Raw genomic sequence first — 57,671 nt, 5'->3', positions numbered from 1 at the left:
CTGCAGCGACAACGGGGCAGGCTGTCCACCCGGCAGGCCGAGCGGTGTCTTGTTGCCCAGCGCCACCTGCAGCTCGCTGCCGACGCCTGCGGCCACGCACTGGGCGACCGTGGCCGGGTCGGCCAACGGGCCCATGCCGATGTGGCGCAGGCCCTGGCGCAGGCATTCCTCGAGCAGGGTGGTGGTGTCGCAGCTGCCGCCGGACATGACGTTGTCACCATGGTCGAGCAGCAGCACCGGGCCGGCCTCGCGTGGCGCCGATGCGCGCAGCCCGCGCGCCCGTGCAACGCTCGCCTCGAGCGGCTCGCTCGCGTAGACGAAGCCGTCGCGCTCGCGCCAGATCTGGCGCGCCAGCTCGTCGGCGGCCGACTGTGCCTGCGCGGCGTCGTCGCCGACCACCACCACGCTCATGCCGGCGTCGCGGATGTCGGCCAGCGAGAAGCCGGCGAACACGCTCGCCGCCTGCAGTCCGTCGGCCTCGAGCTGCTGCGCTCGCTGCACCGCGCGCTGCATCGCGCCCTCGCCGGTGGCGCTGCGCAGCGTGTGCGACAGCAGCGGCGGCTGCGCCCAGGCCAGCGCGGGTCGCCGCCCCGTGTCCAGCATGCGAAAGGCGAGCCGTGCGACATGGGCGCCGGTCTCGAACATGTCGACGTGCGGGTAGGTCTTGAAGCCGACGATCAGGTCCGCGTGGTCGACCATCGTCTGGCTGATGTTGCCGTGCAGATCGAGGGCGACGGCCATCGGCGTATGCGGTGCGAGCGCGCGCACGCGCCGCAGCAGCTCGCCTTCGCCGTCATCGAAGGACTGTGTGGCCATCGCGCCGTGCAGGTCGAGCAGGATCAGGTCGCAGCCGCCGCGCAAGGCCTCGACGATGCGGCCGGCCATGTGCTCGAAGGCGTCGTCATGGACCCGCCCGCTCGGGTTCGCGGTGGCATTGACGGCCACCGAGATCTGCGCGCCGCGCGCCTGCGCCGCCGCGATGAAGGCGCCCAGGCCGGTGCGCGTGCCCTGCGCCCGATCCAGCGCTGCGTCGCCGAAGCTCGGCCCGTCCGGGCCGAAGGCCTGCAAGGGCGTGGGCACCGGCGAGAAGGTGTTGGTCTCGTGATTCAGGCGTGCGCTGACGATCTTCATGACGAGGCTCCGGGGGCCGCGCGACGCAGCACGCGGCCTGCGCGTGCGCCGGTGCCGGCGCCGGCATGCCAGGCCAGTCGGCCGTTGACGTAGACGCGCGCGATGCCGCTCGCCGGGCGCTGCGGCTCGGCGTAGGTGGCGGCATCGATCACGTGCTCCGGGTCGAACACCACCAGGTCGGCGGCGAATCCGGGCCGCACCAGGCCGCGCCCCTGCAGGCCGAAGCGCGAGGCCGGCAATCCGGTCATCTTGTGCACCGCGGTCTCGAGGCTGAACAGGTGCCGATCGCGGGCGTAGTGGCCGAGCACGCGCGGGAAGGCGCCCCACAGCCGCGGGTGCGGAAAGGTGTCGTGCGGCAGGCCGTCGGAGCCGATCATCGTCTGCGGATGGACGAGGATGCGTTCCACGTCGGCCTCGTCCATCGAGAAGTAGATCGCGCCGGCGGGCTGCAGCGCGTCGATCATGGCGTCGGTGTCGAGCCCCTGCTCGCGGGCCAGGTCGTCGAGGTCGCGCCCGGCGGCGGCGGGCCGCGCCTTCGACCAGGCGACCAGCGTGCGCGAAGCCTGTCGCGCGGTGTCCTTGCGCAGCACGGTGGACGAGGCGGTGTAGGGGTAGCAGTCCAGGCACACGTCGCCCTCCAGGCGGGCCTGGTCCAGCAGCGCCAGCGTTTCGCGCGAGCGGCCGAAGTTCGCGCGGCCGACCACCTTGTGGTGCGAGATCACCTGCCGCACGCCCAGAGCGTTGGCGATCTTCATCGCCTCGGTCATGGACTCGAGCACGCGCTCGCCCTCGTCGCGGATGTGCGAAGCGATCAGCGCGCCGCTGCCGCGCAACGGCTCGCACACGGCGAGGATCTCCTCGGCGCTGGCCGCGCTCGCCGGCGCGTAGTAGGTACCGGTGGACAGACCCAGCACCCCGGCCTGCAGCGCCTCGCGAACCAGCCCCTGCATGTGCGCGATCTCGCCGCGGTCGGCCGGGCGGTCGAGGGCCTGCATGGTCACGACGCGCAAGGTGGTGTGGCCGACCAGCGCGGCCATGTTGACGGCGGGCGGCTCGTGTTCGAGCGCGGCGAAGTACGCCGCGAACGAGTCGAAGCGCTGAGCCGGCCCGTCGGCGACCAGGTTCAACGGTGGCACCGCCTCCCGTCGGCCCAGAGGCGCCAGGCTGATGCCGCAGTTGCCGGCGATCACGCTGGTCACCCCCTGGCTGAGCTTGGGCGCCATCGTCGGGTCGGCGAGCAGCAGCCGGTCGTCGTGCGTGTGCACGTCGATGAATCCCGGCGCGAGGGCCAGGCCACTCAGGTCGACCACCTCGCGCGCCGGCGCGTGGCCGAGGTCACCGACCGCGACGATGCGGCCCGCCTCGATGGCCACGTCGGCACGCCGGCGCCCGGCGCCCGACCCGTCGAACAAGAGTGCATCGCGCAGCAAACAATCGTGCTCAGGCATCCCGGCATTACTCCCAATAGACCCCACCTATAGTCTGGATCATTGTCTGTGGACCGACAAATGACCGATTTGGTGCGCGTGCACCGCCGCGGCACAACGATGCCGCCGCGACGGCAGGCGATGCCTGCGCCGATCGATGCCGGGTGGCGGGAACGGGTCTTGCTGATCCGTGTGTGGGCTGGCGGTGCCGTGTGCGGCGCCAATCAGGCCCTGTGCAGTTCACCGAAGAGGAAAAGGACATCATGACGGTTGGGTTCCCGAGATTCAAAGCGCGTCTGCATCAGTTGGCGACTGGCCTCGTGCTGGCGACGGGTGTGGCATTCGCTGCCCCGGTGCTGGCACAGGACAAGGTGCTGAAGTTCGTGCCCGAGGCCGATCTGCGCAGCCTCGATCCGATCTGGACCACGGCATACATCACGCGCAACCATGGCTACATGGTGTACGACGTGCTGTTCGCCACCGATGCGAGCTTCAAGGTCCAGCCGCAGATGGTGGACAAGTGGGAGGTCAGCAAGGACAACCTCACCTACACCTTCACGCTGCGCGACGGTCTCAAGTTCCACGACGGTGCGCCGGTGCGATCGGCCGACTGCATCGCATCCATCGAGCGCTGGGCCAAGCGCGACGTGTTCGGCCAGCGCCTGGGTGAGATGACCGAGGCCTGGACGGCGGTCAACGACAAGACCTTCCGCCTCAAGCTGAAGAAGCCGTTCCCGTACGTGCTGGAAGCGCTCGCCAAGCCCTCGTCGAACGTGCCCTTCATCATGCCCGAGCGGATCGCCAAGACCGATGCGTTCACGGCCATCACCGATGCCACCGGCTCGGGCCCCTTCAAGTTCGTCAAGGAACAGTGGGTGCCCGGCAACAAGGTCGTGTATGTCAAGAACACCGACTATGTGCCGCGCAAGGAGGCGCCGTCCTGGGGCGCCGGCGGCAAGGTGGTGAAGGTCGACCGGGTCGAGTGGATCTACATCCCTGACTCCGCCACCGCGGCGGCCGCGCTGAACACCGGCGAGGTGGACTGGTGGCAGCAGGTGCCGGTGGACCTGGTGCCGGTCGTGGCCAAGAACAAGGACATCAAGGTCGAGAGCGTCGATCCGCTCGGCTCGATCGGCCTGCTGCGCTTCAACCATCTGAATCCGCCGTTCAACAACGTGAAGATGCGCCAGGCCGTGCTCGCGGTGCTGGACCAGAACGACTACGCGATCGCGATCGCCGGCGACCCGAAGAACGGCAAGCCCTGCCCGTCGTACTTCACCTGCGGCACGCCGATGGCCAGCACGGCCGGCTCCGAGGCGCTGACCGGCAAGCGCGACGTCGAGCGCGCCAAGGCGCTCGTCAAGGAGGCCGGGTACAAGGGCGAGAAGATCATCTTGATGACGGCCACCGACCAGCCCATCGTCAACTCGCAGGCGCTGGTCACGCAGGAACTGCTGCGCAAGATCGGCCTGAACGTCGAACTCGCGGCGAGCGACTGGGGCACGCTGATCACGCGCCGCTCCTCCAAGGAGCCGGTCGAGAAGGGCGGCTGGAGCGTCTTCCACACCTGGTTCGTCGGGCCGGACATCACCACGCCGGCGTTGAACTCGCCGCTGCGCGGCGCGGGAGACAAGTCGTGGTTCGGCTGGCCGACCGATGCCAAGCTCGAGGAGCTGCGCGATGCGTGGTTCAACGCGCCGACACTGGCCGACCAGAAGAAGGTCGCCGAAGACATGCAGCGGCGCGCCTTCGAGACCGTGCCCTACATCCCGACGGCACAGTTCATCATCCCGACCGCGTACCGGAGCAACCTGTCCGGCGTGATCAACTCGCCGGTGACCTTCATCTGGAACGTCGAGAAGAAGTAGCGGCCCCGCCGCCGGGCGGGCCCGCTCAGCGGGCCCGCGATCGATCCCCTCACCGATGCTCCGATACCTGCTGAAGCGCCTGCTCGCCACCATTCCGGTGATGGGCGTCGTGGCGCTGTTCGTGTTCTCGCTGCTCTACCTGAGCCCGGGCGACCCGGCTGCGGTGATTGCCGGCGACATCGCCACCGAGGCCGACATCGCGCGCATCCGCGCCCAGCTGGGGCTGGACCAGCCCTACCTCGTGCGCTTCGGCAGCTGGCTGTGGGCGCTGGCGCACGGCGACCTGGGCACCTCGATCTTCACCACCTTGCCGGTGACCACGCTGATCGGGCAGCGCGTCGAGCCGACGCTCGCTCTCACGGTGTGCACGCTGATCGTCGCCGTCGGACTGGCGGTGCCCCTGGGCGTGCTGGCGGCCGCGCGCGCCGGCGGCTGGATCGATCGCGTCGTGATGGCCGTCTCGGTACTCGGCTTCTCGGTGCCGGTGTTCGTGATCGCCTACGGGCTGATCCTGCTGTTCGCGGTGCAGCTCGAATGGCTGCCGGTGCAGGGCTACCGCAGCCTGAAGGAAGGGTTCGGCCCCTTCATCCGCCACATGATCCTGCCCAGCCTGGCGCTGGGCATCGTCTACATGGCGCTGATCGCGCGCATCACGCGGGCCACCATGCTCGACGTGCTGGCGCAGGACTACGTGCGCACCGCGACCGCCAAGGGGCTGGCGCCGCGCACCGTGCTGGTCCGTCATGCGCTGAAGAACGCCGCGGTGCCCATCGTCACCGTCATCGGCATTGGCGTGGCCTTGCTGATCGGCGGGGTGGTGGTGACCGAGACCGTCTTCGCGATCCCGGGCCTCGGCCGACTCACCGTGGATGCGATCCTGCGCCGCGACTACCCGATCATCCAGGGCGTCACGCTGCTGTTCTCCGCGGTGTACGTGCTGGTCAACCTGCTGGTCGACCTCAGCTACTCGCTGTTCGATCCTCGCATCCGCTACTGAGCCGATGAGCATGTCGACGAGCGCCTCAGCCGTGATCATCGCGCCCCGCTCGGTGTCGCCGACCTGGCTGCGCTTCAAGGACGCGCTGCGCCGCCATCCCACCGCCATTGCCGGCGCAGTGGTGCTGGTACTGATGGTCTGCGTGGCGCTGTTCGCGCCCTGGCTCGGCACGACCGACCCGCTGGCGCTTTCGCCTGTCCGGCGCCTCAAGCCGCCGTCGGCCGAACACTGGTTCGGCACCGACATGATCGGCCGCGATGTCTACAGCCGGGTGGTCTACGGCACGCGGGTGTCGCTGTCGGTGGGCCTGGCGGTGGCGCTGCTGGCCAGCGTGATCGGCCTGGCCGTCGGACTGGTGACGGGCTACCTGCGCTGGCTGGACGCGGTGGTGATGCGTGTCATGGATGGGCTGATGTCGATCCCGTCGGTGCTGCTGGCGATCGCGCTGATCTCGCTGACCAAGGCCAGCCTGCAGAACGTGATCGTCGCCATTGCCATCACCGAGGTGCCGCGCGTGGTGCGCCTGGTGCGCTCGCTGGTGCTGACACTGCGCGAGCAACCCTACGTGGAAGCGGCCACGGCCTCGGGCACCCGTCTGCCCGCCATCCTGCTGCGCCACATCCTGCCCAACACGGTGGCGCCGCTGCTGGTGCAGGCCACCTACATCTGCGCCTCCGCCATGATCACCGAGGCCATCCTGTCCTTCATCGGTGCAGGCACGCCGCCCAACATCCCGAGCTGGGGCAACATCATGGCCGAGGCGCGCAGCCTCATCCAGGTGGCGGGCACCATCCTGCTGTTCCCGGGAATCTTCCTGTCGATCACGGTGCTGTCGGTCAACCTGCTCGGTGACGGCATGCGCGATGCGCTCGACCCCCGACTGGCGCGCCGGATGTGAGCATGGCGCAGCCTCGACCTCTCTTGCGCGTCGACGACCTGAAGACGCACTTCCACACCCGCGACGGCGTGGTGCGCGCCGTCGACGGCGTGAGCTTCGACGTGATGCCCGGCGAGACGCTGGCCATCGTCGGCGAATCGGGCTGCGGCAAGAGCGTCACCGCGATGTCCATCCTGCGCCTGCTGCCGATGCCGCCGGCGCGCATCGCCGGCGGGCGCATCGAATTCGACGGCCGCAATCTGCTCGAGTTGAGCGAAGCGCAGATGCGCGCCGTGCGCGGCAATCTGGTCTCGATGATCTTCCAGGAGCCGATGACCTCGCTCAATCCGGTGCTGACCATCGGGCAGCAGGTGGCCGAAGTGCTGGTGCTGCACCGCGGCCTGTCCGAGCGCGAGGCGTTGGCGCAGGCCGTGGAGGGTCTGCGCAAGGTGCAGATCTCCGAGCCCGAGCGGCGCGCACGGCAGTATCCGCACGAGCTCTCGGGCGGCATGCGCCAGCGCGTGATGATCGCGATGGCGCTGGCCTGCGGTCCGAGGCTGCTGATCGCCGACGAGCCGACGACGGCGCTCGACGTCACGATCCAGGCGCAGATCCTCGAGCTGATGCGCAAGCTCGGCGCCGAGACGGGGGCGTCGATCATCCTCATCACGCACGACCTCGGCGTGGTGGCCGAAATGGCGCAGCGCGTGGTGGTCATGTATGCCGGGCGCAAGGTGGAGGAGGCCGGCGTCGAATCGCTCTTCGCGCACCCGCGCCACCCCTACACGCGCGGGCTGCTCGGATCGATGCCGCACCTGAGCCGCACCTCGGTCGGCGATGAAGAGGCCGCCCCCAGGCGCCTGGTCGAAATCCCCGGCATGGTGCCGTCGCTGAAGCACGCCACGCCCGGCTGCCTGTTCGCGCCACGCTGCCCGAACGCCAGCGAGCGCTGCCGCAGCGAGGTGCCGCCGCTGCAGGCCTTCGGTCCCGACCACCAGGCCGCCTGCTGGCATCCGATCGCGGAACCGGCGTCGGCGCGCGAGGCGGTTCGCAGCGCATGAACATGGCAGACACCCCCAAGGACCTGCTGCTCGACGTTCAGGGGCTGCGCAAGCACTACGCCACCGAGCAGGGCTGGCTGGGCCGCAGCGGCGGCAAGGTGCGCGCGGTCGACGGCGTCAGCTTCTCCATCGCCGCCGGCGAGACGCTCGGCCTGGTGGGCGAGTCGGGTTGCGGCAAGTCCACCACCGGCAAGCTCATCCTGCGCCTGCAGGATCCCACCGAAGGCCGCATCCTGTGGCGCGGCCAGCCCATCGAGGCCCTGAGCCAGGCGCAGATGCGTCCGGTGCGGCGCGAATTGCAGGCGGTGTTCCAGGATCCGTACTCGTCGCTTAATCCGCGCATCCGCGCCGCCGACATCGTGGCCGAGCCGCTGCGCAACTACGAAAGCCTTTCTGACTCGGCGACCCGCGAGCGCGTGGCACAACTGTTCGAGCGCGTGGGCCTGCGCCCGGACCAGATGGTGAAGTACCCGTTCGAGTTCTCCGGGGGTCAGCGCCAGCGTCTGGGCATCGCGCGAGCACTGTCGGTGCAGCCCAGGCTCATCGTCTGCGACGAACCGGTGTCGGCGCTCGACGTCTCGGTGCAGGCGCAGGTCATCAACCTCATGATGGACCTGCAGCAGGAGTTCCACCTGTCCTACCTGTTCATCGCGCACGACCTGGCGGTGGTGGAGCACATCAGTCACCGGGTGGCGGTGATGTACCTGGGCAAGATCGTCGAGATCGCGCCGCGCAAGGCGATCTTCACGCAGCCGCTGCATCCCTACACCGAAGCCTTGCTCGACGCCGTGCCGGTGCCCGACCCCACGGTGCGCAGGCAGCGCCGGGTCCTGAGCGGCGACGTGCCCAGCCCCATGAAGCCTCCCCCCGGGTGCCATTTCCACACCCGCTGCCCGCACGCCGAAGAACGCTGCCGGCGCGAGGAACCGCCGCTGCAGCAGGTGCAGGCGGGCCAATGGGTGGCGTGCCATCTGCGCCAGCCCGCCTCCATGCCCAAGAAGGAGCAGACTGCGGCATGAGCATGACCAGCACCCCTGAAGCACGCGCCTACGCCAATCCGGCGGCCGCTGCGCCCGCGCTGCCCTATGACGGCGGGCCGCCGCGCAGCCTGACGCGCGCCGGCTTCGATGCCGCGCTGGCCGAGATCTCGAGCTGGCCCGGTTATGCAGCGACGCCGCTGCGGGAACTGCCGGGGCTGGCGCGGCAGCTCGAAGTGGGCGAACTGCTCTACAAGGACGAGCGCGACCGCTTCCGCCTCGGCAGCTTCAAGGCGCTCGGCGGCGCGTACGCGGTGGCCAATGTGCTGCGCCACAAGGCCATGTCCGCGCGCGGTCTCGCGCACGTCAGCTCGCGCGATCTGCTGTCGGGCGCCTTCGACGACGTCGTTCGCGGCGCGACCGTCACCTGCGCCACCGACGGCAACCATGGCCGCTCGGTGGCCTGGGGTGCACGGCTGTTCGGCTGCCGCTGCGTGATCTATGTGCACGAACATGTCAGCCAGGGCCGGCGCGACGCGATTGCCCGCTATGGCGCCGAGGTGCGCGAGGTGAAGGGCAACTACGACGACGCCGTGCGCCATGCGGCTGCGACTGCGGCGGCCGAAGGCTGGACCGTGGTGTCCGACACCTCGTACCCCGGCTACCGCGACATCCCCCTGGATGTGATGTGCGGCTACGGCGTGATGGGCGCCGAGATCGTGCAGCAGCTGGCCGGCCGCCCGGTGCCGACGCATGTGTTCGCGCAGGCCGGAGTCGGCGCGCTGGCGGCGGCGGTGTGTGCCACCTTCTGGCTACGCTGGGGCGAACGACGCCCGCGCTTCGTGGTGGTGGAGCCGACCCGGGCCGACTGCGTCTATCGCAGCCTGCAGGCGGGACGCCCGGTCGTCGTCGGGGGTGCCCTCGACACCGTGATGGCTGGGCTGGCCTGCGGCGAAGTGTCGGACCTGGCCTGGGAGGTGCTGCACAGCGGCGCCAACGTGGCGGTGGCGGTGGACGACGACTATGCGCTGCAGGCGATGCGCGTGCTCGCCGATCCGGCACCTGGCGACCCGCCGGTGGTGGCCGGCGAGACCGGGGGCGTCGGTCTGGCCGCGCTGCTCGCCGCCCGCGATCACCCGGCGCTGCGGCAGACGCTGGCACTGGACGATTCATCGCGCGTGCTGCTGCTGGGCAGCGAAGGAGACACCGACGCGGTGATCTACCGCGAGGTCGTGGGTCGCAGCGCCGAGGACGTGCTCAGGTGAGCACGGCCGCCGTGCACATCGACCCGGCGCGCCTGCTGGAACGCCTGGACAGTCTGGCGGCCATCGGCGCGACCGCCGAAGGCGCGTGCTGCCGTCTCGCGCTGACCGACGACGATCGCGCCGGGCGCGACAGGGTGGTGGCATGGATGCGCGAACTCGGCCTGCAGATCGCCGTCGATGGCATCGGCAACATCTTCGGCCGCCGTCCCGGCCGGGAAGACCTGGCGCCGGTGATGACCGGCTCGCACATCGACACCGTGCGCACCGGCGGTCGCTACGACGGCAACTACGGCGTGCTGGCGGGCCTGGAAGTGGTGCAGGCCCTGAACGACGCGGGCCTGACGACACGGCGCCCGCTGGTGGTCGGTGTGTTCACCAACGAGGAAGGCGCGCGCTTCCAGCCCGACATGCTGGGCTCGCTGGTGTACGCGGGCGGCCTGCCGCTGGAGCAGGCCTACGCCACGCGCGCCATCGATGGCGCGGGGCTGCGCGCGGAGCTCGAGCGCATCGGCTACCTGGGCGAGGCGCCACTGCCCCTGTGCACGCCTCATGCCTTCGTCGAACTGCACATCGAGCAGGGGCCGGTGCTCGACGCGGAGGGCGTGACCATCGGCGCCGTGCGCGACCTGCAGGGCATCTCGTGGCAGGAAGTCGACATCCGCGGACAGTCCAACCATGCCGGCACGACGCCGATGCGGCTGCGTCACGATGCCGGCTATTGCGCCGCCGCGATCGGCAGCTTCCTGCGCCGCTTGGCCGACGAAATGGGCGGCAGCCAGGTGGCGACCATGGGCGCGCTGACGCTGCAGCCGAACCTGATCAACGTCATCGCCGCCCGTGCCAGGCTCACCGTGGACCTGCGCAACACCGACGAGGGCCTGCTGCAGCAGGCCGAGCGTCGGCTGGCGCAGTTCCTCGCGGAGCTGGCGTCGAACGAAGGGGTGAAGATCGAAACCCGGCCGTTGGCTCGCTTCGAGCCGGTGCGCTTCGACTCGGGCGTGGCCGATCTCATCGCGCGCACCGCGCAGCGGCTCGGCCATTCGCACCGCCCCATGAGCTCAGGAGCCGGGCACGATGCGCAGATGATGGCGCGCATCTGTCCCACCGCGATGATCTTCGTGCCCTCGGTCCAGGGCATCAGCCACAACCCGGCCGAACACACGGCGCCCGCGCACCTGCATGCCGGCGCCGAGGTGCTGCTGCACACCCTGCTCGAACTGTCGGCCTGAGGAGCCACCATGCCGAGAATCATCACCGTGGGCGCCGCCCAGCTCGGGCCCATTGCCCGCAGCGACTCCCGTGCCCAGGTGGTCGAGCGCATGCTCGCGCTGATGCGCGACGCCCGGTCCAACGGCTGCGACCTGGTGGTGTTCCCGGAACTGGCGCTCACCACCTTCTTCCCGCGCTGGTACTTCGAGCATCAGCAGGACATCGACGCTTTCTTCGAGCGCGCCATGCCCAGCCCGGACACGCAGCCGCTGTTCGATGCGGCGCGCACGCTCGGTGTGGGTTTCTGCCTCGGCTACGCCGAACTGGTGGAGGAGGGCGGGAGGCTGCGCCGCTTCAACACCGCCATCACGGTCGACAAGCAAGGCGCCATCGTCGCGCGCTACCGCAAGATCCACCTGCCCGGCCATGCGGAGCACGAGCCGTGGCGGCGCTTCCAGCACCTGGAGAAGCGCTACTTCGAGGTCGGCAACCTGGGCTTCCCGGCCTTCCGGGCGAACTTCGGCGAAGGCAAGGCCGGCATCTTCGGCATGGCCATCTGCAACGACAGGCGATGGTCCGAGACCTATCGCGTGCTCGGCCTGCAGGGAGTCGAGATGATCCTCATCGGCTACAACACGCCGGTGCACAACCCGCCCGCGCCCGAGCACGATGCGCTCTCGCACTTCCACAACGAGCTGGTGATGCAGGCGGGCGCGTATCAGAACGGCACCTGGGTGGTGGGCGTGGCCAAGGCCGGCAACGAAGAGGGCGTCGAGCAGATCGGCAACTCGATCATCGTGGCGCCTTCGGGAGAGATCGTCGGCGCCTGCACCACCACCGGCGACGAACTCGCCGTCGCACGCTGCGACCTGGATCTCACAGCGTCCTACAAGAACACCACCTTCAATTTCGCCCGCCATCGCGAGCCCGCGCAGTACCGCATGATCGTGGAGCGAAAGGGCGCGGTGCCGCCGGCCCAGGATTGAGCCCCAGCAGACGGCTGCCTGGACGCCATGCGGCCATCCAGGGACACGGGCGCCAGTTCAGTCCCTGAGATCCGGATCGCTGGCGACGATGTCGTCCCACAGCGTCTGGAACGAAAGCCAGCCAAAGCGAGGCGAGCCGAGCGTCGACGCCAGCCAGCCTGCGTCCTCGGCGGGGTACTGCGTCGGCGTGCCGGCTGCTTCCGCACGCAGCTGGTCATCGCAGCAGCGATTCATCAGCACGAACCACCAGGCGGCCTCGTCCACCGAAGAGCCGGTCGTGAAGATGCCGTGGCCCGCGTGGATCGCCACTCGCTCGTCGCCAAAGGCGCGCGCAAAGCGCTCGGCGGACGCGGTGTCGCGTACCAGTCTCGGCTCGCGGATCAGGGCCTGCTGCCCATAGAAGACGCTGGCATCTTGAGTGATCGGATCGAGCAGGCGTTCGAGCGCCGCCCAGGTCGACGCGGCGGATGCATGGGCGTGGCACACCGCCGCCACGTCGGGTCTTGCGCGGTGCAACGCCGTGTGCAACAGCAGGCCGACTGGGTTGACCGCACCGTCGCCCTGGACGACGCGGCCCTGGTGGTCGACCTGCACCAACTGCGAGGCCTTGACGCGGTGCATCGGAACGCCAATGGGGTTGACCCAGAAGCAGTCGGCCCGCTGCGGATCGCGAACCGTGATATGGCCCAGCAGCCCCTCGGACAGTCCGCGGCGGCCCAGAATCCGACAGGCGGCCGCGAGCCGTTCCTGCACGTGCCGACGTTCGGCCTCCTTCGTCTCGAAGACAGGCGGCTCGCGGGTGGCAAAGGCATTGATCGAGACGGTGGTCTGCATGTGGCCCGCTCTCAACTGGGGGGGCTGCGCCGGGACAACGCAGTGCGCAAAGCGAAGGCACCGATGATGCGCCACAGCGCGAGCAGCGCGCAAGCGCCGGCCAGCGCGAGCAGGCGCGTGTAGTGCTTTCCTCTTGTCCTGGCGTGCCCACCTGTTCACGATGCGGCGAAGACAAGGTGGACGAACTGAGACGTCGAAAGTCGCGTTCGGCTCGTGACCTGCCGCGCGCGCGTGCCGGTGCGACAGTCGGCAAGGGATCTCGCGCGCTGCTCCAATCGTCATGGCCAGGGTCAGCGCCCGCAGCACGTCCGATGGCGGGCGTTGGCGCCTGCGCACGGAGTCCCGGACGAATGGCCGCAAGCGGCCTGGGATCGTGAGTACCGCCCGCGTTGGCTGCGGACGGCAAGCGCTGCAAAGCGATCGGAAGCCGCTGTGGGCGCCTGTGTCAGCAACCGGTCGGAGCTGGACAGGCAGTGCGCATTTTCAGGGATGATGCGGGACTGCATCGTCCGACGGATCAGAACCATTCAAGGTCAGATCCCGTCGACTTGCCCGCCCATTTCACGCTGATTCGCGCCGACGGACCGGACCATCTGGCAAATGCGGGCTGAGAGCAATGAGGGGCCACTCAGTTCGTGCACTCACAGTTGAGTCGGTGCAAGTGCCGAACCTCTAAGTGGCAGACCAGATCGCTTCTGAACGTCACTCCTTGGTCTCGACTTGCGGGACGAGAGCGGTCGATCCGCAGGGGTTGAGTAGTTGCCAGCGGCAGACTCTGCGTCCTCGTATTGAGACCGCACGTGCAGGGCTACCTCGCCATCGAGATGCGAGCCGACGATCAGTCCCAATGAAATCAACGACTTGCGAGAAAAATGTCTGACAGATGACAGCAGATGGCTGTCAATGTGTTGTCGTTGAAAGCGTCTTTGAGCGCTACTTGCATGCGCGGGCTACCTCGGAACTCGACGACGAATATGGTTGTGTGACGTCCGAGGGGGCGGCATTCCGAGCTCAACGAACTCGACGCCGAACCCAAGGGTGCCCGCATTCACCTCGTCGGCAAAGCCGGACGGCGTCGCAGCATTGTGCGTCCGCTTCAGACTGGCTGCTGCCGTGCGCGTTCGGCGGCAAGAAGTCGGCGGACCTCGGAATCCTGACTTTGGCTGTCTCTCAGTCCCAGCGTCGGCTACGACCCTGCAATCAGTAGGTCACTAACGGTTGATCGGTGACGCCGACAAACTACGGCTGGAGCAAGTCGAGTGACCGGTCTGGCCGTCGGCGAACTCATCATCCCGACCCTCTGCTGACTCAGCATCTGCGGATCTGACTGCCGCAAAGCGGGCATTGAGCTCAACTTTCCCGCTCACCGCGGCTCGGCGGGCTTCGACGTCGAGACCTCGCCGTTGGACCGCAAGCTGGTGGTGCAACTGGCTACTTGCGGGTTCACGCAGGTCGGGCTGAGCGTGGTTCACTGCGGCGGGCACAACGGAAACATCGAGTTCGCTCACCACGGGCGCACGATCGTCTCCTGATGGTCGATTTGTGGCTCGAGATACAGGGACCACAGCCTCGGCACGGGCCGAGGCTGTGTCGTTTCAAGCACCGGAGCGTTCGAAAGCGCGGTGTTGTGCCCGCTGCAGGGGCCAAGTCTGGAGGCAGTCCGATGATCTACAAGTCCCAGTGCAAGGCCACCGGCGACGTACTCATGCTGGGCCTGGGCGGCGATGAGGTGCCGCGCGCGATGGGCATCGCCCTGGCAACCCGGGGCGTTATCGAGCCTGCGGCCAGGTCCGTGGCGATTGAGGCGATCGAGGCAGCCGTGGCACGTGACAGCGCGGCGCAGGACCTGTCCGGGCATGCGGCCCGAGAGGGCGCGGCGCCACCCGAAGACGGCGGCATGACCCTGCGCCAGAGGGCGTGGCCGCTGACGGAGATGATCAAGCGGGCCCAGGCGGCCCGGAAACCTATCGTCACGGGCACCTGATCCGGCCCCGGGGCTCGACCGCCGCCGTTGGTCGTCGACGCCATGGCTGGCCCCGGCCGTTGTCGTGCGGAGCACGGCAGCACGTCGGCGATGCCGAGCGGGTCCGATGACCGCGGGAAGCAAGGTGCGTTCGTGGATCTTCACGCTGCGCGAGCGTCGATGTGAGGCTGGCGGGCCGCGGCACGCGATCGCGGACGTCAGGCCCTTCTGCCGCGCCCGTGTGGCGGGCTGCGACTCGCGCTACGCCGATCGTGCGATGCATCGAGAAGGACCGACCCGCCGCCTCCTCGCAGTGGCAGACGCTGGGCTCAGGCCATCCGCTGCGGACCGAGTCCGGGCCCGTGGTCAAGGCGAGGATACGCACTGACCTCCGTCAAGACCGGGGCGCGGCGGCCAAGGTAGAAATGGTCGCGGCGGTTGCGTATGGGGAAGATCTGATCCGATGACGACTGTGCCCTCGCGCGCCGCCCGGCAGGGCGGCCTATCCTTGTCACAGGCGCTGGTTCGGCGCATCGTCGACAGCGTGGCCGAGGGCCAGAAGTACCACCTGAAGGTGGTCTTCGCCGACGGCAGCGTTCACCACAGCAGCCGGCTCGGAGAGCCGGACATCACGATCATCTTCCGCAAGACCTCCGCGCAATGGCGGATGGCGTTCGGCGGCGTCTTCGAGTTCCTCGAGTCGTACTTCAGAGGCGACGTCGACATCATCGGCGAGCACGGCCTGCGCCGGTTGATCCACCTCGGCTACCGCAGGCCGTTCGGGCGGTTCGAGCATCCGCTGACGTGCCTAAAGCGGCACTGGCTCGAGTGGCGCCAGAACAACCGGGATCGCGATCAGGCCAGGCGCAATGCCACCTTCCACTACGGCCTGCCGATGGAGTTCTTCCATCTCGTGCTTGGCGAGACGTACGGTTACAGCGAGGGGCTCTGGACCGATGCGACGCGCGGACTCGACCAGGCGCAGCACGACAACTTCGATCTCATCTGCCGCAAGCTGCGGTTGCAGCCGGGCGACAGGCTGGTCGAGGTCGGCCCGGGCTGGGGCTACATGTCCATGCTCGCCGCGCGGAAGTATGGTGCCGTGGTGACGGCCTATGGACTCGTCGCCAGCCAGAACGACGGCATGCGCCGGCTGATGCAGGCCCGGGGCTTCCGCGGCGACCTCACGCTTGTCGAGAAGGACCATCGCGACCTCTCCGACGAGCCCGGCCGGTACGACCGCTTCGTGTCGATCGGCGTGCACGAACACGCGGGACGCGACTGCAACGAGGCGTGGATTCGCAGCATCGCCCTCGGGCTGCGGGCCGGTGGCATCGGCCTGATCTCCGCCACGTTCAACATGCAGGCGCGGCCCACCAACTACTGCACGATCAAGCACATCTTCCCCGGCGGCTACATTCCCAGCCTGGCACAGACGCTGTCGCTGATGGAAAGGCATGGGTTGAACCTGCTCTCGATCGAGAACCGGTCGTACCACTACCACCGCACGGTGGTCCATTGGCTCACGAACTTCGAGACGAACTGGGAGCGCATTCGCTCGATAGACCCCGCCCGATTTGACGAAGCCTTCCGCCGGGCGTGGCTTTTCTATCTGGGCGGCGCGGCAGAAACCTTCGAGGCTGCGCAGGAAACTATCAACTGCTACCACGTCACGTTCGTCAAGGGGCACGGCACGGATGCCGATCCGCGTTGATGGCGAGCGACTCGCCAGGTCCATGGCCGACGAGCTGGCGGTGGCTGACCGCAACTTGCTGGCGTCGGCGCCGGTAAGCCACGCCCGGACGGGCGTTCCGCCGAGCCGCGATGTCATCCCACCTCCCGTTCGAGAAGCCCGTCATGCGCGGGCAACGACATGAGCAGTGCAACACCCGCCACCGCGGAAAGGACGGATGCCGCGAAGATTCCCAGCTTCGCGCTGTTGACCAGACTCGAGTCGAAGGCCAGATTGGCAATGAAGAGTGCCATCGTGAAGCCGATTCCGGCGAGCACCCCCCCGCCAGCCAGTGATCTCCAAGTCAGATCCGGGGAGCGCACGGCGATGCCAGAGCGCACCGCCAGCCATGTGAACGATAGGACACCGATGGGTTTGCCAAGAGCGAAACCGACGAACACCGCCAGCGTGACGGAGGTGCCGAGACCCTCCGAAGACAGCGGCAGGCCGGCGTTGGCGAACGCGAAGAGCGGCATGACCACGAAGGCGACCCACGGGTGCAACTGGATTTCCAGACGCTCGACCGGAGACAGCGCCTCGCGCGCTGCGATCTCGGCCATCTGCAAGGTCTGACGACCCTTGGTGTCGCCGCTTCCGTGGTCGCCGGCTGGATGCGCTACGACCTGGTTCAAGATGCCGTAAAGACGCTCGTCGGTGACCCATCTGCGGGCCGGCGTCATCAACCCCAGTACCACGCCAGTCAGCGTTGCGTGGATGCCCGATGCGTCCACCGCGAGCCAGATGAAAGCGCCCGCCAAGGAGTAAAGCGCAAGACTTCGTATGCCGATCAACGCCATCCCGTGAACAAGCACGATGCCGAGCGCGCCCAAGGCGAGCGCGCCCCAGGCCACGTGGCTGCTGTAGCCGATGGCGACGACAAGAATCGCACCGAGATCATCGACGATCGCCAGCGAGAGCATGAACACGCGCAGGCTCTGCGGGATGCGCGATCCCAGAAGCGCAAGGCAGCCGATGACGAACGCGGTATCGGTTGCCATGACGGTGCCCCAGCCGCTTTGGCCCGGTTGGCCCGACTGCAGCACCAGATAGAGCGCGGCCGGCACCAGCATCCCACCGAGCGCAGCGGCAATGGATAGCGCGGCCACGCGCGGCTTGTTCAGTTCGCCCAGGACCAGCTCTCGCTTGAGCTCCAATGCGACGACGAAGAAGAACAGCGTCATCAGCCCATCGTTGATCCACTCCCGCAGCGAGCGGGCGAATGTCCACGTGCCGATCTGAAGACCGATCGGCGTCTCCCAGATCTGCTCGAACTGGTGCGCCCAGGGGGAGTTGGAGATCAGCAGGGCGGCGACCGTGAGCAGCAGAAGAACGACTCCCCCGGCGGCCTCGATGCGAAAGAACCGGGTCACCCGTCTTGTGAGCCGATCGACCAGTTCCTTCGGCAGTTGAGTGGTTCCGGTCGTGACGGTTCGGTCTTCACTCATGGTCAGTGCCTGGGATGCATTGCAACGGAAGGATCGGGAGGGCTGAAGCCCGTGCCGCAGGCCGATCAGCTGCGCGGCGCCGCAGTTTCTTCGAGGTGAAGGGTCAGCTGCGACGTGGGCGCGAGACCGAGGGCACGGGCCTCCTGGTCCCAGTGCGACAAGTCCGCCGCATCAATGCCGGCACGCGCCGCCCGTGCCAAGGTCCGCTGCACCAGTTCCTGCGCCGCTTTCGCCACGGCCGGCGGCGCGTTGTGAACCAGCGCGTCGAGATGGCGCAGCAGCTGCCGCATGACGTCGAACTGCTCCGCGCTGCAGCGGGCAATCGGCTCGTAGGCGATGGCCACCAGCGCCGCCGGTGACGCCGGGGCGGCCGTGACGCGGTCGCGGACCTTGGCGTCGGCGTCCTCCGGCGCGCTGAAGGTCTGCACCAGCAGGCGCGTCTGGCTGCCCAGCACGGCGATCGCCGTGCCGGGGTCGTTGACCGCGGGCGACAACGCACGCTGCGCGATCTCCGCCAGCATGATCAGCCCGTAGGCGGCGTCCTGCTCGATGGTGCGCTCGGCCCCAATCACGAAGGCCTTGCGCACGCCAGTTTCCAAGGCGTCGCGACCGTCGTCGTCCGCCATCGTCAGCAACCAAGCCAGCGGCGACATCGGGTGCACCAGGTCCCCGGGACTCGCGCTCACGTGAACCTGTCCATCGCACCCTTCTGCGAGCGCCTGCAGTGCGTCCACGTCGACGAACTGCACGTGGCCCGTGAGCGTCGAGCGCACCGGCTTGGCGCCGGCCGGTGGCTCGGCGGCAGCGCGCGCGCCACTCAGGGGTGCCCGGGCATAGCGCCCGAGGGTCTTGCCGGTGGCGCGCTCGACGGTTTCGATGGTGTGCGACACGCGGCCGATACGCGTCAGCACGTCGATGTAGCTCATGAACGAGACCACGACCCAGGCCAGCACGCCCAGCGTGCACATGAACAGCGCCATGCGGCCGGGCGCGCCGTAGCGGCCCGTTCCCAGCGCGATGAAGCCGACGATGGAGAAGATGAAAGCGGCCAGGAACACCGCCACCGCTTTTTGGGACCGCGGCTCCGCCACGACCAGCCGGGTCGCGCTCGGCGTGCCGGCGTTGGCGGCCGACGCGTAGGCGTTGACGAGCACCGACAGCGAGAAGGTGCTCACCGCCAGCATGCTGGACGCCATGATGCGCAACAGGTCGTCGACCACTTCGGTCTGGAACGGAGGCAGCCAGTCCGAGGGCACCCAGAGATCGGCCAGCGCCGAGGCGAAAGCCGCCCCCACGGCCGCCGCGCTCCAGACTGCCGGGCGCCACCACAGCGTCTGGCGGACACGCCCCCACAACAGTCGAATTCGGTTCAGGTCGGGCATCGAAGCGATGGAGACTGCTCGGAGCAAGCGGCGCTCTGGGTTTCGAGCATGGCGCCAGCGTATCCGAAACCGTGCCGCCCTACGCGGGACTGCCATTGATCGTGCGCAACCGCCAAGTCGCACCAACGGCGCAGCCTCGGACTGTTGGTCTCGGCGTCTCGCCAAGAGTGGCCATGAGATCCGTGACGAGCCTGCGGGGGTTGGGGCGTCGTGGCCGGCGTGGCTCGTCTGTACGTTGCCGAACAGACTGCGCGGCGTCATGCGCGCAAATTTTGAATGATGAGGTGCCCTTTCCCCATCAACAGGAGCCGAATCATGAATTTCCGCAGCACACTTTCCGCCGTCGTGACCGGCGTCGCCATCCTGACCACCTCCGGCTGCGCAGTCGTGCGCGGACAGGAAAGCGCTGGCGCCTATGTCGATGACACCACGATCACGACCCAGGTCAAGGCCCGCATGCTCGACAACCCGGCCGTCGCCGGCACCAGCATCAGCGTTGAGACGCTGAATGGCACCGTGATGTTGTCCGGCTTCGCCAAGAGTGCCACCGAGAAGGCCACCGCCGAGAAGATCGCTCGCGGCGTCAACGGCGTGAAGGCGGTCAACAACGAGATCGCCGTTCGGCCCTGACCGCGGTTCGGGCCAGGTCGCGACGGGTTGCATGGGCTCGCCCGGGCATCGGGCGTCGACTTTCAAGGAGATTCGAATGAACTGGGACCAGATCGCGGGGAACTGGAAGCAAGCTCGAGGCAAGGCCAAGGAACAATGGGGCAAGTTGACCGACGACGATCTCGATGTCGTGGCCGGGCGGCGCGATCAGCTGGCCGGCAAGATCCAGGAACGATACGGCGTGGCCAAGGACAAGGCCGAGGAGCAGCTTGCCGAATGGGAACGCAAGGCAAGCGACTCGTGGTTCTCCACGGACACGAAGAAGTAGAGCCTTGCGCGCGCGCAAGCGCGTTCAGGTTCAACGACTCGGCGGCTCGGTGAGCGGCCGACCAGGAGTGTCACCATGCTGCGTTACGCCATCGTCTTTCTTGTCATCGCGTTGATCGCCGCCGTGCTGGGCTTCAGCGGCATTGCAGCCAGCGCTGCAAGCGTTGCGAAGATCCTCTTTGTCGTCTTCCTGATCCTCGCAGTCGCCAGCTTCATCTTCGGCCGCGGCCGACGTTGACGCCACCATTGGTGCGGCCATCGATCTTGCGCAGGTTTTGGCGAGCGGGGTCGCTCGTTGCGCGACCGCTGCTGCCTTGGTCCGGCCGAGCGCAATTTCCCATGCCGCGCTGCGAGTCGCGAGAATCGAATGAGTGAAGATCAGCATTCGGCAGGTGATGCGCTCCCTTCGGGCTGCGAGCTGATCGAAGTCCACGTCACGGCGCTGAGGCAGCTCTTCAATGCGATCGATGCATCACCATTCCGCGAAAGGGACCTGGATCCGGGGGCAGATGAGTTCATCGTCGGATGGGCACGTGAAGCTTCGCACGGTGCACCTCTGGCACTACTGGTGTCTCTGGACAGGGATCCAGGCCCGGCCGACGAGCCGGCTGCCCTGCGCGACACCATCCATGCGCACTTCAGCCATCGGGCGAGGATCACGAGGAGTCGCCTGCGTCAGTTGCTCGGCATTGGTCGCATCAGTCTTCTTCTGGGGCTGGGATTCCTGGCCATCGCCGTCGGGCTGGGCGACCTCGTCGCAAGCGCGATGAAGGGTCGGCAGGTGGGCGAACTGCTGAGGCAGGGCCTGGTCATCTGCGGCTGGGTCGCCATGTGGCGTCCCTTGGAGATCTTCTTGTACGGCTGGTGGCCGATCCGCGCGGAGGCCCGGCTCTACGACCGGCTGAGCGCGATGCCCGTTCGCATCCTCTACAGAGGCACGGACCAACCTGACGCCTGGCGCCACGACTGGCCGGTGGTGCTGCCGACGCAAGTCATCCCGCAGAAGTCGCCGCCGCATGCCGCATCGGCTGAACGCATGGCGGAGCCGGCAGTGGACAGCAGCGTCCCCGAGCGGCAACCGATTGGCTCGGTGGCATATGACACCTGTTCACCCAGCCGAAGACCAGGGGGAAGCAGAGCTCAACGTTGACGCGCGGCTGCCCTGACCGGCAATGAGGCTCGGCGGCCTCACGTACCGAGCCATCGGCCACCGATGCTGAGGGTGTGGCCACAGGACGCGCATCCCAAGGCAATGGCCGACGTGGCAATTCGCCGTGAAGACCACGCTGCCCCGCATCTATCACGCCGATGGATTCCCCAGGCATGGCGCGGGTCAGATCCCCGGGGTGCAGTGCAGCGCCAACAGGCGCTCAGAGCGGCATGCCGGCCCTCCTCGTCGGGCACGCGCCACGACCGAGTCTTGGAGTCCTCCTCCTGGTGCGCACGCCATCGTTCTTCGTTCGCATCAACGACCCCCACAGTGGGCATGCCGGTACCGGACAGTCGACAACGGTCGCTCCTGGACGGGTCCGGGTTCTCCCCGGACTCGCCATGACCTGACGCAGGCGGCCGATGGCCGCGTCCCGGAAGTCGGCTTCCTGGCGTGGCCTCGTACTCACACCATCGGCCAATTGCAGTCGTTCAAAATGCGCGAGGCCGTACGTTCTTGGAGATCTGGAGCAGCGGAAAGTCCAGGCTTTCGAGCAGTGCCGGCCTTGCCGCGCTCGGGTCGTTTGCAGTGTTCAACGGCCGGTAGGTGCGCGCTTTGGCGAGGTCATCTCCGGTCTTGCGCACGCATCGGTCGGCCGGTGGAGGCCGATCTGGCGGTCGAGCGCCGTGTAGTAGCGCGCATCGCTGTCGGCCAGTCGACGGAGTCGCTCGATCGCATACCATCGGCCATTCACCACCACGCCAGCGATTTGCCGAACGTTACCGACGTAGTCGAGCGGGTTGGCGCGCAGCAGTACCAGATCGGCCCGCTGCCCAACCGCGACCGTTCCGGTCTCCCCGGGACGTCCAAGCAGCCGGAAGGCCGTCTGCGTCGCCGACTTCAGCACGTCGCCAGGCGGCAACCCGATCTTGTTCAACTCGATCATCTCGTCCGGCACCGAGGATCCGTACGCCACGCCCGGGATGGTTGCGTCCGTACCGACGACCAGGGGAACGCCCCGTTTCCACAGTTCGCGGGCGATGACGCGCTGGAAGTCATACGCCGGCGGGATCAGGGCGGCATTCGGCTGATCGCGAAATTCGTCGCGCAGGTACCGGTTATTGGGTCCTAGCCAGCGCGACAAGAGGAAGGAATCCACGTATCGCAAGTCCGCCGGCGGCGGCAGTGGAACGCACCGAGACGCATACATCTGGACAATGTTTCGGCTGGTGACGAGAGTAGTAACCACGGCCTGCCCCGCAGCCTTCACGCGATTTGCGAGTTCTATTGCAGCGCTAAGTTGGAGGCCAGGCAGGCCGTATGTTCCCAGTTCCTCCAGATGGGCGATGCCGTCAAGCCGAGCCACGAAAGCGTCGTCGGGCGTTGCGCAATTGGCGCAGCCGAGCTCTGGTAAGTGCCCGACCGCGCGCAGCCCTAACTCATGCGCCGTTCGCACTACCGCATTGAACGTCTCGCGATTCAGGAATGTGTAAGGCTTGATGAAGTCGTAGCCCTGCTGCTTCGCTCGTGTGACGCGACGCCGGCCGTCCTCCGCGGTACGTGGCGATTCGATCGTCGACGCAGTGCCGCGGTCTTGATCAGCGTCGGCGCCATCGATAAGGTCGCCAACGAGCAGGCGTGGACCGATTATCTCGTTGCGGTCCACCAAAGTCCTTAGCTCCAGCTCGTCGCCGCCACCAGGTGTCAGAGTTCCAAACGACACTACAGTCGTGACTCCGTTCAGCAAGAAGGCGCGCAGGAGACGGCGATCGAACGAATGTGCAGCGCCCAAGCGCCGCCTTCCCGATGTCAGGGTGAAGTCGCCGCGGGCGATCAGTCCGTCGATCACTCGCTGTGTCGCGAGATGCGCGTGACCATCTACGAGACCCGGGATCAGGAACTTGCCGGTGCCGTCGATGACGACGCCGGTCGGGGTGGCCGCGCCCCGTTTCTCCGGCTCGACGCGCTCTATTCGGCCATCGCGCACGACGACCGTGTGGTGCGGGCGCGCGATGGCGGCATCGACATCGATGACCGTGACGTTGCGGATCACGAGGACGGATGCGTCGGGTGCCGCGCTTGCCGAACCCGCGTACATGAGCACGAGCGCGATCACCGCGAACAGCGTCGACATTCGCGCAGTCATTCATAGCTCCTGGGATGGGGCATGCCGCGCGCTTGGATGAAGGTAAATCGCGGGTGCAAAGGAATCGCCCAAGGACCGCAGGTTGGCGGGCCGCGCGTCACTCGGTATGTCCTGAGCGAGTTGGCGCGACCAATTCTAGTCATCGCTACCGTCGGCTTTGGGTCGAGACTTCCATTTCGCCCAGTTTGAAAGCGCTCTTCTCGAGTGCGCGCCGCGCGAGCAACGCAGCGGAGGACCAGGACGCACTGCGGTCACCCGTCGCGCCGCCGGGCCACTGACTGCTCATGATGGCCGCGCCACTCGGCCGCCAGCCTCGAATGTCCGTGCCCGGTCTTGAACGGGCATAGCGAGCACTCGAACTCCCGATGTGGCGCTCACACATTGCTAAGGCAAGTTGCACGTTTTCGCCCTGTCCTACCTATCGTCCATACTTGCAGTGCCGTCTGGTGACGCTGAACCACTCGACCGTTGAATCGCTGAACCGACGCTCAGTTGCCCAACAAGGCGCACAACTGGCGTGCAAAGACGGGGCAAGAAGGGCTCGGAGCCGCTCAGTTGCCAGAACTCACCGCGTGCTTGCTACACGGGGCGATGCGCTAGTCGATTGAGTCCGATGTTGATGCGGTGGCCAAAATATGGGACCAAGACGACACTTCCCCGACACACAAATGCAGCACGGGCCGGGCGGATCCTCAATGGATTGGCCACGTTATGGGTTACGAAGTGGTCAGCTTATGAGGGGAAGCGCACATTGGTTTCCAAGACGTCCGGAAAGCCTTAGAGATTCAACGCTCTGGGGCCTGCTTCATGTCCCGCGGAGTTCCTGCAGGTCGCCTGAAATCCGGCCGGTGGTGCAGTCTCCTGAACAGTCACTCGACTGCGCCTGCTCGAAGGGGCAGCGGTTACTGCAGCGGCCCGGACCCTGGTGTCCTCCGACTCGACGATCGAGGCCATTCGGACCGGAGTGCCATGGTGTACCTCTCCACCACCATTGCCGCAACAGTGTCGCGCCAGACGATCGACCCATAATTGCGCGTCACGAGCGGTGCCGAGCAGCAGCAGCGCCGCGTGGAGGAGCGAATGACCGAGACGGCTGACGACGCCGGTGCCGCGGCACAGGATCCCGCTTGGCGCACGTTCGCACGCCACCATGCGTTCGTGGTCGGCATCGATGCCTATGCCAACGGCATCGCACCGCTGCGCACCGCCGCGGGCGACGCCCGCCGCCTGTGCGAGTTGCTGGCGCGGCAGCACCACTTCACCGTGCATCCGCCGCTGATCGACGAGGGGGCCTGCGGGGCACCGCTGCGCGAACTGTTCGGCACGACGATGAAGCAGGCGGTCGGCCCCGACGACCGCGTGCTCTTCTACTTCGCCGGCCATGGCATCGCGGCCGACGGCGACGATGGCCCGGCCGGCTATATCGTCCCCGCCGACGCCGAGCCGGCCAGGCTCGACACCTTCATCGCGATGGCCGAGCTGCAGGCCGCGCTCGACGCGCTGCCGTGCCGGCACCTGCTGCTGATCCTCGATTGCTGCTTCTCCGGCGCGTTCAAGTGGTCCAGCCAGCACCGCGCCATCTTCATGACGCCCAAGCGCATCTACCCGACGCGCTTCCGCCGCTTCGTCGAGGACCCGGCGCGCCAGGTGATCACGTCGGCGGCGCACGACCAGAAGGCGCTCGACGTGCTGCACGGCAAGGCCACCGGCGAGCGCGGCAGCCGCCGCACCGAGGACGGCCGCGAACATTCGCCCTTCGCCGCTGCGCTGTTCGATGCCCTGGAAGGGGCCGCCGACGTCGCCCGTGGCGAGCAGCAGGAAGGCGACGGCATCATCACCGCGACGGAGTTGTACGCCTACATCCGCGACCGTATCGAGCCCGCCACCGAGGCCACCGGTGAACGCCTTCGGCAGACGCCCAGCTTCTTCCCGCTGAAGGGGCACGACAAGGGCGAGTTCATGTTCCTGCATCCGCACCATCGGCTGAACCTGCCGAAGATGGAACCCGCGGATTCGCCATACAAGGGGCTGGATTCGTTCAACGAGGCCGACCAGCACCTGTTCTACGGGCGCGACCGCGTGGTCGCTGACCTGCGCCAGCGTGCGCTGGACGCGCAGCAGCGGTTGCTCGTCGTCGCCGGTCCCTCGGGCACCGGCAAGTCATCGGTGATCAAGGCAGGGCTGCTGCCCGAACTCCGCAAGGCGGGCCTGGAGATCCTGCCGGTCATGCGCCCAGGCGCCCAGCCGCTCGCTGCGCTCGAACGTGCGCTCGAAGGCGCCACACGGCCCTCGGTGCTGCTGATCGACCAGTACGAGGAGGTGGTGACGCGCTGCGGCAATGCGGCCGAGCGTCGGGAGTTCGACGAGCGCCTGTACCACCTGCTGGAGCAGGGCGACAAGGTGCAGCGCCTGATCCTGACCGTGCGCTCCGACTTCGAGCCGCAGCTGAACACCGGGATGCTCGCGCGGCACTGGGCCCGCGGACGCTGCTCGGTGCCGCCGTTCAGCCCGGAGGAACTCCGCGAGGTCGTCGTGATGCCGACGCTGCAGGCCTCGATGATCTTCGAGCCGCCGGAGCTGGTCGACACGATCGTCGGCGAGGTGGTGCAGTCGCCGGGCGCGCTGCCGCTGCTGTCCTACGCGCTGTCGGAGCTGTTCCGGGCCTACCAGGCCAGCGGCCGCGAGGACCGGGCGCTGACGCGCGCCGACTTCGACCGCCTCGGGGGCGTGATGGGCGCGCTGCGCACCCGTGCCGACGCGTTGCACGACGAGTTGCCGCCGTTGCCGGACCGGGAGGTGCTGCGCCGGGTGATGCTGCGCATGGTGTCGCTGGAGGGCGATCTCGCCGGCCGGCGCGTCGCCACCTCGGACCTGGTCTTCGACGACGCCGATGCGGCCACCGTCGAGCGGGTGATCGAACGGCTGGTCGACGCGCGGCTGGTGGTGCGCGGCGCCGAGTCGGACGTGGCGGGCGATGGCACGACCCACCGTAGCGACCACATCGAACCCGCACACGACGCATTGGTCCGGGTGTGGCCGCGCCTGCGCGCCTGGATCGATCAGGCCGGGCGCGAGAACCTGATCCTCGGCGCGCAGGTCGAGGCCGCGGCCAAGGCGCTGGACCGCCATCGCGACGCCGGCTACCTCTGGCACGACAACGCCCACCTGCCCGCGGTGCTGGCCGAGCTGCACAAGCCTCACTGCTGGTTCACCGCCGGCGAAGCGGCGTTCATCCGCCGCAGCGAGCAGCGGCGCAAGGCGCGCCTGATGCGCCGGCGGGCGCTCGCGCTGGCGACCTTCACGGTCGTCGGCGTGCTGGGTGCGTGGGGCTGGTTCGAGCAGCGGCTGGCGGCCGGGACGATCCGGGAGGCGCAGGGAATGACCGACCGGCTGCTGTTCGACGTCATGGGCCGGTTGCAGGCGATCCCGGACACACGCGACGTGCGCGTCTCACTCGTCGAGCAGGTCAAGACGCTGCAGGACCGCCTGAGCGACATCGGCGCCCGGGCGGACCACAGCACGAGATACTGGACCGCCGTGCTCGACGGCGATCACGCGGTCGAGCACAGCGAATACGACAAGGCGCGCAGCCGCTACCAGGATGCGATCGAGCTCATCGGCACGGCGGTCGAGCTGGACGCGAACTGGCGGCGAAACGGGTCGCTGGTCTACAGCAAGGTCGGCGAGCTGGAAATGAAGCGCGCCGAGGCCGCAGGCGAGGACCCGGACCTGCGGGCAGCGGCGCAACCCTACGAACGGGCGCTGGCCATCGACAGGCAACTGGTCGCGGAGAACCCGGACAACCCCATCGTCCTGCGCGACCTGTACGTCAGCCTGTACCGCCTTGCGGATCTCGCCCATCGGGACGGCCGCGAGACGCCGGAAGGCCTAGAGGGTGCGGAGAAGGAACGTGCGGAGCAGCAGCAGCGCGCCAGCCGGGAGCGGGCCAGCGAGCTGTACACCGAGGCTCGTGAGGTGGCGGCGCGCCTGCGGGCCTGGCCGGCGGCGACGGGCGGATCGTCGCGGCACCACGATCCGGATCAGGCCCAGCGCGACCACATCAACACGACGCTGCAGATCGGCCACATCGCCTTCGTCCTGTGGGAACGACATGCCGAAACGGCGCACCGCAGCCGTAGCCTCGCCGAGTACAGGTCCGCATTGAACCAGGCCCGCGACGCGCCAGGCGCCGTCGCCAAGGAGGCGGCGCTGATGGAGGACCTGGCGATTGCAGCGCAGCGCGTGGCGATGCTCCGCATGCACGACGGCGAGGCGGCGCTGGATGCGGCGCGCAACGACGCGCTGCATGCCATCGAGTGGGCGACCCAACTGATGCCCGAGCCGCCCACCGTGGACCGGCGATCGGTCGTCGCCCAGGCCTTGCACTACGAGTCGCAGCTCAATCTGGCACGGATCGAGGCGCGCCGCAAGCGCCCCGACTTGGCCCGCACCGCCCTCGAGCAGGCAGCACGGATCGCGCGGGATCAGGCCGGCACGAACCGCGCGTGCACGGACCCCCAGCAGGTCTGCTGGAGTGATCTGGAAGCGGCGGCCTGGATGGAGATCGGCCACCTGGAGGCCGACCAGCGACGCCGGAGCGCAGCCCGGCAGGCCTTCGACCGGGCACAACGTGTCGCCGCCGAGCCCGGGCTGAAGAGCAAGGCGCAACGCTGCTTCGCTGCACCGAAGCTGCCTTGCCCCACCTGAGCCGCCGCGCTCCGGCGGCGCCCGCTGCCGGGCTACTTGGCGCTGAAGACGACCTTGATGAGGCTCTTCTGCGTGGCGAGCACGGCGCTCTTCGGGGGCCTGACGAACAGGCGCGCCGCGCCTTGAGCGATCAGCAGCTCGAGTGCATCCCAGGAGGACGCCGGGTCGGGTTGACCCGAGGGCGACTCTGCAAAGGCGAGCCTGACGCCCGACGCGTCGGCCCGACGCTGGACCGACGCCACCGCAGCACGCACCACATCTTCGACGTGCGTGCCGGCCTCCTCGCACTCGGCCTCCAGGTCGTCGATGTCGAGGTCGTCCTCGTCGTCGCCATCGTTGTCATCGCCCAGGGCACACATCAGGATCTCGACCAGGTCTTCCGACGACACGGCACCGTTCAGGTCGGCGAGTCCGCACTCGATGAGGTCGTCGTCGTCGAGTTCATTCTGCAGCAGGGCGCTGACCTGAGCCTGGCTCAGGTTGTCCATCTCGAGGTCGGGGTGGCGTGCCATCGCTGGCGACTGACCCAGCCCCAGTGCGACCGCGCAGGTCGCCACCAGGGCACGCAATCGAGGTGGGCGCGCGCGGGTCGACTCGTTCACTGACTTCTCCTGAATCCGACGATGACGGGCGCGTCGACCACGCATCGCGTCGACGTCGCGGCGCAGTGTAGTTGCCGGCGGTGCTGAACGGTAAGCCCCCGCCGCGGGGCGGCGCGGCTGCGCCGGCGACGAACTAGGGGGGAGAATTCGTCCAGTGCCACTCGACGCGCCCGGTCGAACGCTGCACGATGCGCAGCGGCCGCACGCACGCGGACGCCATGAACGGCCACCAACGCAGGATCGACACCCATGACCAGCCAAGTCCGCGCTCTGCTCATCGGCATCAACGACTACACGCCGCCGGTGCGTCCGCTCGGTGGCTGCGTCAACGACGTGGAGCGCCTGCACGGCTGGCTCAAGTCCAGCGTCGGGCCGCGGCTTGCCGCGGAAGTGCTGACCAACGGCGATGCCACGCGCGCCAACGTGCTGAAGCTGTTCCGTGAACACCTCGGCCGCGCCGAGGCGGGTGACGTGGTGCTGGTGCACTACTGCGGCCATGGCGCGCAGTCCGGCTCGGCCGCCGAGTTCCTCGAGTTCTATCCAGACGGTCTCGACGAGGGCCTGGTGCTGGCCGACAGCCGCGCCCCTGGCGGCCACGACCTTGCCGACAAGGAACTCGCACTGCTGATCGCCGAACTGTCGCGCAAGGACGTGCACCTCTCGTTCATCCTCGACTCGTGCCACAGCGGCTCGGGGACGCGCAGCGTCGATGCCTTCGCCGGCTTCCAGTCTCGGCTCACGCTGGGCGACACCGCCACCGCGCGCCCGCTGGAGACCTACCTCGATGGTGCCTACCGGCTTCGCCGTGCCAAGGGGCAGGCGCTGCGCCCGCCGCCGGGCCGCCACATGCTGCTGGCCGCCTGCAACCGCGGGCAGGAGGCCAAGGAGTCGATTGCCCGGCGCTCCGGCGTGTTCAGCATGACGCTGGTCGACGTGCTCGAGGCCAGTGGCGGCAACCTGTCCTATGCCGACCTGTTCGTGCGCTGCCGCTCCGCGGTGCGGCAGCTCGCGAAGGACCAGGACCCGCAGTTCGAGCCGATCGGCGGGTTCGACGCCTGGAGCGGCTTTCTGGGCGGCGCCGCCGGCTCGCGTGCCCTGCGGCACAGCGTGTTCTTCGACGGACCGGCCGGTGCGTGGAAGGTCGATGCCGGCGCGATCCACGGCCTCGGCGATGCGCCGGACCGCGCCATCGGCCTCGCCCTATACGACGAGAAGGACCAGAGCCGCGCCGCCGGCACCGCGCACACGATCGAGATCGGCGCGCAGTCGTCCATCGTCATGTTCGACGGCAACGAGACACCGCCAGCCGATGCCCGCTTCCGCGCCGCGCTGACCAGCATGCCGGCGGCGCCTCTGCTGATCTACTGCGATGCCGATGCGGCCAGGCGCGGGGCGCTGCAGCAGGCGCTTGACGATGCCGCCGCGGGCGCCGCGGGCGCGCCGCTGGGCGGCTCCGGCGTGGTGCTCAGCGGCGACCGCGACGGCCTGCGCCACGGGCTGCTCGAGCGGGACGGCGCGCTGGTGATCGTGCAGCTCGACGCCGGCGCGGAACTCGGCCGCGAACGGATCCAGCGCGGCGATGTCGCCGGTGCCCTTGCCAGACTGCGCCCGACGATGAACACGATCGCGCAATGGGAGCGCCTGCTCAGCCTGCGCAACCGGGCTTCGCAAATCGCCGACGACGCGATCGAATTCGTGCTGGCCGAGGCACTCGCCGGCGGCGGTGAGTTCGTGCACGAAGACGGCAGCGCGACGCTGGAGTGCAGTCTGCAGGGCGGCGAGTGGCAGGAGGTGCGCGCCCGCGTGCGGATGCGCAACCGCAGCGGCCGGCCCTTGCACTGCGTGCTGCTGCACTTCAGCGCCGACTACGGCATCCAGGTGCTGGCCAACGACCCCGTCCCCAGCGGCGACGCCTGGATCACGCTCTACGGCGACAGCTCGGAGCACAGCTTCTTCCTCGACGAGGCGCCCGACGGAGAGGGCATGGTCGAGGCGCTGGAGCGCTTCAAGCTGCTGGTGAGCAGCGAGCCGGTGGACAGCTTCCACTTCGAGCAGGAGGGACTCGGTCCGCGCACGCGGGGCATCGGCGTGCGCAAGTCGCAGAAGCCACGCCAGCAGGACTGGCTGATCAAGGACCTGCGCGTGCGCATCGTTCCGCGCATCGATGCCATCGGTGCGCAGGCCTGGGCCTCGGCCGACGGCGCGATCACGATCAAGCCGCACCGCCGGCTGCGCGCCAGCCTCAACTTGGCGAGCGCCCGCCCGGCCACGCGCGGCCCCGGCGAGGACCTGGCGTTCGTCGCCGCGTTCGAGGGCGCCGGTCTGGCGGTCGCCACCCTCTCGAACTCGCGCTCCGCCGCCGGCGCGCCAAGCGTGATCGAGCTGACCGGCATCCAGGGCGAGGAGTCGCTCGCCGCCGAGCCACTGGAGATCGAGGTTCGCCAGGCGCTCGCGGACGACGAAACGCTGCTGACCTTCGCCTGGGATGGCCGACACGTGATCCCCTGCGGCCAGGTCGTTCGCGACGGTGACCTCACCCGCGTCACGATCAACGCGATCCCCGACGCGCCGTCGGACCGGCGCAGCCTTGGCGGCTCGCTAAAGCTCTACTTCTTCAAGACCTACCTGAAGCAGACCGACCTGAACCGGCTGCGCTGGATTGACTACAAGTCCGACGGCCGCTGGGCCTACCGCGAGGACGGCCTGCCCGGCAAGGTGGCCGCCGCGAAGCGCGTGCTGCTGATGGTGCACGGCATCATCGGCGACACCGAAAGCATGGCCGCGGGCGCCCCTCAGATCGGGCTGCACGAGAAGTTCGACCTCGTGCTGACCTACGACTACGAGAACCTCAGCACGCCGATCGGCGAGACCGCGCGCACGCTCAAGCGGCAGCTCGCGGAGATCGGATTGCAGGCCGGCGACGACAAGCACCTGACGCTGCTGGTGCACTCGATGGGCGGCCTGGTCTCGCGCTGGTTCATCGAGCGCGAGGGCGGCAACGAGATCGTCGACCACCTCGTGATGTGCGGCACACCGAACAACGGCTCGCCTTTCGGCCGCATCGACGGTGCGCGCAAGATCCTCGGCGTGCTGCTCGGTCTGGCGGCGAACTACGCGCCGCCGCTGCTGCCGTTCACCGCGCCGGTGCTGATGCTGCTGAACCGCACGCAGAAGGTCACGCCGACGCTGCAGCAGATGGACCCGGGCTCCGACTTCATCCGCGAGCTCAACGCCAGCCCGGATCCCGGCATCCCGTACACCATTCTCGCCGGCAACGTCGACGAGTACCGCGAGCCGACCGACGACGTGTTCGCCAAGCTGGTGGCCAAGCTCGGCCAGAGCGTGGTGTTCGATGCGCTGTTCGCGATGAAGGCCAACGACATCGCCGTCAGCATCGACAGCATCACGCGCATCGGCGCCACGCGGGCCAAGGTGCCGGCGGCGCAGCAGGTGGCGTGCCACCATCTCAACTATTTCGTCTCGGCCGCGGGGCAGAAGGCGCTCCAGACCGTGGCCTGGTAGCCGGCGATGGACATCCCGGTGCGGGAATCGGTCGCGGCCGAGGCTCTGCAGCAGTTCGGCGTCGCGTTCACGCTGGACCAACACGCTCGCGACGAGGCGCAGCACCCGCCCCTGACCTTCAGGCACTGACCGGATGACCGCCCCCGATCTCCTCTTCGAAGCGCTGCCCGCCGGCTACGGCGATGCGCTGCTGGTCACCTGCAGCGTCGACGGCCGGCCGTGGCGGATGCTGGTCGACACCGGGCCCGACGAGAGCTGGCCGATGCTGCGCACGCGGCTCGCGGCAGTCCCGCTCGGTGCGGACGGCAAGCGGCGGATCGACCTCGCCGTGATCAGCCACATCGACCACGACCACATCGGCGCTACGAGGCAGCTTTTCGACGACCGCGAACTCGGCCTCGACTTCGGCGACGTCTGGTTCAATGCGCCACCGACCCGCGGCGTCGCGGAAGGTGCCGCGCTGGCAACGCTGCTGCGCGCGACTGGCCGGGCGCTGCCGTGGAACCTGGCATGGCACGGCGGACTTGCCGTCACGCCAGTCGAGCGCCCATTCGTCGAAGTGCCCGCCGGGCCGCATGCGCCGAAACTGACCCTGCTGTCGCCGACGGCCAAGGGGCTCGAGACGCTGTTCGCCGTCTGGGAGCGCGAGCTGGCAAAGCTCGGCCGGCGCCCGCGGGTCCGGCCGCGGCACGCCTCACGCGGACTCGTGCAGCCGGGCGTCGCCGAACTCGCGGACCGCAAGACGCCGCTGGACCGAGCGCCGGCCAACGGCTCGTCGATCGCACTACTGCTCGAACATGCCGGCGCCTCGCTGCTGCTCGCCGCCGATGCGCACGCGCCGGTGCTCGTCGCGGCGCTCGAGGCGCTGGCCGCGCACCGCGGCCAACCATTGCCGCTGCCGGTGGACGTGTTCAAGCTCAGCCACCACGGAAGCCGCGCGAACATCACGACGGCGCTGCTGCGCACGGTGCGTGCACAGCACTACGTTGTCAGCACCAACGGCGCGATGTTCGACCACCCGGACGAGGAGGCGATCGCCCGCACGGTGTGCGAGGGCCCGGGCGGCCACACGATCTGGTTCAACCATGCGAATGAGCACTCGGCGCGCTGGGCGGCGACGCCGCTGAACGCGTGGCGCTGCAGCGTCGTCGAGCCCGAAGCCCCGGGCGGCGTGCGGCTGGAGGCGCGTGGCGGCCGCTGGCGTGCCACGGCGGCCGCGTGAACGAACGACGACCGACACTGTTCCCACCACGAGACAACACAGGAGAGCACGACCATGGCAACGAAGGCGAAGAAGGCCCCGGCGAAGAAGGCCCCGGCGAAGAAGGCAGCAGCGAAGAAGGCAGCCGCGAAGAAGGCAGCCGCGAAGAAGGCAGCAGCGAAAAAGGCCCCGGCAAAGAAGGCTCCGGCAAAGAAGGCCCCGGCGAAGAAGGCGGCAGCGAAGAAGGCACCCGCGAAGAAGGCCCCGGCGAAGAAGGCCCCGGCGAAGAAGGCGGCCCGCAAGGTGGCCGCCAAGAAGGTCACTGCGAAGAAGGTTGCAGCCAAGAAGGTCGCCCCGAAGAAGGTCATCGCCGGGAAGACGCCCGCCGCGCGCAAGGCGCCGACGAAGCGAGCACCGCGCAAGACCCTTGCCGGCCTGGGCTACGACCCGGCGCGCCAGCTGGAGAAGCTTTCGCCCCCGGACGAGTTTGCCAGCAGAGGTGCCAGCGACAGTGTCGACGTCAATACCGTGCTCGGCGAGTTCTTCGCGATGCGCCGCGACGAACCGCTCACCGAAGAGCGCGCCGCGGAAGCCGCGCAGGAACTCGGCATCGAGGTGGCCGCGCTGAAGGCGATCGCGAAGGTCGAGTCCGGCGGTGCGGGATTCGACGCCCAGGGTCGGCCGAAGATCCTCTACGAGCGCCAGGTCTTCGCGCGCTGCTGCTCGCCCAAGGGACGCTTCAACGCCGAGCATCCCGACATCTCGGCGCCTACCGGCTACGGCCGCGGCAACTATGGCAGCCCCGACTCGCAGTGGACCAAGCTTGCGCGCGCGTTCCAGCTCGACCAAGACGCCGCACTGAAGGCCTGCTCGTGGGGCACCTTTCAGATCCTCGGCGAGAACTACAAGAGCAGTGGCTTCCCCGACGTGCGCTCGTTCGTCGCCGAAATGTTCGCGTCGCCCGCCGGGCACCTGCGCGCGCTGGTTCGCTTCATCCGTGCCAACCCATTGATCCACCGGGGCCTGAAGAACCGCAAGTGGGACGACGTCGCCCGGGGCTACAACGGACCGGGCTACAAGGAGTTCAGCTACGACACGAAGATGGCCCAGGCCTACGCGCAGTTCGCCGCCAAGGGCTGAGACCCGCCGGCGCCGCTCGATCGACGACGCACGGAGCGCACCGCCGAAATGCCGTGATCGAGACCGTGCGGCGGGGGTGCCGCCTTGTCGGGGGCAAGTCGCTTCGGAGCGGACGACAAGCGTTCCCACCCGCGGGTTTGCCGTGGACCACGACCATCCTTTCGCTCGGGAGGTTGTTGCCCTTTCCACGCCATGGCGGTTCGCGAGGCGGCTACCGGGTCGGGCTGGTGACGCTGCTCTGGGGTCAGGCGAGGGCCGGCCTGACCAACAGCACTGAGCCGGGTGAGCAGCGCAGGCGCATGCAGGTGGAGACCAACGCCACATAGTGCGAGCTGGCAGACAACGAATGCGGCCGACTTGTCTTGACCGGCTCGGCGGTTGCGGTGCCGTTCGCCGACGCGCTCGCAGCAAGCATCGTTGTGCCCGAGATGCTCAAGCGCGCGATCGGCCGCTACTACCTGAGCGAGTCGAAAACTCGGGCTTGTTTGCTGGGATTGCAGTCGCCAACCAGATCAGGCACTGCTCAGGTGCGACGTCTCCGCGGTCTGCGAACGGCGCCCGCGCAATCGCTGGGGTAGCTCTGCGTGGCATCGAACTTGCGCGACAACAGGGCCACCGCTTTGCGGCTGTGGCACCGGACAGGATCTGCACCCTTTGGGGCCCGTCGAATGGGCCTGACCCGAATGACGGAGATGCGGCGTAGATCAGTCCTCGAGCCCGGGACCCGCCACTGACCGCTAACGCTGCGAAGCAGTCTGCGGACACTTGGCCATCCGATCTGCGGACTCGTGCAGGTTTCGCGCTCACTGAAACGACCCTCACCGTGCGTCAGGCAAGTTCTTCGATCGCGCCGACGGTTCGGTCGAGCTCGTCCACGATCGCGGTGCGGCCGTGGGACACGAAGGCCCGAACCAGCGCGCGGTAGTACCACAGCGAACCCTCCTTGCCGGCCCTGAAGCGCGTCCACAGCGATGGCCCTTGCACGCGCAGGTCGGCGAGGATCGATCGCGCGTTGTGCAGCTTGTCGGAGGCCGACACGAGCCGTACCGACCGCGACGCCTGGGCCAGATGCGCCAGGTACGCTTCCTTGCGCGGCCTCCAGTCCGGCTTGGGCTCCTCGTAGGAATCGGTGCACCCCTCGACGATGTCGGCCACCGCCTCACCGAACCGTGCGCGGATCAAGGCCAGCGTCGGCTTGCCGCCGGCGTCTTCGACTGCATCGTGCAACAAGGCCGCGATGGCTTCGTCCTCATTCGCCCCGTGCTCGAGCGCGAGGCTGGACACGGCGATCAGGTGCGACACGTAGGGAATCATCGTTCCCTTGCGGAACTGCCCGTCGTGCAGCTTCCTGGCGAGCTGCAGGGCATCGGCATATCGCTGGGTCAGCATGAGGCGCCTCCCTGCTTGGCCTTGCGGATGGCGCGATCGGCAATGCTCTCCGGAAGATCCGGGTTTTCCGACAGGAACTCGCGATTGAGCAACAGGCTCGTGATGAGCTTGTCCGCCGGATCGCGGGTCCGTTCCACCAGCTCGCTTGCACTCAGCCGCCGGTGGGGCGGAACGCCCTCGTCGATCTCTCGCTGCCGAAGGGCCTGCATGCGAAGAAGGTGCTTTGCCGCCGCCACCAGGCGGGCCGGGCTTGCTGCCATGAGTCGCTCCTTTCTTGGACATCCAAACAAGTCTGAACACCGCCATCCTGGCATCCAGATGGCTCATGCCATGAGCCACCCACCTCCGATACTGAATCACCCAACCCAGGAGGTGCCCCATGACCCAGACCATTCCCGTGCCCGCCGCCTTGTCCACCCGTGTGCTCCTCCAGCCGCTGCGAGCCGGCCTGGTCGAAGGGCAGGACACCACCGTCGATGTGCTCGTGCGCGTGCAGGCGCCCGACGCGCCCGCAGGGCAGTTCCCCGACCGTGCGCCGCACGCCCTGGCGCTCGTGATCGACAAGTCCGGCTCGATGGCCGGCCAGCCGCTGGCCGAGGCCATCCGCTGCGCGCGCATGGTGGTCGACCGCCTGCGCCCCGTGGACAGCGTCTCTCTGGTCGAGTTCGACGACTGCGTGCGCCGGCTCTGGCCTGCCGTGCCGCGTGGCGACGGGACGGCGTTGCACCGGGCGCTGGACGGTGTCCACGACGGTGGCTCGACCGATCTGCACGGCGGCTGGCGCGAGGGCGCGGAGACGCTGGCCGATGTGGCCGGCAGCGGGCTCAAGCGCGTGGTGCTGCTGTCCGACGGAGCGGCCAACCAGGGGCTGCAGGACCCGCGAGCCATCGCGACTCAATGCAGCGAGTTCGCTGCCCGCGGCATCACCACCAGCACCTACGGGCTGGGCAACCACTTCAACGAGGAGCTGATGGTGGCGATGGCCCGCGCCGGCGCGGGCAACAGCTACTACGGCGACACCGCCGAGGACCTGGCGGAGCCGTTCCAGCGCGAGCTCGATCTGCTGGGCAACCTGTGCCTGAGTGATCTCCAGATCAGCCTCCAGGCGCCCGCCGGCGTGCAGACCGAGATGCTCAACGACCTGCCGCGAACCGCGGCGGGGTGGCGACTCGCGGATCTGGCGTGGGGCGCCGAAGCCTGGGCCGTGGTGCGCGTGCGGGTCCCCGCGTCCCAGGCATCTACGATCGGTTCGTCGGTCTCGGTCCTGAAGGTGCGGGTCGCAGGCCTGGAGTCCGACGGGACGGCCATCGATCTGGAGCGCGTCGGGCTGACCTTGCCCGTGCTGACCTTCGCCGATTGGGCGCGTTTGCCCGAGGATCCGCTGGTCGCGCAGCGGCTGGCGGAGATCGAGGCGTCGGCCGTGCTGCAGCAGATGCGCCATGCCGCAGGGCAGGGCGACTGGTCGTCAGTCGACCGCATGCTGGAGGATGCACAGCGGCGCTTCGGCGGCCACGAATGGCTGGCAGCGGTGCTGGAGTCGATGAAGCAGACTGCCGCCAGCCGTTCGCGCGAGCGGCTGCGCAAGGAGGCGCTGTATTCCGCGAGCAGCATGAACTACCGGCTCAGCGACAAGGACGAGCAGATCCACTTCTCGGCGGTCGACGAATCGACCTCCAAGCCGTCGTATCTTCGGCGCAAGCCCACGCAGGGGAAAGGTCGGCAGTGACGGACTGGTTCGAACGCATCACCGGCTTCAAGGAAGCGGACTACGAGGCCACGCGCGCCAGGCTCGCCGTCGAGGACGGCCGGCTCGTGTCGGACGCTCACGACCGGCGGTACGCGGTCGGTCGGCTCGAACTGCCGAGCCTGGCCGACCTGCGCGCTCGGGCGTCGGCCTTGCTTCAGTGCGCAGCACGAACGAAGCTGCGGGCGGTCATCGGCGACGTCCGCGCCCTGCACCGCGACCCCGTCCATGCCGGAGCGCTCTTCCAGGTGGCCTCGCAGTTCAACCTGCTCGAGATGACCGGCCCGTCGGTGAGCCCGGAAGAGGGCGTGACGCGCTACATGCACGACCGCACCCAGGGGCCGGCCTGCGCCATCGCGGCGGGTGCCGCCACGATTTACCGCAACTACCTGGTGCCGATCGGCAGTGAGCAGGGGCAGACGCGGCAGCGGCAACTCGACGCGCTGGCGCCGCTGGGCGAGGCCTTGTCGGCCGCGCTGCGCCGGCCCGTGCGCTCGTTGTGGACGATGCGCAATGGCTATGCGTTGTGCACGCCGGAGGGTCTGGCGGCCATCGGCGACATGCTGGGGCGCGCCGATGAAGCCACTCGCGACGGGCTGCGGTCGCGGCTGCGCATCGGCCTGCATCATGACGTCGAGGTCACGGACGCCGATCCAGCACAGGCGCAGTTCGTCACGCAGGCGTTCTGCTCCGCCTTGCCCGTGGCGTATACGACCATCGCGCCGGCCATCTGGAAGCCGTTCGCCATGCTGGTGCTGGAGGCGGCTTACGAGGCCACGCTGCTGGCAGCGGCGATCCGCTCGGCGCAGGGGCAGCCGCGCACCGTGTTCCTGACCAGCCTCGGGGTCGGCGCCTTCGGCAATGACGAGGCGTGGATCGATGCTGCACTCGAGCGTGCGCTGCGGCGGGTCGATCACGCGGGGCTGGACGTGGCGATCTTCAGCCACGGCTCGCTGCGCAGCGGGTTGCACAGGCTGGTCGAGCGCTTCCAGTGAGCGGGAGTTTCGCAGCAGAGCCAGCAGAGCCAGCAGAGCCAGCAGAGCCAGCAGAGCCAGCAGAGCGTGCACGCGATATCCAGCCTTGGGGCGATGGGCCGCCAAGCGCGCTAACGCGAAGGACTGCTTGCGTTGCAGAACGGACGAAGAACATTCTCGAATCGAGCTTCAGCGACTGATCGGGGCGGGGCTACACCAGCCGTTTGGAAGGATCTCAGCACCTGTGGCCGTCGGATCAATCATCCGAGGGTCAACTTTGATGCCGATGCCTCCTCGACGCTTCCCAGTCCGCCACGCTCTTGGGTCCGGCGTCGCGGTTTCGGTGACACGAATGCGGCGATTGCAGTCCGTAGGTCACGACCACCGAACTCAAGGTGTCGATCCCATCGCTACCGTTCAGAGGCCTGACCAGGGCTCACACGGCTGACCGAACCTGGAATCGCGGCTGGCGCTCGGGGTGTGGCCGCCTACCCCCCAACAACTGCTCGCTCGCCAAAGGCCGCGGCTTCGGTCCGTCCACCCACCCGGTCGAGCCCACGCCGAGAATCGTTGCCCTGGTCTCGGTGCCCCCGACGTGGCTGCAGGGATGGGGCCGTGGGCCGACAATACGTGGCCCGGCTACAAAGCCCCGGTGACCGACCTGCTTCGTTCCGATGCCTGACATCCCCAAGATTCCCGAGACTGCTCCGGGCCCGCCGCCCAATGCGACGCTGGGCACGCCGAGCGAGGCGGCGCCAGCTGCCCCCGCGGCGACTGTCGCACCGGCGTCGCGGCTCGAACCCAGCGTGGCCGACACCGCGCGCCTGCTGGCCATGCACTTCCCGGCGCTGTTCGGTGCGGGCGTGATCAAGCCGATCAAGCTTCGCATCCAGGCCGACATTCATCAACGGGCGCCAGGAGTCTTCACCAAGAAGGCACTCTCAATCTTCCTGCAGCGCTACACCACCGGGACCGCCTACCTGCGGGCCCTGGTGGCCGAGGGCGCGACACGCAGCGACCTCGACGGCCAGCCGGTCGGCGAAATTACGGCCGAACACCGCGATGCTGCGGGCGTGGAACTCGAGCGGCGCCGGGCCATCGTCGAAGCAAAGAAACAAGCGGGGCGCGAGGCGGCCCGGGCTTCGCGCCATGACGCCCGACCGCTGCGGCCGGCCCGACCGCCACTCCTTTCGCAGCAGGCGGAGGTGTCGCAGTCCGCTTCGCCAGCGACCGGCGAGCGGCCTGCCACTCGCGGCGCACGCTCGGTGCAGCCCGGTACTTCCGATCGCCCGGACCGCTCTCCGCGGCCATCTCAGCCCAGCCAAGCGCAACGGCGCTCCCGACCGCCCCAACCTGACGTACAACGAAGCTCCGGCCGGCCCGGCGATCCTGGCTCCGGTGCGCCGCGGCGCCCGCACAAGCCCCTGCCCGAGCGGAAACTTGCCCGTGCACATGAACAAGAGCCCGTCAACGCGCCGGCCCTGCCGCTGACTCCCGAGCAGGCTGCCGAGGCCGAGGCTCGCCACCAGCGCGCATTGCTGCTGCGCAGCTTCGAGCAGAGCCCACTTTCGAAGGCGAACTTTGGGGCTTTGAAGGGACTGAGCGAGGAAGCCCTGGACGCGCTCTTGACCCTGGCGCGGCAGGAGCGTGGCTCACGGTGATGGCCCCAGCGCCGCAGGTATCGGGCCCATTCACCATCCAGACCTCCATCGGCAAGTACAGCGGAAATTGCCTGGGTCCCCGGAGGACACTCGCGCTCTACCTCAAACTGGTTGGCGCCAGCACTGGTGACAAGATGGAGGTCGAACAGCTATCGCAATGCAGCGGGTGCGGTCCTTCACTTTGCCAAGCTCGACGCCTGAAAGCGGCCCCACAGCGCCCGACGTAGGGAGTTGACCGCAGGCAGGTCCGCCGACGACAGCCCGGGCTTGTAAGCTCCGCCAAAAGACGGATGCAGGGAGCGCCAAAGGTATGGCGAAGCAAGGTTCTGTAGGTCCATCCAGGAGCGGCGACCAGTTCCACTAACAACGGGCCGCCCGGCAATGCCTCGGGCTGCTTGCCGGAGCGCATGGCCTGGTGGCAGTGGCGATCGAAGGCGCGTCGCTGGACGAGGGGGACGCATCTACGAGCGTCGGAGACGAGGTCATTGACGTCGGCCTGTACTACGGGAGCGAGGATGTCAAAGCGGCAAAGTCCATCCGCTGTGTGCAGCTCAAACACTCGTCTAGGCACGCGCACGCCCCCTGGACTGCAAGCGGCCTCAAAGGAACCATCGAGGGCTTCGCAGGGCGTTTCAAGGAGTTGGAGGCGTCGCTTGGCCTGGACGTCCTGGCGAAGAAGGTTCAGTTCACTTTTCTGACGAACAGGCCCATGGATGGAGCCGTTCTTGAAGCGTTGGCCGATATTGCTGCGGGATCGACAGCGCCGCGGCACCGTGAAACTGATGACTTGCTGAAACGGTACGCCGCGTCAGCCGGCAGCAACGTACAAAGCTTCTTCGCCACCTTCTCGGTTGAAACTGGCGAGCCGGATCCATGGAAACAGCGCAACCTCCTAAGTCAGGACCTGAGCGCATACCTGCCCCGTTCTGCGCAAGTGCAGATGCGCAGGAGTGGCGCAGGTCATGGAACCGGAACGACTTGATGTTCGCCAGCGCCAGTGCCTTCTCCCAGGCGGGTTCGAAGTTGAAGGCCACGTCGGGTCGCCGTTTGGAGGCGAAAAGGAGCTCTCGATCCCCGCCAAGGTGCTTCCTCAGCTCCTCGACGACGGCAGGGATGAGCACCAAGGTCTTTCGATCGCCCTTCTTGGAGCGATGAACGCTCGCCTCCGCGCGCTCGAGGTCGATGTCTTGCCAGCGCAGGGCTTTGAGCTCGCCGCGTCGGGCGCCGGTGGTGAGTCCCATGAGGACCAGCAGGTAGAGCTTTGGCCAGCGAGACGCCTTGCATGCAGCGATAGGGGCGTCGCGCTCCGGTGCATCCAGGAATCGCACGACCTCGTTGCGCTCCGGCCGCATCTCGAGACTCCGGCACGGGTTCGTCGAGTTCCTGGGGGCGATCCGCCGCCTTTGGGCCCAGGAGAGCAGGGCGGACAGGGCAGCCTGGTATCGATTCACCGTGGCCGGCGCCAGACGCTGCTTCTTGGCCTTGAGGATGCGCTGCCCCAGCGCATCGTGGCCGGCGAAGTAGCGGCCACGCCGGTTGGCCAGCGCCTCCAGGGCGTCAAAGACATGGTCGTCGTCGAGCTCACCCAGGGGGATGTCGCCGAGCGTCGTCGCCCAGTACTCCAGCCGCTGTGCGCGGCCGGCGTACTCGGCCATGTAGACGTGAATGAACTCGCGGATGGTCACACGACCGTCGTGAGTTCCGGTGGCCGAAGCGGCCTGCCGGCGGGGTGTCGGTGCAGCGCTGGCGGGCGCAGTTACATCGCCGACGGACTCGAAGATACCGTTCATGGTCAGACTCCATCAACACTTGCCCGCCTTTTTCACCGGCGGACTAGGTGGAGAGTCTGGAACGGCCCGTCCCGACTGGAATTTGGTGGCGCTTCAGGGAGCCTCAGACGACACCCCAAAAGCTCCAACGCAATCAACAACTTAGGCCCGAAGTTTCCCGACCGGGAGCTGGTGTTGATCGGTCCAACAAGTGTATCACCGGCCTCGCGGGACCAAGTTGCGCGCTTGTGACCCAACTGGGCTCCGGTCTACCAGTGAATCGTGCTCCTTCGGGGCAACGATGCTAGTGAGCGGTACTGGATGTCTGTACATTAACGCAGTTGCACAGACAAACGCTGGGCTGCCATGAGATTCAATGACACTAAGAGCGAAACCCTGAACCTGCGGGTCTCGCCAATCTTCAAGCAGGTGCTTAAAGAGGCCGCAGACCACGAGCAACGCAGCATGGTGAACATGCTGGAAGTGCTGCTGGCAGACTACTGCGACCGAAAGGGCATCGTTCCCATTGGCCAAAAAACTACTCGTCCTGCGCACAAGCGGGCGCGTGCAGACCGTAGGGCGCACGTGGGAGCTGTGGCATGACCTTCCGCTACATCGGCTCGAAGTCTCGACTCATCGATCAGATCACGGCCTACATGAGGCACCCCAAACAGGGTGCCTTCTTTGTGGATGCCTTCTGTGGCACGGGGGTGGTGGCTGAGGCTGCGGCTGACCTCGGCTGGAACGTGCGCATCAACGACAGCCTGCACTCTGCAGTGATTTCCGCAGGAGCACGCCTCATCAGCACAGAGCAGGCGGCTTTCAAGAAGCTCGGGGGCTATGCCAAGGCCATCGCCAAGCTGAATGCTGCCAAGCCCAAGCACGGCTTCATGTGGCGCGAGTACAGCCCCGCGTCGACGGACACGTGTGGCCTTGAACGGCGCTACTTCACCCAAGAGAACGCAGCGCGCATCGATGCGATGCGGTCATTGATCGGTGAGTGGGTGGAGGCCGGAACCATTGATGAAGTGGAAGAGCGCCTGCTCATTGCAGACCTCTTTGGAGCGCTCAATCGTGTGGCCAACATCGCGGGCACGTTTGGCTGCTTCCTCTCCAAGTGGACCAGCCAATCGCAAGACAAGATCGCTATGCGTTGCCGCGAGCTCAAAGCCAGTGGTGTGCGCGTGCGGGATCGAAGATGGCCTTGAGGTCTTCGTCGGTGAACGGGATATAGCTCTTGGTCAGCTGCTTGATCTTGCCCTTCGTGCTGACGCGCATGGCCTCAAAAGGGTTGCCCGTGTGGCGCATGCCGTTGTTGATGGCCCAGCGGAACAGCTCTTTGAGGTGGCTCAGCTTGCTGTTGATGCGCACGATGGACAGCACCTGTGCCAGCAAACGCTGCTTGTACGCCACGGCTTGCTCGGCCGCGATGGTGTTGAAGTCCATGTCGCCGAAGAGTTCGACGAAGGTGTCAAAGGTGGCCTGCTTGTCGTCCAACGTCTTGCGGCCGTTGTCGAGCTGCTTTTCAGCCATGTACATGGCGGCGACTTTGCTGAACGGTTTGCTCTTGCCAGCAGCAGGGGCATGGGAGGCTGACACCATGCGCGCAGCCTGCGCGGCGTCGTCGAGGGCTGCGGTGTAGTCGCGCTCGCCGCTGCCAGCCGTGCTGAGCACATCGCGAAGGAAGGTCGCGGCACGGCGGGCTTCGATGTCGTCGTCGATGCCCATGAGCTTGATGCCGTTCGGCAGCACGACGTCAAACTTGGACAGGATCGCAGGAAGGTTGAGCATGGCGGACGGCCTTGGAGTGGGTACCTCCATAGGTACGACCGCTGAACCAAAGTTTTTCGCGCTCCCGGCGAAGGAAAATGTTTCTATTTGTTTGCGGTCGTGATCCGCGCACGGGCCACCGCCTGCTGCCCGATCCACCAGGGCAATGGTTCCGCCTGCCTTCGCCAAGGCGAAAGCCAAGGCGGCCTTCTTTGCCAGCGCGGGCTCCTTGGTGCCCAAGCTGCGCTTGATCTCACGGCCGTTGATCTTGATGCGCAGGTAGTAAGTGCCCAGCCTGTTGCGGTACAGGTTCGGGAGCTTGTGCATGGCGCCCTCGTGCCCTCGCGGGGAAAAAGTGGCTCACCGAGGGGCTCACTAGGGGCACCAAGAAAAAAGCCCGCTCAGCGAGTGCTGACGCGGGCTTTTCTGATGATTGGTGGCGCTTCAGGGACTCGAACCCCGGACCTGCGGATTATGATTCCGTCGCTCTAACCGACTGAGCTAAAGCGCCTGAGCCCGCGAGTATAACGCGGCTCCGGTTCCCGCTTGCGCGGCACCCCCTCCAGTCCCCCCGATGTTCAGCTTCTTCAAGAAAAAGGTCGCGCCTGACCCGGCGGTTCCCGCTCCCGTCCTGCCCATCACCCCCGTTGCCGCTGCGGAGGCGAGCGGCGAGCGCAGTGGCTGGCTGGCCAGGCTGCGCCAGGGTCTGCGCCGCACGGGCAGCGGCATTGCGCAGGTCTTCACCGGCACGCGCATCGACGACGCGCTCTACGAAGAACTGGAGTCCGCTCTGCTGATGGCCGACGCCGGCGTCGCGGCCACGCAATTCCTGCTCGATGATCTGAAGCGCCGCGTCAAGGAGGCCAAGGCCACCGAGCCGATGGCGGTGAAGGCGCTTCTCGCCGAGGCGGTGGCCGAATTGCTGGAGCCTTTGCAGCAGCCGTTGCGGCTGGGCGAGCAGTCGCCGACGGTGATCATGGTCGTTGGCGTGAACGGGGCGGGCAAGACCACCAGCATCGGCAAATTGACGCGCCACCTGGCCGCGGCCGACCAGAAGGTGCTGCTCGCCGCGGCCGACACGTTCCGCGCCGCCGCACGCGAGCAGTTGCTTGCCTGGGCCGACCGCAACCGCGTCGAAATCGTCAGCCAGGAAGGTGGCGACCCGGCGGCGGTGACCTTCGACGCGGTGGTTGCTGGCAAGGCACGCGGCTGCGACGTGGTGATCGCCGACACTGCCGGTCGCCTGACCACGCAGGCGCACCTGATGGAGGAACTGAAGAAGATCCGCCGGACCATCGGCAAGGCGCAGGCGGGCGCGCCGCACGAGGTGCTGCTGGTCGTCGACGGCAACACCGGGCAGAACGCGCTGTCACAGGTGCAGGCGTTCGACGCCGCGCTGCAACTGACCGGCGTCATCATCACCAAGCTGGATGGCACCGCCAAGGGAGGCGTGCTCGCCGCGCTGGCGCTGTGGAACCGTGGTCGGGGACGGCCGCTGCCCGTCTACTTCATCGGCGTGGGCGAACAACTCGAGGACTTGCAGACCTTCGACGCGCAGGAGTTCGCGCAGGCGCTGCTCGGCTGATCCCGCAGAGGCGGTCGCGCGTTTCAGCGATCGCGCTTGTCGCTTCCGGACAGCGGCGCCGCGCCGGTATTGAACTCGTCGAACCAGGTCGACGGCGGCGGCTCGCGCATCTCGATGCGCTCGTCCTGCGTCGAGTCTCGCTGCGAGTCGTCGAACGGCGTCGGCCGCGAGGCACGCCGGCGGGTGTCGGCCACTGGCGCCGCCACGGATGGCGCCGCCGCTGCAGGAACCTTGGGCATGATCATTTCGCGCGTCGCCTCGACGGACGGCAAGGCGTTGTCGGTCCACACGTGCATCGGGATGCCTGCGGCCTTGAGCACGCGCGCCATGCGGTTCAGCCGCTTGCGCGAGCGTTCGCTCTCCGAGCCGGCCGGCGGCTGCACATTCACCACCGCCAGCACTTCGGTGGCCATGTCGCAGACCACCAGGTCGGCGCACTGCGTGCCGAGGCGGCGCAGCCATTCGGCGTAGGAATGGCGCGTCGGCACCTTCAGAAAGCGCGCCAGCGGCACCTGCGCCAGGATCATGTAACCAGGCAGAGCTCGCTCCAGCGTGCTGTAGGCCATCCGCTCGGCACTGGTCAGGATGCGCGTGGCCGTGGGTGGCCAGGAGGCCACGGTGTCGAGCCGGTTCGTCTCGGCGCCCCGGCCGCCGGGCCGCGAGCGGCGGCGCAACAGCACGGTCAACAGCAAGACCACGATCACGGCCAGCGCCGCGACAGCCCAATCAGGCATCAACCTTCCTCGACATACATTCTGAGGGGGGCAGCATAACGCGGCGCCGTGCAGGCGTCATCGCGGACGACGCTCAGCGCGGACCGCCCGGCAGCTTCATGCCGCCCATGCGCTTCATCATCTTCATCAGGCCACCGCCCTTCATCTTCTTCATCATGCCCTGCATCTGCTCGAACTGGTTGAGCAGGCGATTCACCTCCTGGACCTGCACGCCGGCACCGGCAGCGATGCGCCGCTTGCGCGTGGCCTTGATGAGGTCGGGCTTGCGGCGCTCCAGCGGCGTCATCGAGCAGATGATGCCTTCCATGCGGCGCACGTCGCGCTCGGCCCGATCCATGTCGGCCTGACCGAGATTGGCCGTCTTGCCGCCTGTCATCTGGGTGGGCAGCTTGTCGATCAGTCCCGACAGGCCGCCCATCTTCTTCATCTGCGAGATCTGCATCAGGAAATCGTTCAAGTCGAAGGCGTCGCCCGACTTCACCTTGTCCGCCAGCTTCTGCGCGGCAGCGACGTCGACGCCCTTCTGCACCTCCTCGACCAGGGCGACGATGTCGCCCATGCCGAGGATGCGGCCGGCGTGGCGCTGCGCGTCGAAAACCTCGAGGCCGTCGATCTTCTCGCTGGTGCCGGCGAACTTGATCGGCGCACCGGTGATCTGGCGCACCGACAGCGCCGCGCCTCCGCGCGCGTCGCCGTCCATCTTGGTCAGCACGATGCCGGTCAGCGGCAGGGCCTCCTTGAAAGCCTTGGCGGTGTTGATCGCATCCTGGCCCTGCATCGCATCGACGACGAAGAGTGTTTCGACCGGGCTCAGCGCGGCGTGGAGTTCGGCGATCTCCTTCATCATCGCCTCGTCGATGCCCAGGCGACCGGCGGTGTCGACCAGCAGTACGTCGAAGTAGTGTCGCCGCGCGTGATCCAGCGCGGCCTGGGCGATTGCCAGCGGCTTGTCGTTTGCTGTCGACGGGAACCACTCGGCGCCGGCCTGTTTCGTGACCGTTTTCAGCTGCTCGATGGCGGCCGGACGGTAGACGTCGGCCGAGACCGTCAGCACCTTCTTCTTGCGCTTGTCGATCAGGTGCTTGGCGAGCTTGGCGGTGGTGGTGGTCTTGCCGGCGCCCTGCAGGCCGGCCATCAGGATCACCGCCGGAGGCTGCGCGGCGAGGTTGATGTCGGCCACCCCGTCGCCCATGGTGGCGGCGAGTTCGCGGTTGACGATGCCCACCAGCGCCTGGCCCGGCGTCAGCGAACCGACCACGTCGGCGCCCAGGGCCTTTTCCTTCACGCGCGCGATGAAGTCGCGCACCACGGGCAGCGCGACGTCGGCCTCGAGCAGCGCCATGCGCACCTCGCGCAACATGTCCTGCACGTTGCTCTCGGTGATGCGGGCCTGGCCACGCATCGTCTTGACGGCGCGACTCAGGCGTTCGGTGAGGGTGGAAGCCATGCTGTGGCGCAGCCCGAGACCCGGGAGCGCGAAAGTACACTGTGAGCATGATTTTATCGTTCGGTCCCGAAGCGCCCGCGGGCTGGGCATTGGCCGTGCCCACGCTGGCGGCGCTCGTGGCCTATGCGGTCGCCGCGTTCCTGCCCGCGGTGCGCGAGGCCGCGACCCGCAATGCGCTGCTCGCCGGTTGGGCGATCCACGCGCTGGCCATCGCGGTCGACATCAGCGGCATCGGCGTGGATCACACCGGCGCGCGATTCGGCTTCGCACCGGCGCTGTCGGTGACGATGTGGTTGGTGCTGGCGGTGTACGCGGTAGAGAGCCGCTTCGTCCCGCTGGCCGGCGTGCGGCGCACGCTGGCGCTGCTCGGCGCGGCGGCGGTGCTGCTGGCATTCGTCTTCCCGGGCGAATTGCGGCCGAACGCAGTGTCGCGCTGGGCGCCGCTGCACTGGGTGCTGGGCATCGCTTCCTACGGACTGTTCGGTGCCGCGGTGCTGCACGGCGCGATGCTCAATCGCGCTGAGCAGCAGATGCGTCAGCATGCTGCCGCGCCGCCGACCGGCATGCCGCTGCTGCGCTTGGAGCGCCTGACCTTCCGCTTCGTCGGCGCCGGTTTTGTCGTGCTGTCGGCGGCGCTGCTGCTCGGCGCCTGGTTCGCGCAGCCTTGGCGCTGGGACCACAAGACGGTGTTCTCCATGCTGGGCTGGGTGGTGTTCGCGGCGCTGCTTGCGGGCCGACGTGCGTTCGGCTGGCGTGGCCCGCTGGCCACGCGCTGGCTGTACGGCGGTGCGGCCCTGTTGCTGCTGGCTTACGTGGGTTCGCGCTTCGTGCTTGAAATCCTGCTGCAGCGCGGGCCGGCGAACTGAGAGCAGACGCCGATGAAGTACCTGCTGCTCATTGCCGCCATCCTGCTGCTGGTGTGGCTGCTGCGTGGCTCGCGCCGCCGCAGCGAGCCTCCGCCCTCGCGACCCCGGCGTGACGCGCGCGCCCAGCCGATGGTTGCCTGCCGGCAGTGTGGTGTGCACCTGCCGCAGCACGAGGCGTTGCCCGGACGCGGCGGCATGTTCTGCGGGGAAGCCCATCGTGCCGAGTACGAGAAGCAACATCCGGCGGGCTGACGGGTCGGCCACCAGCCCCCGGGGGTGCCGATGAGCGAAGCACCGCGCAACCGCGAGCGACGCGTCGGGGACCGGCGCGCCCAGCGGCGGGCACCCACCGCCGACGAGTCCTGGTTCGGCGCCTTCGGATCCGCGGAGGACACGCAGGTCTCGCCCGACGATGCCACGGTGACGTCGGCGCCGGACAGTTCGACGCGCCCGGCAGCTTCGACCCTGGACTCGCGGCTGTTCTCGCGACAGGCCGAGCGCATCGTCAGCGCCGGCCAGACGGCCTTCGACCGCATCTACCGGACTTTCATCGGGGCGCGGGCGGCGCTCGGCGTTGCGCTGGTGGTGGCGCAGGCGATCACGGGGCTGTTCGGTGCGAGGCCCTCGCTCGAGGCCGCGCTCGTCAGCGTCGCCTATGGAACGATGGCGCTCATTCTGTGGCTGTTGCCACGCAGGCGCACCGTCGAGCCGAAGGCGCTGGCGCGTGTGTTCGGTGCGCCGTGGCTGTCGACGATCGGCATCGATCTGGTCGCCTTCAGTGCCCTGCACATGCTCGCTCCGGGCTCCAACCTCAACTACGTGGCGCTGCTCGTGCTGCCGGTGCTGATGGCCGGTGTGCTCACACCCCGACCGCTGGCCCTCGCGACCGCGGCGGCCGTGGCGATGATGCTGCTCGTTACCGCCTGGCTGGATGCGGGGGCCGGCGGCAGCATGACGCAGCTCATGGCGCAGGCGGCCCTGGCCGGCAGCGGCTTCTTCGTCATCACCGTGCTGGCCGGCGAGCTGGCCGGCCGCCTCGCGCGAGAAGAGCTCACCGCGCGCGGCAACATGGAAATGGCGCGCCAGCAGGCGGCCTTGAATCGCCTCGTCATCGAGGAGATGCAGGACGGCATCCTCGTCGTCGACCGCCGCGGCCGCGTCCGCGCCGCCAACCCGGCGGCGCGACGGCTGCTCGCACCCTCGGGCATGAGCCGCCCGGCACCGTTTCAGCTGCGCGGCGTCGAGGCGTGGTCGGGGCTGGTGCGCACGGTGGAGCAGGCCTTCATCGAGTCGAGCTGGCCCGAAGCCGGGCGCGACGTCACGCTCGAGTTCGAGCCGGGCTCGAGCCGCACCTTGCGGGTGCGCGTGCGCTTCACGCGCCACAAGGCGGCACAGGCGAGCGAAGACTTCTGCGTGCTGTTCCTGGAGGACGTGCGCAACATGCAGGCACGCAGCCGCCAGGAGAAGCTTGCAGCGATGGGCCGAGTGTCGGCGGGCATCGCCCATGAAATTCGCAATCCGCTGGCGGCGATCGCCCAGGCCAACGCCTTGCTCGCCGAGGACGCCACCGACGCGTCGCAGCGCCAGCTCACGCGCATGGTGGCGGACAACGTCGATCGCCTCAAGCGCATCGTCGACGACGTGATGGAGGTGGCGCCGGGCGAGGTGCAGGATCTGCGTGCGATCGACGCCACCGCACTGGTCGCCGCCGTGTGCAGCGACTGGGCTCGCGCGGCCGGCATCAAGCTCGACGAGCACAGCGTGCTGCGCGTGGAACTGCCGCCGCAGCCGATCGGCGTGGCCTTCGACGCCGAGCATCTGCGCCGCGTGCTCGTCAACCTGCTCGACAACGCGCTGCGCCACGCCAGCGGCGCGCCAGGCGCCGTCATGCTGCGGCTGGACTCGCGCGACGAGTCGCGGGCCTTCCTCAGCGTGGCCAGCGACGGTTCGCCAATTCCGCCCGAGGTGGAGCGCTACCTCTTCGAACCGTTCTTCTCCACGCGAAGTCGCGGCACCGGGCTGGGCCTGTATATTTGCCGCGAGCTGTGCGAGCGCTACGGCGCGAGCATCGACTACCGGGCCCGGGCGGGCGGCGACCCGCACTGCAACGAGTTCTTCGTGGTGATGCGCCGCATGCCGCTGACCGACACCGAAGCCCGACTGCACTTGACCTCATGACTTCCGCCTCGCATTTCAGCCTGTTGGTCGTCGATGACGAGCCCGACCTGCGCACGCTGTACGAGCTGACGCTGCTGCGCGAGGGCTACGACATCGAGACGGCAGCCACGGTCGAGGAAGCATGGATGCACCTCAAGGACCGCACCTACAGCGCCGTCATCACCGACATGCGCCTGCCCGACGGCACCGGCCTGGACCTGCTGCGGCGGCTGGAGGAGGCCGGCCGGCGCGAGAAGGCGATCGTGATCACCGCCTACGGCTCGGCCGAGAATGCCGTGGAGGCGTTGAAGGCCGGTGCTTACGATTACCTCACCAAGCCGGTGGACCTGAAACAGTTCCGCGCCGTGGTCGCCTCGGCGCTCGGCCGCGGCGGACCCACGGTGCCGACGATGGACCCGTCGACGCTGCCGTCGAAGGATGGCACGCTGCCTCAGGCGCGCATCCCGCGAGCGCCGACAGCGCCCACGGCACCGGTCAGCATCGCCCTTCGACGCATGGCGGGACATTCGGCGGCGATGCAGCAGGTGCGAGCCTTGGTCGAGAAGGTGGCGCGCAGCATGGCGCCGGTGCTGGTCAACGGCGAGTCGGGCACCGGCAAGGAGCTGGTCGCCCGTGCCATCCACGAGATCAGCCCGCGTGCTGCCCAGCCCTTCATCGCGGTCAATTGCAGCGCCATCCCCGAGCAGTTGCTGGAAGCCGAGTTCTTCGGCTACCGAAAGGGAGCGTTCACCGGCGCGGCCGAGGACCGCGAGGGCTTCTTCCAGGCTGCCAACGGCGGAACGCTCTTCCTCGACGAGATCGGCGATCTGCCGCTGTCGATGCAGAGCAAGCTGCTGCGTGCCATCCAGGAGCGCTCGGTGCGGCCGGTCGGCGCGGTGAGCGAGCAGGCCGTCAATGTGCGGCTGCTCAGCGCCACGCACAAGGATCTCGGCGCCGAGGTCCACGCGGGCAAGTTCCGCCAGGACCTCTACTACCGCCTGAACGTGATCCAGATCCGCGTGCCGCCGCTGCGCGAACGGCTGGAGGACCTGCCGGATATCAGTGAGCGCGTGCTCGAGCGCATCGCTCACGATGCCGGGGTGTCGCCGCCGCCGCGGCTCACGCGCGAGGCGTTGCAGCACCTCGCGCGCTACTCGTTCCCCGGCAATGTGCGCGAACTCGAGAACCTTCTGCACAGGGCCGTCGCGCTGTCCGGCGGCGAGACCATCGATGTGGCAGACCTCGGCCTGCCGGAGTCGGAGGTGGGAGAGCCATTTCTGAGCGAGGCGGAATCGTTCGACGCCATGGCCCGCGACGAACCAGCCGCCCGATTCCCTCCGCCCGTGGTGGCCATCCCCGTCGAGGAGGCCCTGCCGAGCAACCTGGCCGCGCATCTCGACGAAGTCGAGCGGGACATCCTGGTGCGGGCATTGGAGCGTCATCGCTTCAATCGCACGGCCGCCGGTGCAAGCCTCGGACTGTCGTTGCGGCAGATGCGCTATCGGATGGCGCGGCTGGGCGTCAACGTCGGCACCGACGGTGTCGGGGCCGATCGCGACTGAGACCGCGCGCGCCGTGAGGCCGCGCTGGTTCCGCGGGTGGTGGTCGCCGGCGCGGCGCTGCCCTTCGCCGAACTGCGGGCGTCGTCCTCCAGGTGCGGCGGTGTCGCTGCTGGTCGTGCACTCCATCAGCCTGCCACCCGGCGTCTACGGTGGCAATGCGATCGAAGAGCTCTTCACGAACCGACTCGACTGGCGCGCGCATCCGTATTTCGAGACGATCCGTGGGCTGCGCGTGTCGGCCCACTTCTTGATCCGTCGCGACGGTTCGCTGCTGCAGTTCGTGTCCTGCGATCGGCGGGCGTGGCACGCGGGGGTGTCGTCGTGGCACGGGCGCGAGAACTGCAACGACTACTCCATCGGCGTCGAGCTCGAGGGCCTCGAAGGCGACGCCTTCGAGGAGGCCCAGTACGTGTCGCTGTCTTCCCTTGCGGGCGGCCTGGCGCGGCGCTATCCGATCGAGGCGGTGGCCGGACACGAGCACATCGCCGCGGGTCGCAAGGGCGACCCGGGCCCGGCCTTCGACTGGGCCAGGCTGCGGGCCTTGTCGCTGGCGGCCGGCGTGACCGATTGGGACTTTCCCGAGAGTGCAACACGACGCAACAGCGAAGGCTGACGTGCACGCCGAGCGTCGGCGAGAACCGCGGCGCAGCCTGGCGCGCTGAATGCGTCGACGAGCGCGCAGGCGTGCGCCCTCGGCTCCGGGAGGGCCGGGTTCTCGCAGCGCGCGCAGCAGTCGCTAGCAACTCGGAGACGAACTGGCAAGCTCGCTTGCACGCTATCGCTAGTGCTTGAAGGCCAGGAGGACCCTAGATATAGTGTGTCGCCGTGCTATGCTCATTCCTCCTCCACAGCGCCGTGCTCGCCCCGTCGTCCGCTGCCGGCCTCCCGGTTGGCAGTGTGGCCGAGCAGCGTGCGCCGAGCTCATCTGCCATGTCGAATTGCGACCGCCCCTGAAGGGCGGTCCTCCTTCCTGTCGCCCTCGCCCATGACCATCGAAACTCTGCCCACGACCAACACAGGGGAAGCCATGCAAGCCATTCATGTCCCGACGTCCACGCCAGCTGCCGGCTTGCGCGCCCCGTCGACGTCGGCGGCAGCGTCGGCGTACCAGGGCTATCAGATCATTCGCCGCAACGGCGCCGTGGTGGCTTTCGAGCCCAACAAGATCGCCGTGGCGCTGATGAAGGCATTCCTCGCCGTGCACGGCACGCAAGGCGCTGCGTCGGCCAGCGTGCGCGAGACGGTTGATGGGCTGACAGAGGCGGTGGTGCGCGCCCTGTTGCGTTCGCGTCCGGGTGGCGGAACCTTCCATATCGAGGACGTGCAGGACCATGTCGAACTCGGCCTGATGCGTGGTGGCCACCACGAAGTCGCTCGCGCCTACGTGCTGTACCGTGAGCGCCGCGCCCAGGAGCGCGCCAGGCAGGTGCAGCGTGCCGTGCCGGCCGAACCGGTGCTGCATGTCACCGACAATGGACAGCGCGTGCCGCTGGACTTCGGTCGTTTGCAGGCGCTGGTGGAGTCGGCATGCGCCGGGCTGGGGGCCGACGTGAAGGCCGAGCCGGTGATCGCCGAGACGCGCCGCAACCTGTATGACGGTGTGCCGATTGGCGAGGTGCACAAGGCGGCCATTCTCGCGGCGCGTACGCTGATCGAGAAGGACCCGGGCTACACCCGGGCCACCGCGCGACTGCTGCTGCACACCATCCGCCGCGAGATCCTCGGCGAGGAGGTGACGCACGAGCAGATGCACAGCCGCTACGCCGAGTACTTTCCGGGATTCATCAGGAAGGGCGTGCAGGCCGAATTGCTCGACGAAAGGCTGCTGCAGTTCGACCTCGCCAAGCTCGGCGCTGCGCTGAAGGCCGACCGTGACCTGCAGTTCGACTACCTCGGCCTGCAAACGCTGTTCGATCGCTACTTCTTGCATGTCGACGAGGCGCGCATCGAGCTGCCGCAGGCCTTCTTCATGCGAGTGGCGATGGGTCTGGCGCTGGGCGAGATCGACCGCGAGGCGCGCGCGATCGAGTTCTACGAAGTGCTGTCGAGCTTTGACTTCATGAGCTCCACGCCGACGCTGTTCAACTCGGGTACGCGGCGCTCGCAGCTATCGAGCTGCTATCTGACGACTGTGTCGGACGACCTCGAGGGCATCTACGAGGCGCTGAAGGAGAACGCGCTGTTGTCCAAGTTCGCCGGTGGCTTGGGCAACGACTGGACGAACGTGCGTGCGCTGGGCAGCCACATCAAGGGCACGAACGGCAAGAGCCAGGGCGTTGTGCCGTTCCTGAAGGTGGTCAACGACACTGCAGTTGCCGTCAACCAGGGCGGCAAGCGCAAGGGCGCCGTGTGTGCGTATCTCGAAAGCTGGCACCTCGACCTGGAGGAGTTCCTCGAACTGCGCAAGAACACAGGCGACGACCGCCGCCGCACGCACGATATGAACACGGCGAACTGGATTCCCGACCTGTTCATGAAGCGCGTCGTGGAGGGGGGGGACTGGACGCTGTTCTCGCCCTCCACCTGTCCGGACCTGCACGACAGGTTCGGCAAGGAGTTCGAGGTCGCGTACCTGCGCTACGAGGCGAAGACGCAGACCGGCGAGATCAAGTTGTTCAAGAGGGTGCCGGCCAACGACCTGTGGCGCAAGATGCTCTCGATGCTGTTCGAGACCGGGCATCCCTGGATCACCTTCAAGGATGCCTGCAACGTGCGATCGCCGCAGCAGCACGTGGGCGTGGTGCACTCGAGCAACCTCTGCACCGAGATCACGCTGAACACCAGCGACACCGAGATCGCGGTGTGCAACCTCGGTTCGGTCAACTTGGCGCATCACCTGAAGGACGGCAGGATCGATCAGGCCAAGCTGAAGCAGACCGTGGCGACAGCGATGCGGATGCTCGACAACGTCATCGACATCAACTACTACGCCGTGAAGAAGGCGCGTGACTCCAACCTGAAACATCGGCCGGTAGGGCTCGGCATCATGGGCTTCCAGGATGCGCTGCACGAGCTTCGCATGCCCTATGCGTCGCAGGCCGCCTTGGAGTTTGCCGATCGTTCGATGGAGGCGGTGTGCTACCACGCCTATTGGGCCTCGACCGAGTTGGCGCAGGAGCGCGGCCGCTATTCGAGCTACCGGGGATCGCTGTGGGACCGCGGCATCCTGCCGCTGGACTCGCTGAACCTTCTCGAGGAGCAGCGCGGAGGCTATGTCGAGGTCGATCGCAGCACGTCGATGGACTGGGAAGCGTTGCGCACGCGCATTTCGGAGTACGGCATGCGCAACTCCAACTGTGTGGCGATTGCGCCCACGGCGACGATCTCCAACATCATTGGCGTCAGTGCCTCGATCGAACCGTCGTTCGGCAACCTGTCGGTGAAGTCCAACTTGTCAGGGGAGTTCACGGTTCTGAACGAATACCTGGTGCGCGACCTGAAGTCGCTGGGTCTGTGGGACGACGTGATGGTGATGGACCTGAAGCACTTCGACGGCTCGCTGCGCCGCATCGATCGTGTGCCCGAGGATCTGAAGTCGCTCTACGCAACGGCCTTCGAAATCGAGGCGCAATGGTTGGTGGAGGCGGCGGCGCGCCGCCAGAAGTGGATCGACCAGGCGCAGTCGCTCAACATCTACATGGCCGGGGCATCGGGCAAGAAACTCGACGAGACCTACAAGCTTGCCTGGCTTCGCGGGTTGAAGACGACGTACTACCTGCGAACCGTGGGCGCCACGCACGCGGAGAAGTCGACGGTGAAGGCGGGCAATCTCAATGCGGTGTCGAGCCATGCGGATGGCGGTCTGCTGGCGGGAGCCTCGGCGTCGCACGCGGAGGCTGCGAGCGACGTGAAGTTCTGCGCGATCGACGATCCGACCTGTGAAGCGTGTCAGTGAATCGAGCGGCGATTCGATGCGGGACAGCAACAAGCACTCGGCCCAAAAGTCAAGAAGTGCTTGGTGTTTCGATGCAACATTCGGATAATTGAAAAGATTGGGAAGAGAACATGCTTGTTTGGGACGACGAAGTTAAGCCCTCCAGATCACAAGGCGCGGTGAACGCGCAGGGACAAGCATCCGCGTTGCGCGTGCAGGAGCACGTCTTCCAAGCCGCGCCGGTCGCCGCTGACATCACTACGGCGCAAATTGCTGCTGATGCGCGCCGGGTCAAGGCAGCCGACAAGCGCATCATCAACGGTCAGACCGACGTCAACCAGTTGGTGCCGTTCAAGTACAAGTGGGCCTGGGAGAAGTACCTGGCGACCTGTGCCAATCATTGGATGCCGCAGGAGATCAACATGTCGCGCGACATCGCGACCTGGAAGGATCCGAACGGGCTGACCGAGGACGAGCGCCGCATCGTCAAGCGCAATCTTGGCTTCTTCGTCACTGCGGACTCTCTCGCGGCGAACAACATCGTGCTTGGCAGTTATCGGCACATCACGGCGCCGGAGTGCCGCCAGTTCCTGTTGCGCCAGGCTTTCGAAGAGGCGATCCACACGCACGCGTACCAGTACATCGTCGAGTCGCTGGGTCTGGACGAGAGTGAAATCTTCAATGCGTATCACGAGATCGCTTCGATCCGTGATAAGGACGAGTTCCTGCTGCCCTTCATCGAGCAGATCATGGATCCCGCTTTCCGCACCGGCACGACGCAGAACGACCAGCGCCTGCTCAAGTCGCTGATCGTGTTCGCCTGTCTGATGGAAGGACTCTTCTTCTACGTGGGCTTCACGCAGATCCTGGCGCTGGGTCGGCAGAACAAGATGACGGGCGCGGCGGAGCAGTACCAGTACATCTTGCGTGACGAGTCGATGCACTGCAATTTCGGCATCGACCTCATCAACCAGATCAAGCTCGAGAACCCGCATCTTTGGACGCCGGAGTTCAAGGCCGACGTGAAGGCGCTGTTCCTCAGGGCGGTCGAACTCGAGTATCGCTATGCCGAGGACACCATGCCACGCGGAGTGCTCGGCATGAACGCTTCCATGTTCAAGGGTTACCTGCGATACATCGCGAATCGCCGTGCGACTCAGATTGGCTTGGAGGAACTGTTCCCCAACGAGGAGAACCCGTTCCCCTGGATGAGCGAAATGATCGACCTGAAGAAGGAGCGCAACTTCTTCGAGACCCGCGTGATCGAGTACCAGTCGGGTGGAGCGTTGTCCTGGGATTGAAGGGTCCCGGGTCGCAGTCGCTCAGGTCAGTGCGAGAGATCAAGATTGGTGGGCCAGGGATGTCTGACGCAGAAGCAGCGTCTTGGGCCACGGTGGATTCATCGGATCGGGGCGTCCCTCCTGGACAGTCCTCGGGCGATGGATGGCCACGTTGCCTCGGCCTCAAGGCGAGGGGGCGTGGTTCTTTTTTAACTTGATCAAGGAGAACTGTGATGGCAACTGCGAAGAAGGCTGCGGCGAAGAAGGCCCCGGCGAAGAAGGCTGCGGCGAAGAAGGCCCC

General features: G+C 67.6%; 46 protein-coding genes and 1 tRNA gene (1 of these 47 running past the window's edge). 33 read left to right on the top strand and 14 right to left on the bottom strand.

The features are described 5' to 3' along the window. Together Q0599_RS05150 and Q0599_RS05145 are read right to left on the bottom strand one after the other, a co-directional pair. A protein-coding gene (locus Q0599_RS05150; RefSeq protein WP_298826611.1) for a M81 family metallopeptidase crosses the window boundary here: on the bottom strand, positions 1-1,131 show its 5' portion. It extends 369 nt beyond the left edge of the window; only the first 1,131 of its 1,500 coding nucleotides appear in the window; the start codon lies at positions 1,129-1,131; the stop codon falls past the left edge of the window. After that, positions 1,128-2,579, bottom strand: a complete 1,452-nt coding sequence (locus tag Q0599_RS05145) for an amidohydrolase family protein (RefSeq protein WP_298826609.1) — start codon at positions 2,577-2,579, stop codon at positions 1,128-1,130. Before Q0599_RS05145 ends, Q0599_RS05150 begins: the two co-directional genes overlap by 4 nt. 314 nt (positions 2,580-2,893) lie before the next feature. On the opposite strand from Q0599_RS05145, the gene Q0599_RS05140 reads away from it, so the two are divergent. Genes Q0599_RS05140 through Q0599_RS05105 form a run of 8 tightly spaced genes read left to right on the top strand, consistent with a single transcriptional unit; the run spans position 2,894 to position 11,798 of the window. Further along, positions 2,894-4,426, top strand: a complete 1,533-nt coding sequence (locus tag Q0599_RS05140; protein ID WP_298826607.1) for an ABC transporter substrate-binding protein — start codon at positions 2,894-2,896, stop codon at positions 4,424-4,426. Between the two features lie 55 nt (positions 4,427-4,481). Beyond that, on the top strand, positions 4,482-5,423 hold the full coding sequence (locus Q0599_RS05135) for an ABC transporter permease (RefSeq protein WP_298826606.1): 942 nt from the start codon (positions 4,482-4,484) through the stop codon (positions 5,421-5,423). 10 nt (positions 5,424-5,433) lie between these two features. Then, entirely contained in the window at positions 5,434-6,321 is an 888-nt protein-coding gene (locus tag Q0599_RS05130) for an ABC transporter permease (RefSeq protein WP_298826604.1), read from the top strand. Positions 6,322-6,323: 2 nt separating this feature from the next. Further along, the gene (locus Q0599_RS05125; RefSeq protein WP_298826602.1) at positions 6,324-7,361 is read left to right on the top strand and encodes an ABC transporter ATP-binding protein; all 1,038 of its coding nucleotides are present in this window, start codon (positions 6,324-6,326) and stop codon (positions 7,359-7,361) included. Between the two features lie 2 nt (positions 7,362-7,363). Further along, a complete protein-coding gene (locus Q0599_RS05120) occupies positions 7,364-8,380 on the top strand; it encodes an ABC transporter ATP-binding protein (RefSeq protein ID WP_298826599.1) in 1,017 nt (338 codons plus the stop codon). After that, positions 8,377-9,603: a diaminopropionate ammonia-lyase gene (locus tag Q0599_RS05115; RefSeq protein WP_298826597.1), complete on the top strand. Its 1,227-nt coding sequence runs from the start codon at positions 8,377-8,379 to the stop codon at positions 9,601-9,603. The genes Q0599_RS05120 and Q0599_RS05115 overlap by 4 nt, the downstream gene beginning before the upstream one ends. Next, positions 9,600-10,832 carry a Zn-dependent hydrolase gene (locus Q0599_RS05110; RefSeq protein WP_298826593.1) on the top strand — a complete coding sequence of 411 codons (1,233 nt, stop codon included), beginning with the start codon at positions 9,600-9,602 and terminating at the stop codon, positions 10,830-10,832. Before Q0599_RS05115 ends, Q0599_RS05110 begins: the two co-directional genes overlap by 4 nt. A gap of 9 nt (positions 10,833-10,841) precedes the next feature. Further along, positions 10,842-11,798, top strand: coding sequence for an N-carbamoyl-D-amino-acid hydrolase (locus Q0599_RS05105; protein WP_298826590.1), 957 nt, complete (start codon positions 10,842-10,844; stop codon positions 11,796-11,798). A gap of 57 nt (positions 11,799-11,855) precedes the next feature. Here the strand turns inward: Q0599_RS05105 and Q0599_RS05100 are convergent, their stop codons facing one another. After that, the gene (locus Q0599_RS05100) at positions 11,856-12,725 is read right to left on the bottom strand and encodes a class II aldolase/adducin family protein (protein ID WP_298826587.1); all 870 of its coding nucleotides are present in this window, start codon (positions 12,723-12,725) and stop codon (positions 11,856-11,858) included. Positions 12,726-14,035: 1,310 nt separating this feature from the next. Here Q0599_RS05100 and Q0599_RS05095 point away from each other — a divergent pair. From Q0599_RS05095 to Q0599_RS05085, 3 genes are all read left to right on the top strand, one after another. Then, on the top strand, positions 14,036-14,164 hold the full coding sequence (locus Q0599_RS05095) for a hypothetical protein (RefSeq protein ID WP_298826584.1): 129 nt from the start codon (positions 14,036-14,038) through the stop codon (positions 14,162-14,164). A 131-nt stretch (positions 14,165-14,295) separates the two neighbouring features. Next, a complete protein-coding gene (locus tag Q0599_RS05090) occupies positions 14,296-14,616 on the top strand; it encodes a DUF1840 family protein (RefSeq protein WP_298826581.1) in 321 nt (106 codons plus the stop codon). Positions 14,617-15,169: 553 nt separating this feature from the next. Then, a complete protein-coding gene (locus Q0599_RS05085; RefSeq protein ID WP_298826578.1) occupies positions 15,170-16,309 on the top strand; it encodes a class I SAM-dependent methyltransferase in 1,140 nt (379 codons plus the stop codon). Between the two features lie 113 nt (positions 16,310-16,422). On the opposite strand, the gene nhaA is transcribed toward Q0599_RS05085, so the two are convergent. After that, positions 16,423-17,772, bottom strand: a complete 1,350-nt coding sequence (nhaA, locus tag Q0599_RS05080; protein ID WP_298826575.1) for a Na+/H+ antiporter NhaA — start codon at positions 17,770-17,772, stop codon at positions 16,423-16,425. Between the two features lie 65 nt (positions 17,773-17,837). Further along, positions 17,838-19,154: a DUF2254 domain-containing protein gene (locus Q0599_RS05075; protein ID WP_298826573.1), complete on the bottom strand. Its 1,317-nt coding sequence runs from the start codon at positions 19,152-19,154 to the stop codon at positions 17,838-17,840. Between the two features lie 315 nt (positions 19,155-19,469). Between Q0599_RS05075 and Q0599_RS05070 the strand changes: the two genes are divergently transcribed. The 4 genes from Q0599_RS05070 (at position 19,470) to Q0599_RS05055 (ending at position 21,240) form a co-directional block, all read left to right on the top strand. Next, positions 19,470-19,784, top strand: a complete 315-nt coding sequence (locus tag Q0599_RS05070) for a BON domain-containing protein (RefSeq protein WP_298826571.1) — start codon at positions 19,470-19,472, stop codon at positions 19,782-19,784. 76 nt (positions 19,785-19,860) lie between these two features. Continuing rightward, on the top strand, positions 19,861-20,091 hold the full coding sequence (locus Q0599_RS05065; RefSeq protein WP_298826568.1) for a CsbD family protein: 231 nt from the start codon (positions 19,861-19,863) through the stop codon (positions 20,089-20,091). Between the two features lie 75 nt (positions 20,092-20,166). After that, positions 20,167-20,328: a DUF1328 domain-containing protein gene (locus Q0599_RS05060; RefSeq protein WP_298826565.1), complete on the top strand. Its 162-nt coding sequence runs from the start codon at positions 20,167-20,169 to the stop codon at positions 20,326-20,328. 129 nt (positions 20,329-20,457) lie between these two features. Next, on the top strand, positions 20,458-21,240 hold the full coding sequence (locus Q0599_RS05055; RefSeq protein ID WP_298826562.1) for a hypothetical protein: 783 nt from the start codon (positions 20,458-20,460) through the stop codon (positions 21,238-21,240). Positions 21,241-21,832: 592 nt separating this feature from the next. Here the strand turns inward: Q0599_RS05055 and Q0599_RS05050 are convergent. Further along, positions 21,833-23,374 carry an amidohydrolase family protein gene (locus Q0599_RS05050; protein ID WP_298826559.1) on the bottom strand — a complete coding sequence of 514 codons (1,542 nt, stop codon included), beginning with the start codon at positions 23,372-23,374 and terminating at the stop codon, positions 21,833-21,835. A gap of 1,092 nt (positions 23,375-24,466) precedes the next feature. On the opposite strand from Q0599_RS05050, the gene Q0599_RS05045 reads away from it, so the two are divergent. Continuing rightward, positions 24,467-28,093, top strand: a complete 3,627-nt coding sequence (locus Q0599_RS05045; protein WP_298826556.1) for a caspase family protein — start codon at positions 24,467-24,469, stop codon at positions 28,091-28,093. 32 nt (positions 28,094-28,125) lie between these two features. Here Q0599_RS05045 and Q0599_RS05040 read toward each other — a convergent pair whose 3' ends face one another. Then, entirely contained in the window at positions 28,126-28,695 is a 570-nt protein-coding gene (locus Q0599_RS05040; protein ID WP_298826553.1) for a hypothetical protein, read from the bottom strand. A 249-nt stretch (positions 28,696-28,944) separates the two neighbouring features. Here Q0599_RS05040 and Q0599_RS05035 point away from each other — a divergent pair, with 249 nt between their 5' ends. From Q0599_RS05035 to Q0599_RS05020, 4 genes are read left to right on the top strand one after another with little or no spacing between them, the layout of a single operon-like run. After that, positions 28,945-32,217, top strand: coding sequence for a caspase family protein (locus tag Q0599_RS05035; RefSeq protein ID WP_298826550.1), 3,273 nt, complete (start codon positions 28,945-28,947; stop codon positions 32,215-32,217). Positions 32,218-32,223: 6 nt separating this feature from the next. Next, the gene (locus Q0599_RS05030) at positions 32,224-32,346 is read left to right on the top strand and encodes a hypothetical protein (protein WP_298826546.1); all 123 of its coding nucleotides are present in this window, start codon (positions 32,224-32,226) and stop codon (positions 32,344-32,346) included. 4 nt (positions 32,347-32,350) lie between these two features. Then, on the top strand, positions 32,351-33,439 hold the full coding sequence (locus Q0599_RS05025; RefSeq protein WP_298826544.1) for a hypothetical protein: 1,089 nt from the start codon (positions 32,351-32,353) through the stop codon (positions 33,437-33,439). Between the two features lie 54 nt (positions 33,440-33,493). Continuing rightward, positions 33,494-34,558, top strand: a complete 1,065-nt coding sequence (locus Q0599_RS05020; RefSeq protein ID WP_298826542.1) for an N-acetylmuramidase family protein — start codon at positions 33,494-33,496, stop codon at positions 34,556-34,558. An 828-nt stretch (positions 34,559-35,386) separates the two neighbouring features. Here the strand turns inward: Q0599_RS05020 and Q0599_RS05015 are convergent. After that, positions 35,387-35,947, bottom strand: coding sequence for an HD domain-containing protein (locus Q0599_RS05015; RefSeq protein WP_298826539.1), 561 nt, complete (start codon positions 35,945-35,947; stop codon positions 35,387-35,389). Beyond that, on the bottom strand, positions 35,941-36,207 hold the full coding sequence (locus tag Q0599_RS05010; protein ID WP_298826537.1) for a hypothetical protein: 267 nt from the start codon (positions 36,205-36,207) through the stop codon (positions 35,941-35,943). The genes Q0599_RS05015 and Q0599_RS05010 overlap by 7 nt, the downstream gene beginning before the upstream one ends. A gap of 119 nt (positions 36,208-36,326) precedes the next feature. Here Q0599_RS05010 and Q0599_RS05005 point away from each other — a divergent pair, with 119 nt between their 5' ends. The 3 genes from Q0599_RS05005 (at position 36,327) to Q0599_RS04995 (ending at position 40,326) form a co-directional block, all read left to right on the top strand. After that, positions 36,327-37,673, top strand: coding sequence for a VWA domain-containing protein (locus tag Q0599_RS05005; RefSeq protein WP_298826534.1), 1,347 nt, complete (start codon positions 36,327-36,329; stop codon positions 37,671-37,673). Continuing rightward, the gene (locus Q0599_RS05000) at positions 37,670-38,686 is read left to right on the top strand and encodes a hypothetical protein (RefSeq protein WP_298826531.1); all 1,017 of its coding nucleotides are present in this window, start codon (positions 37,670-37,672) and stop codon (positions 38,684-38,686) included. The genes Q0599_RS05005 and Q0599_RS05000 overlap by 4 nt, the downstream gene beginning before the upstream one ends. Positions 38,687-39,471: 785 nt before the next feature. After that, positions 39,472-40,326, top strand: coding sequence for a ProQ/FINO family protein (locus Q0599_RS04995; RefSeq protein WP_298826528.1), 855 nt, complete (start codon positions 39,472-39,474; stop codon positions 40,324-40,326). Positions 40,327-41,012: 686 nt separating this feature from the next. Here Q0599_RS04995 and Q0599_RS04990 read toward each other — a convergent pair. Then, positions 41,013-42,116, bottom strand: a complete 1,104-nt coding sequence (locus Q0599_RS04990) for a site-specific integrase (RefSeq protein WP_298826525.1) — start codon at positions 42,114-42,116, stop codon at positions 41,013-41,015. A gap of 345 nt (positions 42,117-42,461) precedes the next feature. Here Q0599_RS04990 and Q0599_RS04985 point away from each other — a divergent pair, with 345 nt between their 5' ends. Next, positions 42,462-42,698, top strand: coding sequence for a hypothetical protein (locus Q0599_RS04985; protein ID WP_298826522.1), 237 nt, complete (start codon positions 42,462-42,464; stop codon positions 42,696-42,698). Continuing rightward, positions 42,695-43,303 (top strand): DNA adenine methylase, encoded by a 609-nt coding sequence (locus Q0599_RS04980; RefSeq protein WP_298826519.1) that lies wholly within the window; start codon positions 42,695-42,697, stop codon positions 43,301-43,303. The genes Q0599_RS04985 and Q0599_RS04980 overlap by 4 nt, the downstream gene beginning before the upstream one ends. On the opposite strand, the gene Q0599_RS04975 is transcribed toward Q0599_RS04980, so the two are convergent. Beyond that, entirely contained in the window at positions 43,260-44,192 is a 933-nt protein-coding gene (locus Q0599_RS04975) for a hypothetical protein (protein ID WP_298826516.1), read from the bottom strand. The two genes, Q0599_RS04980 and Q0599_RS04975, sit on opposite strands and share 44 nt — an antisense overlap. A 107-nt stretch (positions 44,193-44,299) precedes the next feature. After that, positions 44,300-44,376, bottom strand: a tRNA-Met gene (locus Q0599_RS04970). 63 nt (positions 44,377-44,439) lie between these two features. On the opposite strand from Q0599_RS04970, the gene ftsY reads away from it, so the two are divergent. After that, entirely contained in the window at positions 44,440-45,450 is a 1,011-nt protein-coding gene (gene ftsY, locus Q0599_RS04965; protein ID WP_298826513.1) for a signal recognition particle-docking protein FtsY, read from the top strand. A gap of 23 nt (positions 45,451-45,473) precedes the next feature. Here ftsY and Q0599_RS04960 read toward each other — a convergent pair whose 3' ends face one another. Then, positions 45,474-46,184, bottom strand: coding sequence for a DUF2726 domain-containing protein (locus tag Q0599_RS04960; RefSeq protein ID WP_298826510.1), 711 nt, complete (start codon positions 46,182-46,184; stop codon positions 45,474-45,476). 73 nt (positions 46,185-46,257) lie between these two features. After that, complete coding sequence (gene ffh / locus Q0599_RS04955; RefSeq protein WP_298826507.1) at positions 46,258-47,631, bottom strand: signal recognition particle protein; 1,374 nt, start codon at positions 47,629-47,631, stop codon at positions 46,258-46,260. 47 nt (positions 47,632-47,678) lie between these two features. Between ffh and Q0599_RS04950 the strand changes: the two genes are divergently transcribed. From Q0599_RS04950 to Q0599_RS04920, 7 genes are all read left to right on the top strand, one after another. Beyond that, positions 47,679-48,497 carry an inner membrane protein YpjD gene (locus tag Q0599_RS04950; protein WP_298826504.1) on the top strand — a complete coding sequence of 273 codons (819 nt, stop codon included), beginning with the start codon at positions 47,679-47,681 and terminating at the stop codon, positions 48,495-48,497. A 12-nt stretch (positions 48,498-48,509) separates the two neighbouring features. Beyond that, positions 48,510-48,749 carry a PP0621 family protein gene (locus Q0599_RS04945; protein WP_298826501.1) on the top strand — a complete coding sequence of 80 codons (240 nt, stop codon included), beginning with the start codon at positions 48,510-48,512 and terminating at the stop codon, positions 48,747-48,749. Positions 48,750-48,779: 30 nt separating this feature from the next. Continuing rightward, on the top strand, positions 48,780-50,675 hold the full coding sequence (locus Q0599_RS04940; protein ID WP_298826499.1) for an ATP-binding protein: 1,896 nt from the start codon (positions 48,780-48,782) through the stop codon (positions 50,673-50,675). Continuing rightward, a complete protein-coding gene (locus tag Q0599_RS04935; RefSeq protein ID WP_298826497.1) occupies positions 50,672-52,216 on the top strand; it encodes a sigma-54 dependent transcriptional regulator in 1,545 nt (514 codons plus the stop codon). Before Q0599_RS04940 ends, Q0599_RS04935 begins: the two co-directional genes overlap by 4 nt. A 13-nt stretch (positions 52,217-52,229) precedes the next feature. Then, positions 52,230-52,829, top strand: a complete 600-nt coding sequence (gene ampD, locus Q0599_RS04930) for a 1,6-anhydro-N-acetylmuramyl-L-alanine amidase AmpD (RefSeq protein WP_298826495.1) — start codon at positions 52,230-52,232, stop codon at positions 52,827-52,829. A 414-nt stretch (positions 52,830-53,243) separates the two neighbouring features. After that, positions 53,244-56,111 (top strand): ribonucleoside-diphosphate reductase subunit alpha, encoded by a 2,868-nt coding sequence (locus Q0599_RS04925; RefSeq protein ID WP_298826494.1) that lies wholly within the window; start codon positions 53,244-53,246, stop codon positions 56,109-56,111. A gap of 110 nt (positions 56,112-56,221) precedes the next feature. Next, complete coding sequence (locus Q0599_RS04920) at positions 56,222-57,391, top strand: ribonucleotide-diphosphate reductase subunit beta (protein WP_298826493.1); 1,170 nt, start codon at positions 56,222-56,224, stop codon at positions 57,389-57,391. The last annotated feature ends 280 nt before the right edge of the window (positions 57,392-57,671 follow it).

The sequence above is a fragment of the uncultured Piscinibacter sp. genome, assembly GCF_937952055.1.
Classification (GTDB): Bacteria; Pseudomonadota; Gammaproteobacteria; order Burkholderiales; family Burkholderiaceae_C; genus Piscinibacter.
The sequence above is the reverse complement of the archived record's forward strand: the minus strand, read 5'-3'. Positions and strand labels throughout refer to the sequence as shown.

Coding starts and splice junctions, on each gene's coding strand:
- Q0599_RS05065 (WP_298826568.1), top strand. CDS start 19,861: ATGAACTGGGACCAGATCGCGGGGAACTGGAAGCAAGCTCGAGGCAAG.
- Q0599_RS05130 (WP_298826604.1), top strand. CDS start 5,434: ATGTCGACGAGCGCCTCAGCCGTGATCATCGCGCCCCGCTCGGTGTCG.
- Q0599_RS05115 (WP_298826597.1), top strand. CDS start 8,377: ATGAGCATGACCAGCACCCCTGAAGCACGCGCCTACGCCAATCCGGCG.
- ftsY (WP_298826513.1), top strand. CDS start 44,440: ATGTTCAGCTTCTTCAAGAAAAAGGTCGCGCCTGACCCGGCGGTTCCC.
- Q0599_RS04950 (WP_298826504.1), top strand. CDS start 47,679: ATGATTTTATCGTTCGGTCCCGAAGCGCCCGCGGGCTGGGCATTGGCC.
- Q0599_RS05145 (WP_298826609.1), bottom strand. CDS start 2,579: ATGCCTGAGCACGATTGTTTGCTGCGCGATGCACTCTTGTTCGACGGG.
- Q0599_RS04945 (WP_298826501.1), top strand. CDS start 48,510: ATGAAGTACCTGCTGCTCATTGCCGCCATCCTGCTGCTGGTGTGGCTG.
- Q0599_RS04940 (WP_298826499.1), top strand. CDS start 48,780: ATGAGCGAAGCACCGCGCAACCGCGAGCGACGCGTCGGGGACCGGCGC.
- Q0599_RS04975 (WP_298826516.1), bottom strand. CDS start 44,192: ATGCACAAGCTCCCGAACCTGTACCGCAACAGGCTGGGCACTTACTAC.
- Q0599_RS05035 (WP_298826550.1), top strand. CDS start 28,945: ATGACCAGCCAAGTCCGCGCTCTGCTCATCGGCATCAACGACTACACG.
- Q0599_RS05090 (WP_298826581.1), top strand. CDS start 14,296: ATGATCTACAAGTCCCAGTGCAAGGCCACCGGCGACGTACTCATGCTG.
- Q0599_RS04990 (WP_298826525.1), bottom strand. CDS start 42,116: ATGAACGGTATCTTCGAGTCCGTCGGCGATGTAACTGCGCCCGCCAGC.
- Q0599_RS05025 (WP_298826544.1), top strand. CDS start 32,351: ATGACCGCCCCCGATCTCCTCTTCGAAGCGCTGCCCGCCGGCTACGGC.
- Q0599_RS05055 (WP_298826562.1), top strand. CDS start 20,458: ATGAGTGAAGATCAGCATTCGGCAGGTGATGCGCTCCCTTCGGGCTGC.
- Q0599_RS05005 (WP_298826534.1), top strand. CDS start 36,327: ATGACCCAGACCATTCCCGTGCCCGCCGCCTTGTCCACCCGTGTGCTC.
- ffh (WP_298826507.1), bottom strand. CDS start 47,631: ATGGCTTCCACCCTCACCGAACGCCTGAGTCGCGCCGTCAAGACGATG.
- Q0599_RS05070 (WP_298826571.1), top strand. CDS start 19,470: ATGAATTTCCGCAGCACACTTTCCGCCGTCGTGACCGGCGTCGCCATC.
- Q0599_RS05020 (WP_298826542.1), top strand. CDS start 33,494: ATGGCAACGAAGGCGAAGAAGGCCCCGGCGAAGAAGGCCCCGGCGAAG.
- Q0599_RS04925 (WP_298826494.1), top strand. CDS start 53,244: ATGCAAGCCATTCATGTCCCGACGTCCACGCCAGCTGCCGGCTTGCGC.
- Q0599_RS05010 (WP_298826537.1), bottom strand. CDS start 36,207: ATGGCAGCAAGCCCGGCCCGCCTGGTGGCGGCGGCAAAGCACCTTCTT.
- Q0599_RS04960 (WP_298826510.1), bottom strand. CDS start 46,184: ATGCCTGATTGGGCTGTCGCGGCGCTGGCCGTGATCGTGGTCTTGCTG.
- Q0599_RS05060 (WP_298826565.1), top strand. CDS start 20,167: ATGCTGCGTTACGCCATCGTCTTTCTTGTCATCGCGTTGATCGCCGCC.
- Q0599_RS05135 (WP_298826606.1), top strand. CDS start 4,482: ATGCTCCGATACCTGCTGAAGCGCCTGCTCGCCACCATTCCGGTGATG.
- Q0599_RS05045 (WP_298826556.1), top strand. CDS start 24,467: ATGACCGAGACGGCTGACGACGCCGGTGCCGCGGCACAGGATCCCGCT.
- Q0599_RS05125 (WP_298826602.1), top strand. CDS start 6,324: ATGGCGCAGCCTCGACCTCTCTTGCGCGTCGACGACCTGAAGACGCAC.
- Q0599_RS04920 (WP_298826493.1), top strand. CDS start 56,222: ATGCTTGTTTGGGACGACGAAGTTAAGCCCTCCAGATCACAAGGCGCG.
- Q0599_RS05075 (WP_298826573.1), bottom strand. CDS start 19,154: ATGCCCGACCTGAACCGAATTCGACTGTTGTGGGGGCGTGTCCGCCAG.
- Q0599_RS05120 (WP_298826599.1), top strand. CDS start 7,364: ATGGCAGACACCCCCAAGGACCTGCTGCTCGACGTTCAGGGGCTGCGC.
- nhaA (WP_298826575.1), bottom strand. CDS start 17,772: ATGAGTGAAGACCGAACCGTCACGACCGGAACCACTCAACTGCCGAAG.
- Q0599_RS05050 (WP_298826559.1), bottom strand. CDS start 23,374: ATGTCGACGCTGTTCGCGGTGATCGCGCTCGTGCTCATGTACGCGGGT.
- Q0599_RS04935 (WP_298826497.1), top strand. CDS start 50,672: ATGACTTCCGCCTCGCATTTCAGCCTGTTGGTCGTCGATGACGAGCCC.
- Q0599_RS04985 (WP_298826522.1), top strand. CDS start 42,462: ATGAGATTCAATGACACTAAGAGCGAAACCCTGAACCTGCGGGTCTCG.
- Q0599_RS05015 (WP_298826539.1), bottom strand. CDS start 35,947: ATGCTGACCCAGCGATATGCCGATGCCCTGCAGCTCGCCAGGAAGCTG.
- Q0599_RS04980 (WP_298826519.1), top strand. CDS start 42,695: ATGACCTTCCGCTACATCGGCTCGAAGTCTCGACTCATCGATCAGATC.
- Q0599_RS05030 (WP_298826546.1), top strand. CDS start 32,224: ATGGACATCCCGGTGCGGGAATCGGTCGCGGCCGAGGCTCTGCAGCAG.
- Q0599_RS05105 (WP_298826590.1), top strand. CDS start 10,842: ATGCCGAGAATCATCACCGTGGGCGCCGCCCAGCTCGGGCCCATTGCC.